This window comes from Chitinophaga skermanii, assembly GCF_003259335.1.
Taxonomy (GTDB): domain Bacteria; phylum Bacteroidota; class Bacteroidia; order Chitinophagales; family Chitinophagaceae; genus Chitinophaga; species Chitinophaga skermanii.
Map to the genome: position 1 here is coordinate 230,687 of NZ_QLLL01000002.1, position 57,671 is coordinate 288,357.

A 57,671-nucleotide genomic window follows, 5' to 3' on the forward strand; every position below is an offset into this window, starting at 1 on the left:
AATCCAACTTGTCCAAAGCCTCCGCTAATGTAAAACGATTGAAAGTATACGATTGGGCGCCGAGTTTCCAGCCCATTTTCTCTACCTTATCTTGTGCTGAAACAGCCACAGAAAGGCTCATTACACCTGCGAGAAACAGGTATTGCGCTAATTTTTTCATATGTGGAATTTTATGCTGTATATGAACTAGGCGATTAAAATACAGGCTTTTCTTGTGGATTGCAAACCGATCATCATAAAAATATGTTCGAACATTTAACTTTCCCCTGGCCCAACGGTCAATATTAATCTGTAATTTAGAAGATAAGTTAAGGGTTATGAGAGGATTTGTATTTACTAGGTTTGATCCTAATGAAGATGCAAGGACGCCTTTCGATAGGCTCCTTAGCTTTTTCACGCAGCTCCTGACTTACACGAGCGGCGATTTTGAAGAAGCACTACAATGGCTCAAAGAGCTAGACAAACAATACCAACTCACAGATAAGAATTATGGTATTGGCGATTTTTTAAACGACTTAAAAGAAAAAGGGTACATTAAAGAAAATGAGCACTCGGGGGCCATCGAAATTACCCCGAAAACGGAGCAAACTATCCGGCAAGGCGCTTTAGAAGAAATCTTCGGGAAGCTGAAAAAATCCACTGCAGGCGACCATAACATCCGTAAACCAGGCCTAGGCGATGAACTCAACGCCGAAACCCGGCCCTTCGAATTCGGCGATCCACTCGATCACCTCGATATGACCGCATCCATCCGCAACGCGCAAATCAATCACGGCATCGACTCGTTTAAAATGCACCAAGATGATTTGGAAGTACGCGAAACGGATTTCAAAACACAAACATCCACCGTACTCATGATCGACATCTCGCATAGTATGATCCTTTACGGTGAAGACAGGATTACCCCAGCCAAGAAAGTAGCCATGGCCCTGAGCGAACTCATCACCACGCGCTACCCCAAAGACACACTGGACATTCTCGTTTTTGGCAACGATGCCTGGGCAATCGAAATCAAAGATCTCCCGTATTTACAAGTAGGACCCTACCATACCAACACCGTAGCCGGTTTGGAACTAGCCATGGATATTCTGCGCAGAAGGCGAAACCCCAATAAGCAAATATTCATGATCACCGATGGAAAACCAACCTGCCTAAAAGTTGGCAGCCAGTATTACAAAAACAGCTTCGGCCTCGATCGTAAGATCCTCAACCGTACACTCAACCTAGCTGCACAATGTAAAAAACTGAAAATTCCCATCACCACATTCATGGTAGCCACCGATCCATACTTGCAAGAATTTGTTAACGAATTCACAGAAACTAACAATGGAAAAGCGTTCTACAGTGGAACCGATAACCTCGGCAAATTCCTCTTCCGCGACTTCCAAAGTGGTAAAAGAAAATTCTATTAAGGTAACGTTCAAACTATTACAAGGAAAATCTAGCAGATGAAAGATATTAAAACGTTAGGTGCACTCAAAAAGAGCGGCTATACATCTCGTTCAGTGAAGGAAGAAGTGAGGGCCAACCTCATCAAAAAATTACAAGCTAAAGAAATTACTTTCCCAGGTATCGTCGGCTATGAAGATACCGTGATCCCAGATACAGAACGTGCCCTACTCTCTAGGCACAATATCCTGTTCCTCGGCCTACGCGGACAAGCAAAAACTAAGATGGCCCGCCAAATGGTAGATCTACTCGACGAGTACATCCCCGTTATTGCCGGCAGCGAAGTAAACGATGATCCCTTTCACCCACTCTCTCGCTATGCGAAAGATTTAATCGCGGAGAAAGGCGACGATACGCCCATTACTTGGCTATCCCGCGAAGAACGCTACGGCGAAAAACTCGCCACGCCCGATGTATCCGTAGCAGATTTAATCGGCGACATCGATCCCATTAAAGCAGCGAATCAAAACTTAAGCTACGCCGACGAACGCGCCATCCACTTCGGTATCATCCCGCGCTCGAATCGTGGTATCTTCGTCATCAACGAATTACCCGATCTACAAGCGCGTATCCAAGTGGCCCTGTTCAATATCCTCCAAGAAGGCGATATTCAAATTCGTGGCTTCAAACTCCGCATGCCTTTGGATGTGCTATTCGTATTCACCGCTAACCCGGAAGATTACACGAACCGTGGCTCTATCGTTACTCCACTAAAAGATCGTATCGAAAGCCAAATCATTACACACTACCCGAAGTCGATCGAAAGCTCATTGCTCATTACAGAACAAGAATCCAATATTCATAGCGACCAAGCCAAACGTGTAGACGTAGCCGATATCCTCAAACGCCTCATCGCGCAAGTGGCTATCGAAGCTCGCTCTAGCGAACTCGTAGATAAAAAAAGTGGTGTATCGGCTCGTTTAACAATTGCAGCATACGAAAACCTCGTGAGCGCTGCCGAACGTAGATCTATCATCAATAAAGAAAAGTCTACCCTCGCCCGCCTAGGCGATCTACAAGGGATTGTGCCGGCTATTACAGGTAAAATCGAGTTGATGTACGAAGGCGAACAAGAAGGCGCTATGCAAGTGGCATATAACCTCTTGGAAAAAGCTATCCGCACGCTCTTCGCGCAATACTTCCCGAACCCCGATTCATTTAAAAAACGGAAACAAGCCGCCCAACCCGAAAGCAATCCTTACAGGCCCATTATCCAATGGTTCGACCAAGGCAACTCCGTACGCATTTTACAAGACACTACCGATAAACAATACGAAGCAGCCCTCAATAAAGTCGACGGACTGAAAGATTTCATTCAAGGCCGCTTTGGTAGCGCTACGAAGCACGAACAACTACTCCTTATGGAGTTCGTTTTGCACGGCCTCGCTGCTTACTCATTAGTCAGCAAAAAACTACTGGAAAACGGCACTAACTTCTCCGATTTACTTGGCACCATTATGAACTTCGGTTCCGATCCTGCCGAAGAAGAAGATGATTTCTAGTGGTATTTTTCTACCATAACATTGCATACCTGCCCGTCGAAAGATCGGCAGGTATTTTTTTGTTTTTATTATTATCTTGTATGCGCTGTTTTTTTATTTCCACGTAAATCTTTTCATTATGACAGGGTATTCCCGCAGAAACTTTCTTCGTTCCGCGGCCCTTATTGGCGCCGCTACAGCACTTCCTCATTCATTACAAGCATTCCACAAAGTTGGTGCGAACGATCGTATCAACGTAGCCGCCATCGGCATAAACGGGATGGGTTGGAGTGATTTAACCGCGATGTTAAAAAACCCAGGGGTGCAAGTCGTTGCCTTATGCGACGTAGACCAAAATGTACTGAACAAACGCGTAGCCGAACTCGCCGCGCAAGGCATCAAAGTACAAGCTTACACCGATTACAGGAAACTGCTCGAAAACAAAGACATCGACGCAGTCATTATCGGTACACCCGACCATTGGCATTGCCTTCAAATGGTAGATGCTTGTGCTGCCGGTAAAGCTGTGTATGTGGAGAAACCAATCGGTAACTCCATCCGCGAATGCCGCATTATGGAAGCCGCGCAACAAAAGTATGGCAGCGTGGTACAAGTGGGACAATGGCAAAGAAGTCAACAACACTTCGCCGATGCCATCGCTTTTGTACATTCAGGCAAACTAGGACAAATACGCTTAGTAAAAGCTTGGGCATACATGGGATGGATGAAATCGATCCCAAAGGTACCAGATGGTACAGCTCCACAAGGGGTTGACTACACAACGTGGCTAGGCCCAGCCGAATCTCGCCCATTCAACAACAACCGCTTCCACTTCAATTTCCGCTGGTATTGGGATTATGCAGGTGGCTTAATGACCGACTGGGGCGTACACCTACTCGATTACGCACTTTACGGTATGAAGGCTAAGTACCCCAAATCCATCATGGCCTCCGGTGGTAAATTTGCTTACCCCGATGATGCTGCCGAAACCCCAGACACCCTTACCACGGTATACGAGTTCGAAGGCTTTAACCTACAATGGGAACACGCTACAGGTATCGACAATGGTCCTTACGGCCGCAAACACGGTATTGCATTTATTGGTAATAACGGCACCTTGGTAATGGATCGCAACGGTTGGGAAGTAATCCCAGAAGGCGATAAAATGCAAGCCGTAGCCTTACAACCGAAAGTAGATGATGGCCTATTCTTACATACCAAAAACTTCATCGAGGTCATCAAATCCAAACGCCTCGAAGATTTACATGCACCTATTCAAACAGGCGCACTTGTTGCAGTAAATGCACAAATGGGCAACATCGCGTATAAAACGGGTAAAAAGATTTATTGGGATGCAGACAAAGATCGCTTCACTGATAAAGCCAGCAACAAGTTTTTGAAAGCAACATATCATAACGGGTATAAGTTACCCATCATCTCATAAGTACGTATATCCATAAACGTTACCAACAGTAACCTTGCATAGATACATTTGTACAAACGAAAAAACAATCAAACGCTTAAAATCATACAACATGCGTAAATTACTTTTCACGGGCGCTCTTGCTTTAGCAGCATTAGCATCCTACGCACAAACTAAACCAGAAGATACAGAAGTATGGAAGCCCGTTCCACAAGTAATTACACCGGGAACAGCTACCAACACGGCGCCTTCTGATGCCATCATTTTGTTCGATGGTAAAAACCTCGATCAATGGGAAGCTGAAAAAGGTGGCGCTGCACAATGGACTGTAAAAGACGGTGCCGTAACGGTGAAAAAAGGAACAGGCGTTATTAAAACGAAAGAAAAATTCGAAGATTTCCAATTACACATCGAATGGAGAACACCTGCGAAAGTAGAAGGTACAGGCCAAGGTCGTGGTAACAGCGGTATTTTCTTGCAAGAATATTACGAACTCCAAGTGCTCGACAATTACGATAACGTAACCTACTCTAACGGTCAAGCCGGTAGCCTTTACAAACAAAAAATTCCATTGGTCAACGCTTGTAAAAAACCAGGCGAATGGCAATCTTATGATGTTATTTGGACAGCTCCTCGCTTTAAAGAAGACGGCTCTGTACAAAGCCCTGCACGTGTAACCGTATTACAAAACGGCGTGTTAGTACAAAACAACGTTGCGCTCGATGGTAAAACCTTGTATATCGGCAAACCTGTGTATGAAAAACACGGCGCTATGCCTTTAGTATTGCAAGATCATGGTAACCCGGTGAGCTTTAGGAATATTTGGGTAAGAAAATTGTAAACTAATTTTCATCATAGAAAAAGGCCTCTACAACTAGAGGCCTTTTTTATTGCGTAATATCATTTCGTGTAAGTAACCGTAACAGCTATTTGTTATCCTTCTCTTTCATCTTCACCAAGGCTACAATGCCTATAAATGCCAGTAATAACAACGCCGACCCGATTAAGTAATATACGTTACTGGTGCGCATTTTCCCGCCATCCGTCATCGATAACGGCGACGTATTATACCCCGTGTATACCAACCCCAATCCTATAAAAAAGAACAATAAAAGCACGACAATAAAATTCAATTGTCGTATTGGGCGATTTGTTTTCATGAAGAAAATTTACAAGTATTTTTTTGCATGTTACATATGCTTTATATGAAAATGACAAATTTATGTGAAGCCACCAGTAGTTCATTACTCGCCCCCCGTTGCCACGCTCGCTTTAGGCAATCGTACTGCAATCACCTTACCTATTTGTACCCAACACAAAAATAACCCTTCACCGACTCATCTCCGACTCTCCACCGACATTTCTCCGACAAACCCCCAGTGTTTTCAAGGGTGAAGTAAGCCTTTTGTCGACATTTCTCCGACATGCACCTTGTAAAACCTAGGGTTCCACCCACCCTTTGTCGAGAAAAACCTTGCAAAAAACAGTTGAAAGTAGATATCAAAACCGGCAAAAAGCGGCACTTTCCGGCACAATCCGGCACTTTCCGGCAGAAAGCGGCATAAACCGGCAGAAACCGGTTATTTCCGGCAAAAAGCGGTTAAAAGCGGCACAAACCGGCACCGCGTTTTTTTTCTTCACAACGTAGCCCTAATTTCGAAGTAGCAAACAGGAAATTGTTTTTCTACACACTTCAAATTGTACAACGGGGCAGCATGTACAACCAGCAGCATAGAAAACAAAAAACACGAGTAAGCGTAGCCACCATGTTTCATCAAACATCCATTGCTCGTTACGCAAAAAAAGTAAAATACTTTTTCTAGCAACAAACATTGCAAGCATAGATCAAGTTATTGTAGAAGAAAAATAAAAGTGCAGATGAAAAGTATATCCAAACAATGCTATTACCACAAAAGAAAAACGCTTTCAACATGTAATGAAGAAAGCGCTTGTTCTGAGGTTTCTAGCGGATTCGAACCGCTGTACGAGGTTTTGCAGACCTCTGCCTAGCCACTCGGCCAAGAAACCATTTTTTTGTTTTCCGCAGAACCATTTTCGTTCGTTGGGATTGCAAAAGTAGTAATTTTCTGATATTTGCCAAATATTATTGCAACAAAATTTAAAAAAATTTGAAATTATTATAAAACGAAATGTCCTCATTATGACCAGAATAGCAGAATCAGAGCTGATTTTAAACAGTCGTGGCGCGGTTTATCATCTCGATGTAAGACCCGAAGAATTGGCCAACACTATCATCACAGTAGGCGACCCAGACCGCGTAAAAACTGTTAGTAAACATTTCGATAAACTCGAAGGTACATTCCAACACCGCGAATTTGTCACACACACCGGCTATGTGGGAAAGAAAAGAATTTCCGTGGTGTCAACAGGTATTGGAACCGATAACATCGATATCGTACTCAATGAACTCGATGCACTCACCAACATCGATTTTGCAACCCGTACGATTAAACCCATGTTGCAACCTCTACAAATTATTCGCCTCGGTACTGCCGGCGCTTTACAACAAGATATTCCTGTCGATGAATTCGTAGTTTCTGCATACGGCCTTGGTTTAGATAACCTCCTGCCCTTCTACGAATACAACAACACAGCTGCAGAAACACAATTACTTGCAGCGTTCCAACAACAAGTTCCTATGCAAAAAGGCGCGGCCAACCCGTACATTTTTGCATCGTCTAATTTGTTGCACCAACAATTCACCGATGGTTTCCATTCGGGTATCACCGTTACTTGCCCAGGTTTCTATGGCCCACAAGGCCGCGTACTCCGTGGTAATTTATCGCACCCAAACCTCATCGATCAATTAACTACGTTTGTACACGATGGCGTACACGTAACTAATTTCGAAATGGAAACAGCGGGTATTTATGGCTTGGGCCGCGTATTAGGTCATGAATGTTTATCTATCAGTGCAATCGTTGCTAACCGTATTCGTAAAGAATTCAGTAAAGACGGCGGTGCAGCGGTGGAAAACCTCATCCAAAAATCACTGGCGATCATCGAAAACATCTAATTCATTTTTTTTCATATAAAGAATTGAATTGTCACTACTTTTGCACCGATAAACAAGGCGATATGCAAGTACATTTCCATAAATACCAAGGCACGGGCAACGATTTCGTGATTATAGACAACCGCAATAATGCGTACGATAACCTTTCGCAACCCACTGTTGCACATCTCTGCGATCGTAGGTTTGGTATCGGTGGCGATGGCTTGATGTTACTTAACACAAGCAAAGACCCACAGTACGATTTTGAAATGGTGTACTATAACGCCGACGGTAATCCCGGTTCTATGTGTGGCAATGGCGGTCGCTGTTTATCAGCATTTGCAAAAAAAGTAGGTATCAAGAACGATCAAGCCACCTTTATTGCGTCCGATGGCCCTCACGAGGTCGTGTACGCCGATAATGGTTGGGTATATTTGAAAATGAAAGATGTTGACTGGGTTGAAAATGGCCCAGGTTACTTTTTCCTAGATACCGGTTCTCCGCACTTTGTAAGGTATGTAACCGGTATCGAGGAAATGGACGTGTTCAATGAAGGTCGTGCCATCCGTTACAACGAACGATTTGCAGAAGTAGGTACCAACGTGAACTTTGTACAAGAAACGGAAAACGGCATCTTCGTAAGAACCTACGAAAGAGGTGTGGAAGATGAAACCTATTCTTGCGGAACAGGTGTTACCGCCGCGGCTATCACCACTGCCAACGGCGAAAATGGCGATTATGCCGTACCGGTTCAAACCCTAGGAGGACCATTAGAAGTGCGCTTTAAGAAAACCGGCGAACGCAGTTATACCGACATTTGGCTCTGCGGCCCTGCTACTTGGGTTTTCGAAGGAGACATTAAAATATAATTAATTATAGCGGCAAACTTCAATGGAACCTTGATTTTGCTACCTTTGCGCCCGAATGATCCAATATTTCAAAAATATCAACAACGTAACGGTAGAAATTAGTTCTCCCGAAAACGATGCTTGGGTAAACGTTGCCCCGCCCTTAAAACAAGCGGAATTCGAACAATTATCCGAAGAGCTCGATATACCCCTCGACTTCTTAACCGACTCGCTCGATATCGACGAACGCTCGCGTTTCGAATTAGAGGACAATGTGAAGTTGATCGTTTTGAAAACACCCACGGAGAACACTTCCATCAATGAAAGTGATGCCTATTACATCACCATCCCGATTGTAATTATCCTCACGCACAACCAAATCGTTACCGTTAACTCGTTTGATAACGCGGCGATTAAAAAGTTCTTGAATACTTTCCATAACCGTCACCCCGAAAAAAGGAACATGATGGTGTTGAAAATCTTCGAGAAAGTGGTGGTGAACTTCTTGGATTATTTGAAAGAAATCAATAACCGTCGTAATCAACTCGAACAAAAACTCTACGATTCAAACCGTAACGAGGAGTTGTTATACCTCATGCAAATCCAAAAAAGCCTTGTTTACTTTGTAACGGCGCTCCGCTCCAACGAGCTACTTCTAATGAAGCTGGAAAGAACGAACTTTTTGGGATTGAATGAAGACGAAAAAGAATTCTTAAACGATTTAATCGTTGATACTTCCCAAGCCCTCGAGATGGCCAATGTATATACCAATATCTTGAGCAGCACGATGGATGCTTTTGCCAGCATCATTTCCAACAACCTGAACCAGGTCATGAAACGCCTTACCTCCATCACCATCGTACTCTCATTCCCGATGTTGGTGGCCAGTATCTACGGCATGAACGTACACATCCCCTATGCAGAAGCGCCACACGCCTTCTACATCCCGGTGATTTTATCGATCGTCATTTCCGTTATTATGAGCTGGTATTTCATGAAAAAGAAATGGTTCTAACCTATTACTAACGAAGAAACTCTTTACCCATGGCTTGTTTTAACGTGCGCGTATATGGTATTATGATCAACCATTTGCAGCAAGTACTTGTCAGCGACGAATATATCCGCGGCGGCTATTACACAAAATTCCCCGGCGGCGGCTTAGAATTCGGCGAAGGTACCCTCGAATGTATCAAACGCGAATGGCAAGAAGAACTAGGACAAGACGTAGAAGTAGTGGAACATATTTATACAACGGATTTCTTCCAAATCTCCGCCTTCGATAACGTAACACAAATCTTATCCATCTATTACCTCGTTCGCCCAACGAGCCCATTCACCGCTCCTTTACTCAACAAACCTTTCGATTTCACCATCCCCGAAGGTATTACCGAAGTAGAAGGCGTACGCTGGATTGAATGGGAAGACTTTAACGCGGAAGCAGTTACACTGCCCATCGATAAAGTAGTAGCAGATATAGTGAAAGCAAAATATTAAAACAAGAAAAGCAACCGGGAATGGTTGCTTTTTTTTATTCATTGAAAACGTTTTTATGGATGCTTTGTTGTAAGTTGTTTCTACCTAGTAGCGATCACGCCCTTATACAGTAGCCTTACTATTCGTTACCGCCCATTTCTTCCGCCACCACAAAGCAAGGCTTACCAATGCAATTAGGGCAGGTACTTCAACTAAAGGCCCAATAACGCCTACAAAAGCTTGCCCACTATTAATCCCAAACACGCCAATAGCCACCGCGATAGCCAATTCAAAATTATTGCCAGCCGCTGTAAAAGCAATCGCTGCCGTTTTGGAATAATCGGCACCTACCTTCTTGCCGGCAACAAAACTCAACACAAACATCAACACAAAATACACGAGTAAAGGCACACCCACTTGCAACACATCTAAAGGTAATTGTACAATTACATCGCCCTTCAAACTAAACATCACCACAATCGTAAACAACAATGCAATAAGTGTTACAGGTGATATACGCGGGATAAATTTGCTTTCATACCAAGCAGTACCTTTCAAGCGAATCATTACAAAACGTGTAACCATCCCCGCCAAGAAAGGAATACCTAAGTATATCCCAACACTGCGGGCAATCTCGCCAATGGTAATATCCATGCCCACACCTTGTACACCAAAATATGGCGGCAATACCTGCAAGAACACATACGCGTACACACTATATAACAACACTTGGAAAATACTATTCAGTGCTACTAAACCCGCTGCATACTCCCTGTTACCATCCGCTAATTCGTTCCACACAAGCACCATCGCAATACAACGCGCTAAACCAATTAAGATTAATCCCGAAAAGTAAGCAGGTTCATTGCGTAGGAAAATAACAGCCAGTGCAAACATCAACAAAGGACCAATTACCCAATTCAGCAATAACGACAAGCCCAATACACGCGTATTCTTAAACACGCTAAACATTTGCTCGTACCGTACTTTTGCGAGTGGCGGGTACATCATTAACATTAAACCAATGGCTAAAGGAATATTCGTAGTACCACTACTGAATTGTTGCAAGTAGGCAGGAAAGGCAGGCATAAAATACCCCAACAAAATTCCGCCGAACATCGCCAAAAAAATCCATAGCGTTAAGTAACGATCTAAAAAACTAAGTTGTTTCATGCTTATAAATTTTCACGCACAAAGGCTTCGCAATACGCTTTAATTTGGCCGCGCACATCCCGGAAAGCTTGCATCACTTCTTCTGCTGTGCCGGTAGCTTTCGCTGGATCGGGGAAATTGTAATGGAACTTTTTCGCCTGCGTAGGAAATACCGGGCAACGATCCTTCGCATGATCGCACACGGTAATGACATAATCGAAATCAATCGAACGGTATTCATCCAAATGGTTCGATGTGTGCTTGGAAATATCGATACCATCTTCTTCCATAATAGCAATGGCACGGGGGTTTACACCATGCGTTTCAACACCGGCACTGTATATCTCGGCACGGTTGCCGGCATAAAAACGTAAATAACCTTCTGCAATTTGACTACGGCAACTATTGCCCGTGCAAAGCACTAATATTTTCTTCATAAGATCGATTGTTTAGCAAGCACAATTAGGATCGGTACAAGTAGTTGGCTTTTCTGCATACACAGTAATGCTGTAAATGCCTGTACCGGATTTTTCGAAAGTTGTAATTTGTTCTGTAGATAAATATTTAGATAAGATATCGTGCGGAATATTGATCACTTTCTCTTTTTGAATGGTTACTTGCTGGAACCCACTTTGCAAGATCATCATCAAATAATCTTCCTTCTGAATAGCACCAGCTACGCAACCTGCATACATTTCCGCAGCTTGTTGTATTTCCGCCGGTAAATCACCTTGCAATACAATATCCGAGATAGAAAAATGTCCACCTGGCTTTAATACACGGAACATATCTTGAAATACAGCCCGTTTATTTGGCACTAAATTCAGTACGCAGTTGCTTACAATTACGTTGGCCATGTTCGCAGAAACAGGCATATGCTCAATATCACCCAAACGGAACTCTACGTTGTGAAAATTCAATTTCTCTGCATTCACACGGGCCTTTTCAATCATAGCCGGGGTAAAATCAATCCCAATTACTTTCCCTGTTTCTCCCGTTTCAGCACGGGCTATAAACGCATCGTTACCTGCCCCGCTACCTAAGTCAATCACAACATCACCTTGCTTGATCTTCGCAAATTGCGTGGGCAAACCACAGCCTAAACCAAGATCGGCATCGGCATTGTAACCGTCGAGTTGGGTGTAATCGTCGCTCATAATGTTATACACTTCCGTGGAACAACTAGTAGCCCCGCAGCAAGAAGCGGCGTTATCGTCTTTCGATTGCAAAGCAATCTCTGTGTACTTCTGTTGTACTAAATCTTTTAATTCTTTATCGTTTGACATACAGCATTTTGTTATCGTATTATTGCAATATTGCGATTAATATAGTCAAAAAAAATCAACAGCAATCGCTGCTGGTTGGGTTTACATCTTTAAAGAAGGTATTAAAAAGGGCCTTGTATTGTTTCCAAACCTTCGGGTTAATACAATAGCAAACACTGGTTCCCTCGATAGTACCTTGTACAATACCTACCGTTTTCAGCTCCTTTAGGTGTTGCGAAATAGTGGCTTGCGCCAAGCCTAACTCTTCTACCAGCGTGCCTGTGATACACACGTTCTTCTCTACTAAATACTGCAAGATGGCAATACGTGCCGGGTGGGCCAAGGCTTTCGCCATGGCTGCTATGTCATTCTGCTCTTGCGTAAATAGATCCGTTTTACTCGCTCCCATATCAAAGTATTATATCGCAATATTACGATTAAGTATTTACTTGGCCAATTATTTTTTGACAAAACCACCCTTTCAACTGGCAACGTATACCTTGCTGCGGTCTACAGAACATTTCTGTCACTCCGTACTTATATTTACCAGTTGCTAAACAGTATTTCAAACGGACTGCTCCTTCATGATGCTGCTATGCCATGGAACACCTTCCCCTTCCAATATAATTTACCGGCAACAAATTATGATGGTTGTTTTGATGATACAAATACTGGCTTAATCTTATGCTCCTCAAAACCCATCACAATTATCGCAAAAGGCTGTAATACCTGTATGGGTGATGCATCCCCTCTAATAGGTATTTCCTGTATCAACCAAAAACAATTACTTTGCCATGATACTGCATACAAGTAAATGCTTTGCAGATTTTTTGTTTCTTAAACCCTTTTTTATGCCTACCCAAGCGCCCCCTAATGCCCTATTATACGCAAGTTTTATAGAAGAAGCGTATAGCGTTTATGAAAATAATCCAAACGACATAAACCCCTCGTTAGCTGCATACGGCGATTTTTTGAATGGATATACATTAATGTATAACCTCCAAATGAAAGACTTTTTTATCGACGAAAAGCCTTACGCATACTATGGCTTTATAGCACGTAACATAGCTACGAATGAAGTTATAGTGGCCATTCGCGGAACTGCTGATGCAACAGAATGGTGGGACGATTTCCATTTTTCATTAATTCCTTTTTACCAAGGATGGGGAAAAGTAGAAGAAGGATTCTATGATATTTATAAAACCCTCAAACTAGTAGTACCAAGCACCGGAGAATCAGTGATGCTATTATCCGACACCATTACCAACGATAGTTGGTTGCAAGGCACGCCAGCTGCAACATTAACAATAACCGGTCATAGTTTAGGTGCCTCTTTAGCTACATTGTACGCAGCATCATGGGCCTACAACTCACCTACCCCTTTGCAAAATACGGCTATATATACCTATGCTTCCCCAAAAGTTGGAGATAGCAGCTTTGCTGATCAATACAACCACTTTGTTACAACAGGTTACCGTATTTACAATAAACCTGATATAGTGCCGCATTTTCCACTAAACCCATTGTATGAAGCGGTAGGAACCGGTTACGAAGTAGATTCTTGGAATAAGGCTGCTAGATCAATTCCATGCTTTCACGCGCTAACAACCTATATGTACATGTTGGGTGCTAATGCGTCGATATTGGGAAAATGCGCGCTTAGCTAAGACTATACTACTGCTTTTGCGCTATTATAGATCATTAAATAAAGGGGCGTATCATAATTGTTGGTAAGCCCCTTTCCAAATGTACAGCCTCGTGCTATTACAGGTAATGAAATTATATGCATACCATTAAGTTGTAGTCAATGATCGCCATGTAATGGATAGCCCATTATACTATTCCGCTACTTTACCCATCGCTTGTTGTTTCATAGCATGGGCTTTCTCTTTACCAAGGTAAGCTTCTATCCTATTCTCTACTAAGTAAATCACCGGCGTCATCACCAAAGCCATTACAAACTTGTAGGCATAATTCACCACGCAAATGGCCAATACCGTTTGCCAACTCCAACCTTTCCCAATTTTAAAGGCAATAAATAATACAATGAAACTATCTACCAATTGCGATACAATGGTAGAACCCGTAGCCCGTAACCATACATGCTTCTCGCCCGTAGCACGTTTAATACGATGGAATACGGTTACGTCCACAATCTGGCTCACTAAGAATGCTACTAAGCTACCTACGATAATCCACATTCCCTGGCCAAAAATAACGTTGAATGCTCCTTGCATATTCGGTACGTCTTTCTCTCCACTACTTCCTACCCACCAATCGGCCGCCGGTACATGTATAGCCACGTAGAACATTAAAAACGCGTAACTAATTAATCCCACGGCAATGTAACTAATGCGGCGCACGGCCTTCGGACCGTAGTATTCATTCACTATATCCGTCATTACAAACTCTAACGGCCATAATAACACTCCACAAGTAAGGTTGAACGACAAGTTACCTTCGCCAAACACGGTAAATGTATGTACCGGCAAGCCAAGGAACTTTTCAAGTGAGAAAATTTTACCGCCAATGGATTCGGCGATGAGGGCGTTGGCCACAAAAAAACAGGCAAACACCACGAACAGCTTCGTGGCTTTGTCGTTCACGATTTGATTAATCATGGGAAAAAGCCTAATTGAAATAATAAAACAATACAGTTAAATACGAATAAAATAGGATGCGCATCCTTCCACACCAACTTTTTACGCAACAACAACACCAATAACCAAAGTATAGCAAGGATATTTAAAGGCGCCGCAATCACCATCCCCATCACCACAATATGTCGATCAAAGGTGTTTAAGTCGCCCGATTGTTCCGTTACGAGGAACCACAAGCTGCCTAAACTACACAGATTGCAAATAAAACATACTTTAATAAGAAATCTAAACGCGCGCATATTGAAATTTCGGATAAATTACAGTTATTTTTGTTTCTTTAAAACTAAATCAAAAATACTCGACGATGTTAAACTGGCAAAAGAACATATTACCACATGTGTATGCCATCCTAATCTTTGTAGGTGTTTCTTTCCTCATCTGCAGCCCTGTTTTAGAAGGACTAGAATTAAAGCAAAGTGACAATATTGAATGGCGAGCAGGCTCACAAGAAGCGCGCGAATACAAGGAAAAGACCGGCATTAACCCTTTATGGACCAACAGTATGTTCGGCGGTATGCCTACGTACCAATTGTTTATGGATGGTACGAACTACGTTTACTGGGTACATTTAGGTTTGTCGCTTGGCTTGCCTAAACCGGTTAATATCTTGTTCTTAGCCATGTTGGGTTTTTACTTCTTATTGGCCGTTATGCGTTTCAGGCATTGGATCAACATTGCCGGGGCCATATCGTTTGGGCTATCCACCGCCAGTATTATCCTCATCGCCACCGGTCACGATTCCAAGGTCATTTGCTTGGTATATGTTGCACCGGTTATTGCAGGTTTGATTTTAACCTACCGCGGTAAATACCTAATTGGTGGAGTGGTTACCTGCCTCATGCTGGCCTTATTAATTACCAATAACCACTACCAAATCTTATACTATACACTTTTGATGGCCGGCGCCTTAGGCGTGTCTGAATTGGTGTTAGCCTACAAAAGAAAAACATTTAAGAATTTCTTCATTGCCACGGCTATTCTAATTGTGGCAGCTGTAGCGGCCGTATTACCGTCAACAGTGAACTTATGGACAACTTCTGAATACGCGAAATACACCATGCGTGGTGGCCAAAGCGAATTAACGCTGAACCAAGATGCTGCTAATGCTGCCAACCCAGGTGCACCGGCTGCGGCCCCTAAATCGAAAGGTCTCGACCGCGATTATGCATTTGCTTGGAGCCAAGACTTCATGGAAACTTTCACGTTCCTCATTCCTAACTTATACGGTGGTAGTAACCACGAAAATATCGGTGAGAACTCTAAAACCGCTAAAACATTAAGCGAAATTGGTGTTCAACCACAACAAGTAAACAGCATCGTATCGCAATTCCCGCTTTATTGGGGTCCATTGCCGTTTACAGAAGGCCCTGTTTACATTGGTGCAGCCATTATCTTCTTATTCGTACTTTCCCTCTTCGTTATCAAAAGCCCGCACAAATGGTGGATGATCACGATGATTATCATTGGTGTGTTAATGGCCATGGGTAAACACTTCCCGCTCCTTAACAACTTCTTGTTCGATTACTTACCGATGTACAACAAGTTCAGGGCTCCTACACAATCGCTCATGATCCCACAAATATTAATGCCGGTAATGGCTTGTTGGGCATTGAACGAAGTAGTAACTGAGAAAATCGCTACTCCTGTTATCACGAAGCAATTGAAAATGGCTTTGTATATCAGCGGTGGTTTGTGCTTGGCATTTATCTTGGCTTCTTACATGGGCTTCTTCAGCTACTTAGCAGAGAACGACGGAATGAAACAATCGTACGAACAAAACTTCGGTGCTAATCCAGATGTATTCCGACGTGCAATGAGTGCACTTGCCGACGATCGTGCTTCCGCGCTCCGCAGCGATGCATTCCGTTCTTTATTCATTATTCTTGTAGCAGCAGGTTTAATTTGGGCATTTATTAAAAAGCAAATCAAAAACGCCAATGTGTTGGTAGGTTTAATTGCCCTCGTTGTTTTGATCGATTTATTTATCGTTGATAAAAGATACCTCAACAGCAAAAACTTCGTAACACCTTCTGAATACGCTTCTATCTTCCATCCTCGTCCTGTTGATGAAGCCATTATGCGCGATACAGATCCGTATTACAGGGTGTTAGATGTGTCGAATTCGCCTTTCCAAGATGCATTGCCATCGTACTACCATAAATCAATTGGTGGTTACCACGCCGCGAAATTGTCGATCTACCAAGATTTAATCGAACATCAACTCTCTAAAAACAATATGCAAACCTTGAACATGCTGAACACGAAATACATCATCGTGCCAGGCCAACAAGGTTTATCGTACCAACAAAACCCCGATGCATTGGGCAATGCTTGGTTCGTAAATAAAGTAAATATCGTTCCAAACGCGAATGCTGAAATGACCACCTTGAACACGATGAATCCAAAAGATACCGCCGTGATCGATCAACGCATGGCAGCATCGTTAAACGGGTACACTTACGGCAAAGATTCTAGCAGCCAAATCAAGTTAACGTCTTACGGCTTAAATGAATTGAAGTACACTTCCAGCAATACACAAAACGGTTTTGCCGTGTTCTCTGATATTTATTATCCTGCCGGTTGGAAATTGTTAATCGATGGACAAGAAGCAGAAATCCTACGTGTGAATTACGCCTTAAGAGGTGCGAAAATTCCTGCAGGCAAACACGAATTAGTGATGAAGTTCGAACCTAGATCTTACATGTTGGGTAACAAAATTTCTCAATATTCTTCTCTCCTCATCCTCCTCTTACTCGTAGTAGGCTTGGTGTTAGAAGCATTAAAAAGCAAAAAAGCGTCATTAGCTAATAACTAATGACGCCCTAAAAAATATAGAAACGAATTTAGTGCGTGAAACGCGCACCAACTTCTTTCAAATACGCCAGTGTGTTTTTACTAACGCGCTGGCGTTTTTCTTTAAATGGAATACCCCAAATGGTTCCCCAGCCCTTGAAGAAAAGCACAAGGTTCCAATTGGTTTTAACTAAGAACTCTAAGCTCCATAAGAAGCTCGTTGTAATGTAATAGATGAATGGCAAGTACCGGTAGGCTACTTTGGATTTGTTCACCCAAAACATGCGCATCTTTTCTGCATGCGTTGTTCTACCTAATGGCGATTCGTTGTGCATCACCACCACTTCACCGGTAAATGCTATGCTATAACCATGGTCGAGTATACGGTAACTTAAATCGTATTCCTCCATGCCGTAAAAGAAATCGACCGGGTAATCGCCGGCTTTCCCGTAAACTTCCTTTTTAATGGCATGCCCGCAGCCGGTGAAATACGAGGTATCGAAATAGTTTTTGTCTTTATAGTGTTCGAAATCTTTATGGGGGAATAAGTTCTTTTGGATTTCCAAGGTGCTGGCATAATATACTTTAAAACACAAAGCGCCTAACGGTCTTTCTACTGCCGTGTGTTCATCAAATATCTTCACCACCTTCTCCAAAGCATCCTGGTCACGGAAATACGCATCATCATCGATGGTCACCAAAATAGGTGCTTCCGCAATACTTATGGCCAAATTCCGTCCTCTTGCTACGCCTAAATTCTCCGGTGAATTAATGTATCTAAAATTCAAAGCGCCTTCTTGCACATAGGCCACTACTTCATCGTAATCGGCTACAGAAGCATTATTGATGATGATCACTTCCTGTACCAATTCGGCCGCATGCTTTTGCGCTACGATGTTCTTCAATAAAAAAAGTACGTCGTTGGGGCGGTTGTAGGTAATGATAAGTATGCTAATAGGTTTCAAGATACTTCAGTTATATTGTTTACGAGGTTTTGATATGCTTGGTGTAACCTTTCCATCCCAAAATGCTGGAATGCATATTGTATGTTCTGGTTACCGATGCTTTGCAACAACGATGGATCTTCGTTGTAATGCAATATATATTGCTTGGCTTCCGCCACAATGGTCGCTACATGACTTACACTGGAAAATAATTCCCCAAAATGTACCTGCGAAAAATGCTCCGGCATCATACCCACCGGCGTAGCCAATACAGCCAGTCCGTATGCCATGCCCTCCATAAATACAAGCGGGCCACTTTCTGTAGCAGAAGGGATCACGATAATATCGGCTTGACTGTAAATTTCCGCGATTTTATCGGCATGACCAATATTCCCTAATAACTCGCAATGTGGCAATAATGTTGCCGAAATAGCGCCCGTTACATCGCCCATGAATTGGAAACGTACATCCGGCGCCTTTTCATGTACAGCCGCAGCTATTTCAGCTACAATTGCCGGGCGTTTCTCTGCCGTTGCCCTTCCTACATACAACACCGTTAACGGCTTGTGCACTTGCTTCACAGGGCGAACAAGTGGAAGATTAATGGCTAAATCGATATAGATGAACCGGTCATCAAAATGCGCCGGAACGTTATAACGACGGTAAATATCAATATGCTTCTGCCTTTCCGCTTTACTTACCGTTACAGAGCGCTTGTAAAACTGGATAAAAGGCAACCTTATATACGAGAAATTGCACAAACTGTGGATGAGCTCTATTTGTGGTACACTTTTCTTTACCCATGGCGAGAGCTTATACCCAAAGTTCGATTGCCCGTTAAACACCACTGTAGGGGTACATTGTGCATTGATATAACCACTTATTTTCCCCCTGTAAATAAAGCTGAGGAAGTACAATAATTTATTATCCGAGTACTTCGCGATAATCTCGATATCGATATTCGGTGCTTTAAACAAGTGCAGCAACGCCTCGTTATGCGAGTGCTTCGTGAAATACAGCTTGATCCTTTTCCCGGGGAATTGTTGAATAATTTCACCATGCACTTTCTCGGCGCCCCCCACATGGTAAAACGGCATGATAAAGAATATATCATACGTTTTGTTGAGCGGCTTCAATTTCGCTAACAATCTTCCCCATAATATAAAAGGGAACATGCAAATATCTTCGATCACTCTTTTAACGAGCAGCAGGTTGTATAGCATGTTTCACACGTCGTTTTAAATCTTTGGCAATGGTCATGATCATATCAGGCACCATGTACATTAATACTTTCACATCAAACCAAGATAGCTTCCCGGCTTTCTCTTTCAACTGTAGGTAATCGCGCTTGGTGTTGAAGCGTTTACGGAAGATGTTGAGGGAGCGGAAGTCGGTTTGCGTCATGGAGTTCGAGTGTACCCGGTAGCGCAACAACACTTGCTGCACCTTCCCTATGGTATAACCCGCCCCTAAAACACGTAACCACATGAAATGATCTTCGTTATTATAAGGGAAATACAAATACTCCAATTGCTTAAACACCTCCGTTTTACCCGTCACCGTCGGATGTGCAATGCAGTTCTCCTTCGGCATTTTACGCCGTATAGCTGCTGGGGAATTGATACGCCGATCTAAATCCCAAGCGCCACCTTCTTTCCCATGTTCATCAATAAACACAATCCAAGCCGCTACCATATCAATCGAAGGGTTGGCTTCTAAATACGGTATTTGTACAGCCAATCGATCTTCTGTACAAACATCGTCTGCATCTAAACGCGCAATGTACTTGCCTTTGGCAGCACGAATGCCTACGTTTAAACTGTTAACGAAGCCTTTATTCTCTTTTGTGTTGTTGATCACAATGAAACGTGCATCCCGGTCGGCATACTCCTGCAAAATAGCAAGTGTACCATCCGTAGAGCTATCGTTCACCATCAGCACCTCAATATTTGTATAAGTTTGTGTGCGCACACTTTCCAGTGTTTCACGTACAAAATCCGCTGCATTATAAGCGGCTATCACGAAAGAAACCAAGGGTTGTGCAGTCATGTTTACAGCCTTTTCCATGCAGCAGGGATTAAATCTTTCGTATTACGTTCCTTGATGCCAAACCACTTTTGTGGCGTAAACACTTGCTTGTCGGCATTCTTATTCAACCAAGCTGCCCACCAACTGAAACTACTGTTGGCAATAATTTGGTGGCGGCATTGGCTCATTAAGTATAAATCTTCTAAGTGTGTATGGGTAAGGTTACCGCTGAGTATTTCCAATGGCACTTGCCAAGGTACGTTAGTGCGTACCCATTCCGGGTCGTCGGTGAAAATGTAGAACTTTGCACCTGGCACCGTCGCTTGCATTTGCATAATGGCGGCGTCGTAGTAATCGAGCCCTACTATACCATGTACACGCAGCATTTCTGGATCTTTATAATCGCCCCGGCGGAAGTGTACAGCCACGCTTTCTCTACCCCGCAGTTCCACGGCCTTCTCTTCTACCGCGGCAGAAAAGGGTGTTTTAAAGGTAAAATCCCGGCGAATTTGTTCTTCTACTGGCTTAAAGTATTGTTCGCTCTGCCAATACCCTTTTAAATACAAAGGAGGCGTTGCCTTATAAAAACCTGGATCGAAGTGGAAATGAAGTTCGCGGTACATCTTGCGTTTGTGGGCAGGCAGTAAACGATCGAACACCTTGCGTAAGAAAGAGCGGTCGAACTGGCGCACATCGGCTTCGGTACTTAAACCCGCTTCTATATTGAAGCAATCCAAATCGTACCTGCGCAATTGTTGCGCATCGTAGCTATTAATATCTAATAATAAAGGCGATTGATGTTGCAAGCTCAGGCAGCGTCCTGCCGCGTATTGAAACATTTGGTTGCCCAAACCACCTTTTAATTGTACTATTACCATTCGTAAAAAATCGTTAATAAAACCCTGTAGGCCCCCTTACTTTCGTGCAAGAACTTGCCTGGCAGCGGCATATGGGTGTAAAAATATTCTTTTTATCGTTTATTATAATTTATTCATTTTTGTGCCGAGAAAATAAAGGCAGCCTACCCGCTCCGGGAAATTTCAGCTAACAAGTATGGGAACAATCAGACATCAAGGAATACAATCAACAATTATTACTTACCTAGGCGTACTTATAGGCGCTTTCAACATGCTCCTATTTACCAAGTTCCTGCCGCCGGAAGTACTAGGGTTGACCCGTTTGTTGAACTCGATTGTGGCCATATTTTTAACGTTTTCTTCACTTGGTTCCATCACTATGATGAACAAGTTCTACCCTTACTACCGGGATATTCTATCCCCCAAGCAACGGGATTTGTTCGGCATCGTTATTATTCTCTGCGTAATTGGGTTTACAGCCATGTGTATCGGGGCTTTTATCTTTAAAAGCAATATCATTGCCTCGTACCAAGCACAATCGCCCTTATTTACCGTTTACTTTAACGCCATTTTCCCCTACGCCTTCTTCTTCTTGATATACGGTATTATAGAAAGCTATAGCTTTAACCAGTTTAAAACCGTTGTTCCCATCTTCATTCGCGAAGTACTCGTACGACTTCTAACCACGATTATTATCGTGGCGTTTATGTTGAAGTTCTTGCATGAAGCCGGTTTTATTATCACGTACACCCTTATATACGGTATCGCAGCGGCCGTACTCATTAGCTACTTGATCAAACTCAACCTCTTCCAATTTAGTTTCAAGATCAGTTCGTTAACAAAGAAGCTACGGAAGAAGATCATCGGGTTAACCAGCATTATTTACGGGGGTAGCTTGTTCTCGGCACTCGCACAGAATATCGACACGTTGGTGATTTCTAAGGTAAATGGCTTAGCCACTACAGCCGTGTTCGACTTGTCGACTTACATCAGTAATGTGATTATGATCCCCCAAAAAAGCGTTATCGCCATTTCAGTACCTGTGCTCTCAAAAGCCTGGAAAGACAAAGATTTCGGCCGCATCCAACGCATTTACGAACGCTCATCACTCATTTTGTTGACCTATGCTTTATTGATATTTTTCGTGATTTGGTTGAATTTCGATAGCGCTTTCACCATCTTAGGCCTGCCCGACAAATACCGGGAAGGTAAATGGGTTGTGTTTATCTTGGGCATGATGCGCATTATGGACCTAGGTACAGGTGTAAACTCGCAAATTATTGGTACTTCGAACCATTGGAAGTTTGAATTCACAACCAACTTGATATTAGTTTGCTTAAGCATCCCGTTAAACTATATCATGATTGTACATTACAGCATGATTGGGTCTGCCATTGCACAAATATTCTCATTATTCGTCTTTAATCTCATTCGCTTCACCTACCTCTACCGCAAATACGATATGCAACCCTTCAGCAAAAAAACCTTTTACACGGTATTGCTCGCTGTAGGCGGATATATTGGAGCAGCCTTCTTATTGAATTTCGACAATCCCTATATCAATGTTATAGCGAAATCGATCTTCTTTGTGGGCATATTCATTGGTGGAAATATCATCTTCAATATCTCGGAAGACATTCAACAGACGTACCAGAAAGGCTTACAAACCGTGAAAAAGATCGTTTACCGCGCAAAACAATAAGCGATCAACATCATAACACGGGAAAAAGGACCCATTTTTAAAAGGTTGGGAGGAAGTTTAGCTTGGAATCCAGCCATTTTCACTAAACGGGGATCAATCGTTGAAGTAGGCGCAAGCGCTTTCAATTGCGCTTCGCTGCGGATGTTACAATTGCGCAACTGGCGCCAGTAATAGCTGTAATATGATAAGGTGTTGAGTAGCGGTTTATTTACTTGTTGAAGGCAGATGATGTATTCACGCATCACCAAGTCGCCGTTAGTAGAAACATCATTGGTCACCTGCCCTTCGTGTATACCAATGTTTACAAGCGAAGTGTTGATATATACGAAACGCGGGTTCTGTAATAGTACACGCACATAAAACTCGATATCCACCAACCATTTCAATCGTTCATCATAGTAATAGCCCTTGCCATTGCGAATCATGGTAACACTGGGTGCACCAACGAAGTTGCCCAATAGCAAACATTCCGGGCGTTCCCGGAGGTTCAATAATTCTTTCTCCCCTAAGTACAATTCAGCCCGCTTCCCATGTGGGTACACAGTAGTACTAGCCGCAAACAAGAAATCACAAGCTGCATCCTTTTCCATCTGTTCATAACAAATCTCCAAGGCGTCGCTTTGCGAAAACCAATCGTCGCGGTGTACCAACTTAATGTATTTCCCCGTAGCCATGCGCATGCCTGCATTCCAATTCGCCGGTGGACCCAACGCAGGCTCGTTCTTCACGTAATGCACGGGAAAATCCAGCTTCAGGGAATCAACGAGCTGGCGAATTTCATCGCCGGGTGTATCGTCGGTGATGATCAGCTCGATGTCCTGGAACGTTTGGGTTGCAATCGACGAGATGCACCGGCTCATTAAAGCAGCTTCTTTATAAGCAGGTATACATACTGAAATTGCAGGGTTTTGCATATCGGGATAGAAAAATATCGGTGATGAAAATTATTCGCTCATTCTGCCGGCACCGGCATAATACTTCTTCCAGTAAGGCTCCTTCAAATCAGAGATCATAACCCCGTTACTGGTTGATGCATGTACAAAATGATCGTTATCGATGTAAATACCTACGTGCGAGATACGCTTATGACGAATTTTAAAGAACACCAAATCACCACATTGCAAGTCAGCCCGCTTTACCATCTTATTCACCTTGGTAAACAATTGAACAGAGTTGCCCACCAACGATAAATTATACACAGCACTCATTAATGTATTGACAAAGTTCGAACAATCGATGCCGTTCTTCGTGCTGCCGCCCATGCGGTAAGGTGTACCATACCAATCCTCGATAAAGCCAAATAGCTTTTCGTTTACAACCAGTTCTACTGGAATATCGAGTAATTGAGAGTATTTAAACTGCCAGCCACGCGCTTCCTCAATATCACCTACTGTAGTGGGCGCATTGGTAATGGAAGAATTAATCGGCGTTTTTGTACGCGAATGGTTATTACTACGCGTTGTGCTTACCCCGTCGATGAAAACAGGCTGTGTGCCATTGTCTTCATTCTTTACAAGTGTAGCCGTTTTCGTAGGTTTCTTCTTACTCTTAGCAGCAACGGTTTTAGTCGTTTTATGCTTCGTAGAAGATTTATTTGGTTTCGTCTTTGAAATATTATTAGCAGATGTACACGAGCTTAACAACAAAGCACACAGTGGCCAATGTAGCATTCTTAAACCTTTTTTGAGTGTCATACTTGTGTTTGTTAGAAGGTTGCAAAATAATTATTACAGACCTTGTTACAAAATCAAAAAATTGGCATGATCGTGTTATCGAGCCAAGCCATAGTCGATCATTTGCAAGCACGACCACGCTACATCTCTTACTCCATAAGCTTTTCAACAAAGTACATCTCGAAGAAACACGACTAGCTTTTGTCCTAAAGAAACGTGAATATTGTGGATAAATTATCCGCCGCATAATTTTTTTAGTTCCGTAAAGCGTCGTTTTTTTGCTTTTGACGGTGGCATGATACCACGAATGTTTGTTGCCCCGTTTATTTCGTAGATTTGCCACTTACTTAGATTAGCGCCGTTTGATATGAAATTTTCGCACTTACACGTACATACCCAGTATTCCTTGCTAGATGGAGCAGCCGACATTAAACAGCTCTACAAGAAAGCGATGGCCAGCAACCAGCCGGCTTTGGCGATCACAGATCATGGTAACATGTTCGGCGTATTCTCGTTCGTAGCAGAGGCTTATAATAACCGCTTGAACCCGGAAGATCCGAAAGACAAACGCTTAAAAGTAAAGCCTATCGTAGGTTGTGAGTTTTACGTGGTAGAAAATCGTCATAAGCGCAGCTTTACCCGCGAAGAAAAAGACCAACGCTTCCACCAAGTACTATTAGCGAAGAATGATGAAGGTTACCGCAACCTCATTAAACTGTGCTCGTTGGGCTATATGGAAGGCTTGTACGGTAAATACCCTCGTATCGATAAAGAACTGGTATTGCAATACCACAAAGGCTTAATCGCTACTACATGTTGCCTCGGTGCTTCGGTACCAAGGGCCATCCTCCGTAAGGGTGAAGAAGAAGGCGAAAAGGAATTCAAGTGGTGGCTCGATATTTTTGGGGAAGACTTCTACGTGGAAATGCAACGCCACGGTATTCCAGAGCAGGATAAAGTAAACGAAGTACTCGTTCGCTTTGCGAAAAAGTATAACGTGAAAATTATTGCCTCTAACGACTCCCACTACGTAGATCAACAAGACGCCAACGCGCACGATATCCTTCTCTGTATCAACACCGGCGAAAAGAAAAGTACGCCTACGATGAAGGATTTCGCCGACGACGATGTAATGGTGAAAAACAAACGCTTCGCCTTCTACAACGATCAATTCTATTTCAAAACAACAGAAGAGATGAGCGCCCTCTTCCACGATTTACCCGCGGCTATCGACAATACCAACGAAATCGTAGATAAAGTAGAGCTGCTCGATCTGAAAAGAGATATTCTACTCCCTAACTTCCCCATTCCAAAGGAATTCTTTACACAAGATCAATACCTGCGCCACCTCACCATGATGGGTGCCAAGGAGCGTTATAATGATTTAACGCCCGAAATCGAAGAACGTTTGAACTTCGAATTGCAAACCATCGAGAACATGGGTTTTGCCGGTTACTTCTTGATTGTATCGGATTTCATTAAAGCGGGTAGAGACTTAGGGGTATTCATCGGCCCTGGCCGTGGTTCCGCCGCCGGTTCTGCCGTAGCATACTGTATTGGTATCACGAACATCGACCCAGTTAAATATAACCTACTGTTCGAGCGTTTCTTGAACCCCGAACGTAAGAGCATGCCCGATATTGATACGGACTTCGATGATGAAGGCCGCCAAAAGGTAATTGATTACGTTGTGCAGAAATACGGTAAAAACCAAGTAGCGCAGATCATTACCTACGGTACAATGGCCGCCAAAATGAGTATTAAAGACGTGGCGCGCGTATTGGACTTGCCTTTACAAGAATCCAACGCCCTCGCCAAGTTAGTACCGGAAAAACCAGGTATCCAACTCGATCGTATCTTCAATGCACCCCTCGATGGCGAAAAAAGCTTGTCGGACAAAGAAGGTTTGATGGGGGAAGACTTGGAGAATGTGAAAAAGCTCCGCGAGATCATTAAAGGCGAGGATTTACAAGCCGAAGTATTGCGCGAGGCATGCGTACTGGAAGGGTCTGTAAGGAACACAGGTATCCACGCCGCCGGTATCATCATTGCACCGCAAGATTTATCAGAACTCATCCCTGTTTCCACGGCGAAAGACTCCGATTTGCTCGTTACCCAGTTCGAAGGTAGCATTATCGAGTCGGCCGGTGTAATTAAGATGGACTTCTTGGGTTTGAAAACCCTTACCATCATCAAAGGCGCTTTGGCACTCATTAAAAAGAACCATGGCGTAGAGATCAGCATCGACGATATTCCTTTAGATGATGCTAAAACATACGAACTCTACCAGAAAGGCGAAACCAACGGTACATTCCAGTTCGAATCGCCCGGTATGCAGAAATATTTACGCGAACTGAAACCCGATCGGTTCGACGATTTGATTGCCATGAACGCCCTGTACCGCCCGGGTCCTCTCGAGTACATTCCTTTGTTTATCAAACGTAAACTAGGCTTAGAACCTACCGTTTACGATCTCGCAGAGATGGAAGAATACTTGGGCGAAACCTACGGTATTACAGTGTACCAAGAGCAGGTAATGTTGCTCTCTCAAAAACTGGCCAACTTCTCCAAAGGTGATGCCGACGTACTCCGTAAAGCGATGGGTAAGAAGCAAAAAGCCGTACTGGATAAGATGAAATCCCAGTTCATGGACGGTTGCGCAAAGAATGGCCACGATTTGAAAGTATGTGATAAGGTATGGACCGACTGGGAAGCATTCGCATCCTACGCCTTCAACAAATCGCACTCTACCTGTTACGCCTTCGTAGCTTACCAAACAGCGTATTTGAAGGCCCACTACCCTTCCGAGTACATGGCCTCTGTATTAAACAACGCCAGCAACATCGAGAAAATCACCTTCTTCATGGAAGAGTGTAAACGTATGGGTATCGACGTATTGCCGCCCGATGTGAACGAATCGTTCAACGGTTTCGCGGTGAATAAACAAGGACAAGTACGTTTCGGTTTCTCGGGTTTGAAAGGTGTGGGTGAAGCAGCCATTGAAAGCCTAATTGAAGAACGTGAAAAAGGGGGCCCATATACCAGCATCTTCGACATGATTAAACGTGTGAACCAACGTGCCGTGAACAAGAAATCACTGGAAGCCTTGGCCATGTCGGGTGCATTTGATTGCTTTACGGAATTACACCGTGCACAATACTTCCATAAGCCCGATGGTGATCCAACTACGGGGTTAGAGAAGATTGTAAAATTCGGCAACCAAGTATCTGCCGGCTCATCGGGTATGGGTAGCTTATTTGGTGATGAAGGATTGCCGGAAGTAACGCCGCCGAAAATTCCACCATGCGACCCATGGCCATTAACGATTAAACTTAACAACGAGCGTGATATCACGGGTATTTATATTTCTGGTCACCCGCTCGACGATTATAAGTTCGAAATTAAGCATTACCACATGAATACCATCCAGGACTTAACCGAGTACCAACTCGAGTTAGCTACGCCAACGGGTGGTGGTCGTTCGAGGGAAAAGAACTTCAGGTTACCGGTATTCCTTACCACGGCCATGGAGCGTATTTCGCGTAACAATAAGCAGTTTGGCGTAATGGGTATTGAAGATTATACCGGTAAGTTCGAATTTGCCTTGTTCAGCGAAGATTATTTGAAGTTTTTACCTTACTTCAAACCAGGTTTGTGCTTATTTATCAACGGTGGTTTCAAATCCCGTCGTTTCAATGAAAACGAGTACGAATTCAAAATAAATAGCATCCAATTGCTCCAAGAAGTGAAAAAAACTCATACAAAGCAAATTGGCCTATTTACTTCGCCTAAATTACTAACGCCGGAAATGGTAGACTTCCTAGCAGAAAATGCGAATAAGTTCCCAGGCAATAGTAAGTTATATATGCAACTCGCTGATAATGATGAAGATATTGTGGTTAAAATGCATACCTTTAACCGCGGTATTGAGATGAATGACGAGTTGGCACATTACTTGGCAAAACAGCCGGATATTGATCTGTATATAGAGACAATCAATAGGTAAACTGTCAAAAAATCACCTACTTTTGTGTATGGTTTAGTTATTGCAATCAACAATACATTGAACTAATAATCACCAACTAATTATAAAAAGATCTTACAAATTAAATTTTAAAAAAATGGCTTTAGTATTTACTGATGCAAACTTCAAGTCTGCAGTGTTAGAAAGCGATAAATTATCCGTAGTTGATTTTTGGGCAGAATGGTGTGGTCCTTGCCGCGCGATCGGTCCAGTTATCGATGAGTTAGTTATCGAAAGACTACGAAGGTAAAGTGAATATCGGTAAAATCGATTTAGATAACAACCCAGTTGTTTCTACAGATTACGGTGTAACTAGCATCCCAACTATCTTGTTCATCAAAAACGGTCAAGTTGTTGACAAACAAGTAGGTGCAGTTCCTAAATCTGTATTGGATAAAAAAATCCAAGCGAACCTCTAATCGGTTTCGTACAAGATATACAGAAAAGCCTGGTCATCCGACCGGGCTTTTTTTATGCGCTATCACTTCTTCCTCATACCTATTAGCTCCCTATTCGTAGCTACCCAATTCCCTACCTTACCCTATACCCTTACCTGTTATTCCAAGTATTTTTAAGTACTGCTGCCTATCCCTCCCCTAATTATACCCTATCCTTTGCCTATCTCCACCCTATCTCGAGCCTATCCTAAGCCTATCTAAAGCCTATCCTAAGCCTATCTCGACCCTATCCCCCCTTCGTATAACTATATGGTTTATAGTTAATTAGCAAATTTGGAGCTATCCCTCTCCTTTATAACACATTATTCCACAAGACGTTACAAGGTTTTGGACCCAGATTTCGCAGTGATAGCCTCATGTACGAGGGATGCTTTACATAATAAAGCAAGCCGTTACTAAAAGGTATCATTTAATCTCATCATAAGGAGATAAATGCGCATGATCTTAGTCGATTCTTTTTATAACAAATTGTATCTCATAGCATGCATACAAATCAGCTAAGTAAAACATACGTCAAACTTCAAATTTGATCTATTACATACCTATGATTTTTAATATTTAATGCTATTTTTAAAGTAAAACATTAAAATCCACTTTAATTAAGCAATAATTTATTGCCGTACCAGGTATTTTACCTTTTTTTGCTTTTTGAATTTTGAAATCAACAATATTTATGTCTTCTATTGGGGAAAATATTGCCCGGGGTGCCTTGGGCATGTTATTTTTAGTGGCTGTATGTTATGTATTGAGTAATAACCGCAAGGCTGTAGATTGGAAATTAGTAGGTATGGGCATTTTCGCCCAAGTGATGTTTGCTTTGGGCGTGCTAAATACCACTGTCTTCGGTCAACCTGTATTCTGGATTATTTTCGGTATTGCACTCATCTACATCATCTTCAACCGCGCCATCCAAAACCAAAAGAAAGGTGTTAGCCTTCAACTCGATGGTCTTTCTATTCTCTATGCTGTTGCTGCTTTAGCCATCTTCTTCTTTGGCGCCATCCGCAGTCAAACTTATTCGTTTAATAGTCTTGCCCTTACCGGTGGTTTAGTCATTCCTTTGATCTTGCTTACGCAATTAGCGAAAAAGAACATGGAACTGATGAAATGGACCATTTTAACGGCTTGTATGATACTAACTATTTGCGTGTACACGGCTGTGTGCCCACCCGCAGTTTTTAGAAACGTACTGTCGGCCAGCTCGGATGTGTTCGTAGAGTTGATCGATATCAGCCATAAGGGTACCGAATTTATTTTCGGGGAATTAGCGAATGCCAGTGGTAGCTGGGCCTACATCTTTGGTGTACAAGTATTGCCTAATATCATCTTCTTTGCTGCCTTATCATCTGTTTTATACTACTTAGGTATCTTGCAAAAGATCGTATTCGTATTTGCTTACGTGTTGAACAAACTCAATATCTCTGGTTCTGAAAGCGTATCAACGGCTGCTAACATCTTCCTCGGTCAAACCGAAGCGCCGTTAATGATTCGCCCCTACTTGGAGAAAATGACGCGTTCAGAGATCCTCTGTATTATGATTGGCGGTATGGCCAACACGGCAGGTAGCGTATTGGCTGCCTACGTAAATATGCTCGGCGGAAACGACCCCGTTCAGCAGAAATTCTTCGCCTTACACATGCTTTCCCAATCGATCATGAGCGCCCCCGCCGCGATCGTTTGCTCTAAAATATTATTCCCTCAAACCGAAGGGCACCTCATCACGAAAGAACTCAAAATCCCGAAAGAGAAATTGGGCGACAACTTCCTCGATGCATTATCCCTCGGTACAACCGACGGTTTAAAATTAGCCGTAAACGTAGGTGCGATGCTTATCGTATTTACCGCGTTGATGTGGTTAGCAAATTCCCTCCTTTTATGGGTAGGTGATATCACCCACTTAAACCCAAGCATTGCCGCTGCCACCGACGGCAGGTACAAAGAATTGTCGTTACAGATGATTTTAGGCTATGTTTTTGCCCCAGTCGCCTGGCTAATTGGGGTAGCTAAGCAGGATATGTTGGCCATTGGTCAATTATTAGGCGAAAAAACGATTTTGAATGAATTTGTGGCGTATATTTCACTCGGACAAATGAAGTCTGCGAACGTCATTCAAGATCCAAAATCTTTATTGATTGCAACGTATGCATTGTCGGGCTTCGCCAACTTCGCATCCATTGGTATTCAAATTGGCGGTATTAGTCAATTAGCCCCGAATCAACGTAAGAACTTAACCGAATTAGGTGTGAAAGCATTAGTAGGTGGTACAATTGCCTGTTTAATGTGTGCATGTATTGCGGGCGCTTTATTCGATAAGTAAAAACATATTCGCGCAAGGAGAGTGTAGGTAGCAAATAGTGTAAGCGCGGGAAACTCTATTCGACTGTCGGTTACACTTTAAACTATAGATATTTGCGTACCTGTACTCTCCTTATTTTCGTATTCACGATGATGACTTCTGCGTTGTTGGCTCAACAACCTAGAAAATGCGGCACCGCGGAAGTATTAGATAAAAAATTAAAAGGTAGCGCCAAGCTGCAATTAGCCTATACCGAGTTGGAAAATCAATTACAACTCAAACAACAACAGCGCGTCCTTAACAAATCATTCCTCCGCGAACCTACCGTTACCATCCCGGTTGTAGTGCATGTTGTATTACCGAATCCAAGCGTAGTAACAGATGCACAAATTCTCTCGCAAATCGAGCAATTAAACAAAGATTATTCTGCTACCAATACCGATATAACTAAGGTACCGGGCGTTTGGCAAGGTATTATTGGCAATGCAGGTTTACAATTCTGCCTGGCACAACGTACCCCTTCCGGCGACCCAACTACAGGTATCACAAGAACGGTAACATCCGCTTCAGGCTTCGATATTACCAACTCCGCTTCCCGCGTAAAACACAATAATACAGGTGGTAAAGATGCATGGGACACGAATAAATACTTGAATATCTGGGTATGTGCCCTCAACGATAACTACCTCGGCGTAGCTACTCCTCCCGGCCCTGCTTTCCCAGCATCGGAACAAGGGGTAGTAGTGTTGTATACCGGTTTCGGTAATACAGGTGCCGCCCGTGCGCCTTATAATTTAGGCAGAACGGCCACCCACGAAATTGGCCACTTCTTTAATTTAAGGCATATTTGGGGTGATGATAATGGTGCTTGTACCGTAGACGATGGCGTAAACGATACCCCCTTACAAGGCGCAGAAAATTACAACTGCCCTACCTTCCCCCTTACCGATAATTGCACTACCACCGCTCCCGGCGTTATGTTCATGAACTACATGGATTACGTGTACGATGCTTGTATGTACCTTTTTACTGCAGGCCAAGTAGATCGCATGCGTAGCGCACTCGATGTTTCCCGCGCCAGCTTAAAAACTTCCGATGGTTGCCAACCCGTTGTATTAGAACCCAACGACGCTTCCATCTCCGCTATTACACAGCCTGTTGGCGACGTGTGTAACCCTGCCCAAACACCTATTGTAACGCTCCTCAATAAAGGCAGCCTCCCCCTCACGAAAGTAACGATCAAATATAAAATCGATAACGGCAACGTAATTAGCTATAACTGGACCGGTAACCTAGCAACCATGGCTACCGCTTCCGTTAACCTAGCCGCTATTAACGCCACCGGTGGTGCACATACCATTACCGTGTACAGCGAACTTCCTAACGGTGTTGCCGATCAACAAACCGGCAACGATACCTTAACGAAGAACTTTACATACCTCGCTATCACAAGCTACCCGTATACACAAGATTTTGAAGCAGGCGTTATTCCGCCGGCCGACTGGTCGATTATTAATTACGATAACTCGTACACTTGGCAACTTGCCAATACAGGCCGCAATAGTAGTCGTTCTATTATGATGAACAACTACTTCTATGCAGCCAACGACCAAGTCGACGACCTTCTCAGCCCCCGCTTCCAAGGTAATAACGACGACTCTGTGCTGTTGTATTTCGACTTAGCAGCGGCTGTTGTAAGCCCTACTTCTACCATTAACAACCTATGGGATACATTAGAGGTGCTTGTTACCACCGATTGTGGTCAAACCTTCATCCCAACAGGCTATAAGAAATGGGGTGCTTCACTTATAACCCGGCCAACACCATTCAACGGTAATTTCGTGCCTACTTCTAACGAATGGCGCAGAGATACGGTGAACTTAACGCCGTTTACAAAAAATAAAGACTTTAGGGTAGTGTTCAGAAGTACCGCCAACTACGAGAACAATATCTACCTGGATAATATTCATATCGTGCAGAAAGAAGTGAATAAGAACCTGAGAGAAAAAGGTATCTTGCTCATTCCCAACCCTTTCCAACAAACATTCTACATCGTTTTCTATCAAATACCGGAAGACTTGGAAACCGTAGCCGTTTACGATGTTTCCGGAAGACAAGTCACGCAGAAGTCAGCCACGGAACTAGTTAATAACAAGCTCACTTTTGATTTGGTAAATGCCCCAAATGGTGTTTACTTTGTGAAGTTGTTTTACAAGAACAAGGTGAAGACTTATAAACTAGTGAAAGTACAATGATGACAACGATCGATACACAACTCACGCTAGAAGCAATTCTACAAGAACCAACGCTCGATAAAGAATTAAAAAGGATTGCAGATAAGGTAATCAACAAGGAGCGACTTACACCTGCAGAAGGCATTACATTATTTGAAAAAGGCGAGTTAGGCTTTGTAGGAAGCTTGGCGAACTTTGTACGAGAGCGAATGCACGGTGATAAAACTTATTTCAACAGGAACTTCCATATTGAACCCACGAACGTATGCGTGTTTACATGCAAGTTCTGTTCTTATTCGCGCTTGTACAAAAACCGCGAAGATGGTTGGGAACTCAGCATCGACGAGATGTTGGATATTGTGAAAAAGTACGATCACCAACCCGTTACGGAAGTACACATCGTAGGTGGCGTGCATCCTAAAATGCAGTTAGACTTCTTCTGCGAACTCATTCAAAAAATCAAGGCGCACAGGCCTGGTTTACATATCAAAGGATTTACGGCCGTTGAATTGGATTACATGTTCCGTAAAGCCAAATTAACCACCGAAGAAGGTATGCGTAAACTCCGCGAAGCGGGCTTACAATCCATGCCGGGCGGTGGTGCGGAAATCTTCCATCCCGACGTACGTAACCAAATCTGCCATGATAAGGTGGACGGCGAAGGTTGGTTAGCCATTCACCGCGCAGCACACAATGAAGGTATGCACACCAATGCCACCATGCTTTACGGTCACGTAGAAGAATATTGGCACCGTGTAGATCATATGGAGAAATTACGCCAGTTACAAGACGAAACAGGCGGTTTCAACACCTTCATTCCATTAAAGTTCAGGAACAAAGAAAACGACATGGAAGACGTTCCAGAATCTTCTATCATTGAAGATTTAAGAATGTACGCCATTGCTCGTTTGTACATGGATAACTTCCCACACTTAAAAGCTTATTGGCCAATGCTCGGTAGAAGTACAGCGCAATTGACCCTCGCTTTCGGTGTGAACGATTTAGACGGTACGATCGACGATACCACGAAGATCTACTCTATGGCCGGCGCGGAAGAACAAACGCCATCTATGAGTACAGCTCAACTGGCTTTGTTGATCAAACAAGCAGGTAGAAGACCGGTAGAACGTGATACCGTGTACAACGAAATCCAAGATTTCACAGATGTACAGTTCACCGACGAAGAAATCCTCGGTTCCACTAAAAAGAACTAAACCAGTATTCAAATTGTTTTTATATAAAGCCATACCCACCAAGTATGGCTTTTTTTGTCCAGCAGCTTACTCCATTTACCAATTATCGTGTAGCCCTACCCGTTAGGGACGGGATTTTTTACAATTATTACGAAATTCATCCTTTGCCGGATGGAAATCTTTCCTAACTTCATGTACCTAAAACGATTTTGCAACATGACATTTCTTCCTAAAATATTGATCACGCTCGGCGTTGTTTCATATTTAGCTGCATGTAATAACAATCCAGGCGCTACGAATGGTAGTAATGCAGGAAGTAATACCAGCACTGTAGAAGACCAAGGCCCTGCTTTTAAGAAGCAAGGCGAATTGTGGTTCATCTCTAAACAAAACAACGATACCATTCGTAAAATCGATATCGAAGTGGCCCGCACCGACGAAGAACGTGCTAAAGGTTTGATGTACCGCCGCTCTATGGAGGAAACCCAAGGCATGCTGTTTATTTTCGACGTAGCTGAAGAACAGTCATTCTGGATGAAGAACACCTACATTTCACTCGACCTCCTGTACATCGGCGAAAACAAGGAAATCGTTTCTATCCAGAAATATGCTACTCCCCTATCCGAAGATGGATTGCCTTCTTACAAAAAGGCCCTATACGTGGTAGAAGTTGTAGGCGGGTATTGTGATAAATACCACATTACCTACGGCGACAAGATCGATTTTAAGTTAGATTAATCATTGATACAGCAATAAAAGAAAAAACCTTTCTAGGCATGGCTTAGAAAGGTTTTTTTATTGTAAGAAAGTAAATACGTTAGTGTAATTGCTCGATCGTATAAGCCTTGGTTCTACCCTTCTCTGCCGCACGTATCTCCTCGATATCCTTCTTCGACACTTCAGATGCTTTGTTGTTCCAAGAATTCCTAATAAAGCTCAATAACGAAGCAATGTCGCTATCCGAAAACTCGTCGCTATTACCAATACCCGGCATATCGCCGTTAATTTCCGGAGCTTGGTAGGTTTTACCATTTACCTTCACGGGGCCCGAGAGGCCAAACAGAACAATCTTAATCAGCTTGCCACGGTCGCCCGTTACCCATTCCGAGCCATTCAATGGAGGTGCCAGCGATTTTACACCGCCTCCATCATCGCCATGGCAGGTTTTGCAATAGCTGTTATATACTTCATAGCCACGTGGGAACTTGGCTTTTAAGGCGGTTAATTGCGCTTCATTTTGTTGTTTCGACATATCGTCTAACACTTTACGCAATTGTTTATGTACGAGGCGCGTGGTATCGGGTACCCATGCCAGCAATTTCTCTTGGTATGCTTTCTCTTGCTTGTATTGGGTGCTAATTAATGCATCAATCACGAAGATGTTTTGGTCAGCATACGAACTCATCGCCTGTAAAACACTTTCATAAAATGCTTTATCATACGGCTTAATGACGTTCAAACTGGCCGCTACAACCGGCTCTAAGGAAACAGCTTTGGCGGACTCTACCGTTTGCATATCTACCTTCATCATCATCACTACATCTTTCGCATTCCCCGCGTTAATTACTTTAGGCAACAAGGGGTATACATGCATACGGTAAGCATAATCGTAAAAGCTAGCACTAGCAATATCGGTGAAGGTTAATGCTTGTAAACCTTCCAAGGTATATAAAATACGAATCGCCGCCATATCAATTGCATCTTTGCTTTTCAGCATAGCGCGTAAGATAGGTACTGCTTCTTTCACTTGGTGATCTACGATATACTCCTGAACATGTTCCTGCATCCAAGGTTCTGGCCGCGTAAAGTATTGGCATAATTCCGCGATGTTCTCCTTGCTAAAGGTGGGAATTGTATAAGCTTGTGCCGTTGTACCTTTCTTCTCGATCCTATAAATACGACCACAATTCAGCGGTTGTGTTAAATCGCGGTCCTTGATTTCCTTCTTTAAGTAATCCGTTAAGTAGGTTTTATGTTGAATGATGCCGCGGTACATATCCAATACCAACACCGATCCATCAAAGGTTTCATATAAGTTCACCGGGCGGAAACGTTCATCGGTACTGGAGATAAACTCCACACCATCTTTTTGCGTACGTTTACCGCTTACAATGAACGAGCTATCCGACAAGGTCGACATGCTAACCAAGTTCCCAGCAGGCTCTGCCACCAAGGCTTTCCCTTGCATCCAGTTACCCAATTTGCTGCCTCGTACAATAACAGGACCACAAGCGGCTGTAAAGTTGCGTAAGCGCAAGCTATCGTCGAGCACTTCTTTTTGGTACCCACGGTTAACACCCGGGGTAGCGCGTAATGGGAATACGCGGGTGTCGCGTACAATTACTTCACCGAAACCTGCTACGTTGCGTTGGTTCGGGTTGCCATTGCTCATGCTAGGGGGGAAATAATCGCCCAGTAGGTTATCGGAATTGGTGTTATAATACAGGCGGCCTTTATTGTCTTGGGTAATACCCCATTGGCCACGGAAGTGCGTATTTTCTATAAGCCAACGATCGCCTACTTTGCGGTAGCGCTTATTGGATTTGGCGTTGTAAATCCAGTTATCGACGCCGCGCAGCAAACCGTTTGGTTGGTGTTCTACGTTACCGCCATCGGCGTATTTATCGTCGACCAAGGTTTTCTTACCGGCTTTATCGCCGTTGTTCTCTACGTACCATAGGTAAGGTGGTTCTGCTACTAATACGCCTTCACCTACTAGGCACACAGCCCTTGGTAGCACCAGCGAATCCATGAATAGCGTGCGTTTATCCATTTTGCCATCATGGTCAGTATCTTCTAAGATGACGATCTTGCCGTTTTGGGCTTCTTCCCCTTTACCATCTACATCAGGCATAAAGCCTGTCATTTCCACTACCCATAGCCTACCGCGTACATCTTGTGTAACGGCAACGGGTACAAATACGAGTGGTTCAGTAGCGGCTATTGATAATTGTAAATTGGCATCTTCTGCGTGCAGTTGAATGGTTTTCAAAGCCTCTTCCGGCTTTAATACAGGCGATTCCGCGTAGGCTTCGCGGGCAGCTAGGCTGTCGGTGTGTCGATCTTTTTTCCCAGTAGTGTTATTACAAGCTGTGGCGAATGTAGCTACCAGCAAGCTGTACAACGTGGTGCGATTCATGATTTTCATCTCTCTACTCGTAAAAACAAAGGGGATGAAGAACAATGTTGGTTCTCAATCCCCCTTGCAGTATGTTGGCGAATGTTTAATTCAAGCTTCTAAAGTCAACCGGTACTAGTTTACTTACCCCCGGTTCTTGCATGGTTACCCCGTAAATAACATCCACTGCCGCCATCGTTTGCTTGTTGTGCGTAACGATGATGAACTGCGAGTTATCGGAGAACTTGCGAATCATATTGGTGAACTTGCCTACGTTCGCATCATCTAACGGGGCATCCACCTCATCCAAGATACAGAATGGTGCCGGTTTAATGAGGTAAATAGCGAACAACAAGGCGGTAGCTGTAAGTGTTTTCTCACCACCCGATAACTGGGTAATGGCCGCTGGGCGTTTACCTTTCGGCTTCGCGATAATTTCGATACCTGTATCGGCTAAGTTCGCAGGATCAGAGAGAATCATATCACACTGGTCTTCTTCTGTAAACAAGGCCTTGAATACGCGGATGAAATTCTCTTTCACCTGGTTGAAGGTATCTAAGAACTTCTGGTTCGCCGTGGTTTCTACTTCTTGAATGGTAGCCATCAGCGAATCTTTCGCATTTACGAGGTCTGTTTTTTGTTCGAGGATGAACTCGTAACGTTTCTTCATTTCCGTAAATGCTTCGATGGCCGTAGGGTTAATTTCACCCATGTTCTCCAAGCGTTTTTTCATGCGCTCTGCGCTGCCTTGGAGTTCATCTGCCGGCAATGTACTCGTTCTTGCTTCGTCGATGATTTCGTCTAAGTTCACTTTGAATTCTACGCTCAAGCGCTCTTTCATAGAGGCAAGGTGTAGTTTCAATTCGTTCACTTTATCTTTCACCACGTTCAATTGTTGTTCTACTTGCTCGCGCGAGCGGATTTTGCCGCGTAAGTTCGTTTCCAATTCTTGTAAGTGGTTCCTGAAGTTGTAGTATTCTTGGTCTTTTTCGTTGAGCGCCTTTTCTTCTTCTTCTTTCTTACGGAACAATTCCAACAAGCCATCATCTGCACTACCGAGCTTATCTTCCGCCGCGGCAATGTTGGCCACCGTATCGGTTAACTGCAACTTGTTGCTTTCAACCTGCGTATGCAAATCGGTTAACTGTTTACGTTTGAATTCCAATTCCTGCTTCAAGCCCTGTACTTTACTTTGTTGACGGGTATGTTGCAAGTTTTGGTTGTTAAATTGAATATTCGATTGGTTGAATTGTTGCTCTGCTTCCGATGCTAACCTTTCTGCATTCACAATCGCGTCGAATAATTCATTCACACGGTCGTTCAAGGTTTCCAATTCATCGCGTACATCGGCAATAGACGTTTGGTTAGTATCCAACGAGGTTTGCATTTCTGCCAAGCGCTTATCCGCCGATTCTATCAAATGGTGGAAGTTCTCGATCCTATTTTGCAAACCGAACAACTGGTTGTTCAACTGGTTCACACGTTCGCGTGCTTGGTTGATGTTGTTCTCGTTTAGTTGACCATTATACCCCAACACTTCGTTATGCTTCTGCTGGATCTGCTCGCGCAATTGGGCTACAATCGCATCGAGTGATTTGATCTCAGCTTCTAATTTCTCTAAGTTCTTAGCACGACCCAATTTCTTACCCTCGAATAGTCCTACAGAACCACCGCTAATGCTGTACTTACCACGGTGCATTTTACCAGTTTTTTCCAACACTAGTACATCCTTATCAGGGAACTGCGTAAAATCCAAGCTCGCAATATCGTCGGCGATAAATACTTTACCCAGTAAGTAATTACCTAAACCTTTGTATTTCTCGTCGAGCTCTACTACCGACAATGCCGGCGTAGTACCTGGCGGCGTAAACAAGCTACCGCTTTGGTGGTTGAATTGGTCGAGGATGAAGAAGTTGGCTTTACCCTTTTTATTGAGGTCGAGCAAGTGAATTGCTTGGATGGCTTCTTCGGTATTGTTCACTACGTAGTAGTTCAAATACGGTTCGAGGAAGTTCTCTACGCAAGTTCTATATTCTTCCTTACAGAAAAACACGTCGCTCAAAATAGGCGCCTTGTTATTCCAGTCGGTATTCTTCTTTAAGAATTTGATACTCTCGGGGTAACCTTCTAAGCTATCAACGAGTGATTTCAAGAGGTCGAACTCGTTCTTTTTGGAATCGAGTTTCCTGTTTTCATCTACCAAGGTATCGCGCAATTGCTCGATATCGGATTGCGTAGCGAGAATTTTGCCTTTCGTTTCTTCTTGGAAACGGATCATTTCGGCGAGTTCTTCTTTACGTGTTTCGATGGTTTCTTGGAGGATTTCTTTTTCGCCTTCGAGTTGTTGTATTTGTTCTTGGCGGGAAGTTTTTTCTTCTTGTACTTGTTGAATACTGCGTACTAAGTTTTGTACAGACGTATCGGCTACGGCTACCTTCTTTTCAGCTTCGAACTGTTGACGTTGCCATTGTTGCTGGTCGCGGCGTAGGTTTTCTAGTACTTGTTTCTTTTGGTTGAAGCCTTCTTTCTTGTCTTCTACCATTTCCTTCAAGGTTTCCAACTCATCTTGCATCGATTCGAACACTTCTTGTTCTTCGATGGATTGGGATTCCGTGAAAGCAATACTTTCTGTGAGGCCCGACAATTGTCCTTCTGCATTGTTCAAGAAATCACTTAAGTTTCTTTCGCGTTCGCGGAGGTAGGTTAATTGTTGGGTGGCTAAGTTTTTATCGTTCTCTTTCGTACGAATGGTGGCAACGAGTTCGTTAAAAGATTTCTGCAATACTTGCAATTCTCTTTCCTTCGCTACGAAATGTAATTTATCGTTCTCTACAGCTGCTTCGTCTTTCGCGATTTCCGCTTCGAGCAGTAATTTCTTATCCGTTTCGAGTTGTTGCTGGTCGGTAAGGTCTTTAAAATCGAGATTGAACCCTTCTAACGCAGCTTTTGCTAACTCTATACTTAAATCTTTGTATTCCTTTTTGATTTCGTAATAGCGTTCAGCCTTTTTCGCTTGGCTTTCGAGGGTTTTAAGGTTGTTATTGATTTCAAACAACAAATCCTCGATCCTGTTCAGATCGCCTTCGGTGGCGTCTAACTTGGCTTTGGCTTCTTTTTTACGGGTTTTATAAATGGAAATACCCGCAGCTTGTTCAAGCATGCGGCGGCGCGAGTTCTCTTTATCTTTGATGATATCGTCTACCATCCCTAACTCGATAATCGCGTAAGAGTCGGTACTTACCCCCGTATCCATAAACAGGTTATGGATATCTTTCAAACGACAAACCACGTCATTCAAGCGGTATTCACTATCCCCGTTTTTGTAGAATTTACGTGTTACGGTGACGGTAGTGAATTCCGTGGGCAACACATTTTTCGTGTTTTCAAAAGTGAGGCTCACCTCCGCCATACCGCTGGCAGAACGGGTACGCGAACCATTGAACACCAAGCCCGCCTGGTTTTCCGAACGAAGGTTACTAATCTTGTGCTCACCGATTACCCAACGGATAGAGTCGATAATATTACTCTTACCACACCCGTTAGGACCGATAACGCCTGTTACGCCCTCGTCGAAATGCAAAACAGTCTTGTCTGCAAAACTTTTGAATCCTTTTATCTCTAATGTTTTTAAACGCAAGCTTCCTCGATTTTAATAAGCGGTCAAAGATATAATTTTAATACAAAACACTATCATCTTCTACCTAGCGTACATCAAATAAATAAGCTAGCAGGGGCAGGGGGTGATATGGCATCCTCTCTTCTATTTGGTAAGTTAACGGGGAAAGGCGACAAATCATATTTTTTTTATACACAGCTTTGCATAAAATGCACAACTTTTTGCCGGGAACAGCCACATAATTATCTCATTTTGTTCTTTTTATATTAATTTTTGTGATAAATTGTCGACGTAGAAAGGATGGCACGGAATTTACTAATAGGTTACCTCCATCCATTTCGATGGTTTCACAACAAAAAGATGAGAATGAAGCGTGTAGATTGTCGTTCAGCGATTGCAATTCAACAATTCGTCCCTTTCATCCTAATATTTCCGTTTAACTTTGTAGCGGCATGCATTTAGAACGATTATCCAAAGAAGTCAAGACCTTTTTATTCAGTTTCCATTTTAGTAACGGCCTTAGAACAAGTATAGGTGCCGTTGTTCCTTCGTTGATTTCCGTACCGTTTGGTAGGCTCGATATTGGGATTGCCGCCTCTATGGGCGCCCTTTGTTGTGCCTTAGCCGATGTACCGGGCACGATTATTCACAAGAGAAATGGGCTGATCATCAGCACCATCCTCATTACTTTAACTGCTTTAGGCACAGGACTACTCTCGCCCTACCCTTGGTTTTTAACGCCTTGGTTAGCGGCTTGCGGCTTTTTCTATGCCATGTTAAATATCTACGGCAACCGCGGCGCCAATATTGGCATCGGCTGTTTGCTGGTTTTAGTATCTATTTTAAGTGAACACCTGGACTGGCAAAGTGCACTCCTTGCCACCGCCGCCACCTTTGCCGGTTGCGTTTGGTATGCCATTCTCGCTATTGTACTTTGGCAAATTCGACCGTATTTAACGGTACAACAAACCTTGGGCGACTGTATTCAACAAACCGCCCATTACCTCCGCCTCCGCGCCAACTTCTACCAAAGTGATATTGATGTGAACGAAACCTACCGTGCCGTAATTGCCCAACAGGTAGTGGTGAACGAAAAGATGGAAGCGGTGAGGGAATTGTTGTTGAAACAACGGTCGGCCCAGCAAGGAACTACCAGTATTAGCAAGAGCATGGTACTCATTTTCCTCGATTTGGTAGACATGTACGAGCAAATTATGGCTTCCCAGATCGACTACCGTTCCTTGCAGCAAAAATACAAAAACACGCACCTTATCGCCCAATTGCACGATACCATCGTGGCATTTGCCGAGGAGTTAGATCAAATAGGCTTAGCCGTATCTGCCACGCAACGTTCCTTCCCGAAAGTGAACTTGAAATTAGAGATTGAAAAAGTGAAGCGGGAAATGATTGCGTTTAGGGATACCCATCTCTCCACCAGCGCATTCAACGAGCTTATTCCTTTAGAAAGCCTGCTCACCAACTTAAAACAAATCTCGCAACGTATTTATAACCTGCACCGCCTTACCCGTTTAGAACGTGTAAAGGAAGTAAACTTCGATACCAGCCTCGACCTGGCCAAGTTTACCACCTCGCAACGGTACGATCGCGATACGTTCAAAAATAACCTCACTTTCGACTCCCATATCTTCCGCCACGCGGTGCGTGTTGGGTTGGCCATGGCAGCCGGTTACCTCTTGGGGCACTTCCTGGAGATCAGTAAAGCCTACTGGATTTTGCTGACCATCGTGGTGATCTTGAAACCCGGTTTCAGTTTAACCAAATCGCGCAGCTACCAACGTATCCTCGGTACGGTCATTGGGGCCATGTTCGCGGTATTAGTGCTATTTATTACGAAAGACCCTACGGCTATCTTCATCATTATGCTGCTGTGCATTCTGGGGGCGTATAGTTACATGACTTATAACTACGTTGTAAGCGTAGTATTTACCACTCCTTTTATCATCTTCCTCCTCCACTTCTTACACCCGGCAGATTTCGACAACGTAATGCTGCGTGTATCGGATACGGCAATTGGTGTGGCGATAGCGTTTACGTTTAACTACTTCTTCTGGCCTAGTTGGGAATATAAATTCTTGCCGAATTACATGTTGAAGATGGTAGATGCGAATAGGAAGTATTTCTTCCAAGTGATGCAGTTATACACGAAGCAACCCTTCTCCATCACCGCGTTTAAACTGGCCCGCAAAGATGTGTACGTTAGCACCGCCAACTTAATGGCCGCCTTCCAACGGATGCTGTCGGAACCCAAGAATAAGCAAAAAAGTGCTTCGGAAATATACCATTTCGTAGTACTGGCCAACTCTTTGTCATCGCACATTGCCCAGTTAGCGGCATATGCGTTAGAACAGAAGCTCCAGTTCCACAAGGAAGAGGAATACCAAGCGATTACCACTTACGTAATGACGCTCATCGACCAGTTAGAAGAGTACATGAAAACGGGCAAACATCCCGAAGAAATAGCTGCACCGGCAGCCTTGCAGGCGATTGAGCAGCATTTAGAGGATTTGGCTGCTTTGCGCCAGGCGCAAATAAACGAAGGCGCCGGTCATACCCCGGCTCGCGACGAACTCTTAGAGATCAAGCAGGTCCGGGATCAGCTCAACGCCATCGTAGTAGTGGTGAAAGACATGAAAAAGGCCGCGGTTCACGCTTCTGCAATTACGCAGAACTGATCCGTTACGGGTATCATGGCATTTAATATGGTTTCAAAGAAAGCTTCTCCATACATTGCGTAGTACGGCATGAAGTTTTCTTTTCTTTCTTGTAAAGAGTTACCCGGGAATAAGCGGGCTTTCAATTGCCTGATTTGTTCTGTTTGCCATGCAAACTTCTTCTTCTCGGCTTTCAAAAACTTATGCTCTAATTTCCCGATAGATTTAATCGCGCGGTTGTGCTCTACTTGTGTTGTTACTTCCAAGGTAACATCAATCTGTTTTGCTTTCTCGGCAATTTTGGCAAATAATTGGTCAATTAACGCGTATTCTTCTTTCAATACCAATTCAGCATTCGTATGCTTACGCACGAAGGCATTTACCAAGGCTTCTGTTTCAATAAACAAATCTTGTACGCTCAAGCCCAATTTCGCGATGCGTTCGTGGTGGAATTGATCGATGTATAAGAAGGAATTACGTAACAATACGATGGGGTATGGTACGTTGTAATGATTGAACAAGTCTTTTAATTGCAACCAGTAGGCCACTTCTCCACCGCCACCAATAAAGGCCACGTTTGGCAAAATGGTTTCTTGGAACATACCGCGAAGAATTACATTCGGGCTAAAACGCTCGGGGTAATCGTGCAAGGTTTGTAGCAAGGTAGCTTCATCGAATTCCAATGGTGTATTTAATACCTTCCATACTTCGCCTTCTTTCACGATTCTTTCGCGGGTACCTTGGCTTAAATAGAATAAGTTTATTTCACGCGGGTATGCTTGTGCTTTGTAGTTTTTCGACAATTCCACGTTCGTTTTCTCCACTACATGGAAAGAAGACTGTTGTAACAATTCTTCTTGCATAACGGGAATATACAAGCGCTTTAACGCGGGATTGTCTGGAATCAACACCACTACGCCGTATTTACCAAACAATTCGTTCACCAAGTAAAGCGTTGCTTCTTGAATGGTATCATGCCCTAAGTAAGCCTTCTTCAACATCTCCACCAAATCGGCCGCGAACGGGCCGTAACCCAATTCAGCCGTAACTTGGTCGATTAACGCGGCAAAGCCTTCTGTTTTCATTCTACCCACTGCTCCATGTTGTTGCGTAGGCCACGAAATGGTTTTGTTGTTGAGGAAGATTTTCCCCAACTCATCCAAATCAGCGTCTTCACTACCCATATAATACACAGGCACAAAATGCTTCCCAGGGAATTTCTCGGTAAGCTCTCGTGACAACTTGACTGTTTGTAAAATTTTATATACAAAATACAAGTAACCTGTAAATATATTTGGCTGGTGTGCAGTACAAATTGTGTAAGTGTTGGTAGAAAGCAACAGTTCAATATTCGTACGAACAGCGGTATCTACATGCTCCAAGCGGCTATATTGCCCTTGTAAAGCTTTCACCAATACATCGCGGTGGATGGGCTGGTTAGCCTTTGTTTTTATCGCTAATTCAACATCCGGGTGAGTTGGATTATACTGCGTAAAGTTGCGTATGCTGGGGGCCGACGTTAAAAAATCCGATACTAACGAACTACAATACCCCGTTTCATTAAATGGAATATATTGATTCAATTGCTTCATAATGCTTCCGCCGATTCATGCTTCGGCCTTTTTTTGACTGCACGAATTTAGACATTTCCACGTTGCAACCCCCTTTTTTTGGGCAACTGGTTCTGCACATGGATGTACGGAAATGTGGAAACTTTACCTCAACCTTCCCATCACAGCCTATTTGGCTACATATCGACCAAAATCTGTATTTGTCAAAATGACCTTTTTTTTACGCGCACATTACAAGTTATTAGCTTTTTAAATATCCATAGATAGTTAAACTGGCTTTCTTTTTGACTGTTATTATAGTCCTGTCCCCCTTACAAATAGATGAGTATTCTTAACCCGGAAAAAAATTGCCCAACACATGAAAATTGCATATGTAGCATCGTATCCTTCCAGAGAATGTGGCATTGCCACGTTTACACACCACTTGGTAAAAGCCGTTAGTGCCGTACCAAATACCGAAGCCATGGTCATCGCCCTTAATGATGCACATCAAGCATACGACTACCCCCCGGAGGTAGCCTATACTATCCAGCAAAATGATTTGGATTCTTATATTGCTGCCGCCGATTTCATTAATAAAAGTGGGGCACAGATTTGTGTGATACAACACGAGTTTGGTATTTATGGTGGCGAAAGCGGGATTTTTGTGTTGCCGTTTATCGACAAGCTACAAATCCCCGTGATGGTTACTTTCCATACCGTGTTGAAAGAACCGAGTTACATGCAAAAAACAATCGTTCACCAAATAGGCTTAAAAGCACAAGGCATCGTGGTGATGAGTCATTTAGCGATTGATTTCCTTGAAGAAGTATACGACATTCCTTCCCATAAAATTTCTTTGATAGAACACGGTGTGCCCGAGTTTTGTGGGATTAAGGATGTGAATGAATATGTACTTCCTGAACTGAAAGATAAAAAGGTGCTCTTTACCTTCGGCTTACTCAGCCGCAATAAAGGGATTGAAACCGTTATTAAAGCCATGCCCAGCGTGGTAGCCAAATATCCCGACGTGGTGTATGTAATCGCCGGGGCTACGCACCCAGGGGTGATTAAACACGCGGGGGAAGAATACCGTGATAGTTTGAAACAATTAGTGTCGGATTTACAATTACAGGATCACGTAGTGTTCTTGAATCGTTTCTTGGATGAAGATGAATTATGTGCTTACTTGTTACGATGCGAATTGTACATCACGCCATATTTAAGTGAATCGCAGATTACCTCCGGTACGCTTACTTATGCACTCGGTGCGGGAGCGGTGGTTTTATCTACGCCCTATTGGTATGCGAAAGAGTTGTTAGATGATGGTCGTGGTGTGTTGTTCGGCTTCAAACAATCGGAACAATTATCCAACATCATCCTCCATTTATTCGATAACCCGTATGCATGGCAAGCGATTCAAAAACGTGCGGCAGCTTACGGCGAACATTTACAATGGTCGATGATGGGACAGCAATACCACGATACGGCGCAACTCATTGTTCAAGAGTACCAACCTACACGCATGGCGGTACGTAACCTGAATCCATTTATTAACCAAATGCCGGTGTTGAACTTCTCGCACGTTCGTCGTATTACCGACAAAACGGGTATTATTCAACATGCGAAATATGGTATTCCAAATTTAAAGGAAGGCTATTGTGTAGATGATAATGCACGTGCTTTGATGATGCTATTAATGGCCAATCAATACCGCAAAAGCAAAGATGTGCACGAGATGCTGCCTGTGTATTTAAGCTTTATAAACTATATGCAACGGGAAGATGGAAATTTCCGCAACTTCCTCAGCTTTAATTTGCAATACTTAGATGAAATTGGTTCTGAAGATTCTTTCGGTAGAACGGTATGGGCATTAGGCTACCTCATTAAGTTCGCGCCCAACCATAGTTACCGCGAGTTTGCAACGGATATGTTCCAACGAGCGATTGGTCATTTTAAAGATTTAAAATACATCCGTGGGCACGCCAATACTGTAATCGGGGTAAGCTATTATTTACAATACCACCCTACCGATGAAGGTATGTTTGCTTACTTGCAAATGCTCACCAATAAACTGGTAGCCTCCTACGAATCGACGCGTACCGACGAATGGCATTGGTTTGAACCGCACATGACGTACGACAATGGGATTCTACCCTTAGCATTACTCCAAGCATACCAAGTTACCGGCGATGAGAAACTTCGCAGCATTGGGATGGAATCTTTACGATTCCTAGAAAAAACAACGATGCTCCACGATTACTTCCGCCCCGTTGGCAACAATGGCTGGTATGAAAAAGATGGCGCCGTTCCAACTTTCGATCAACAAGCGATTGAAACAATGGCGATGGTACTTCTATATCAACAAGCGGCCGCTATTACTAACGATGAAGGGTACACGAAGAAGATGTTCACCTGCTTCGAATGGTTCCTCGGCAGAAATAGCTTAGGTGTTCCGTTATACGATTACGAAACGCATGGTTGTGCCGATGGCTTGCAAGCGACTGGACTTAACCGTAACCAAGGTGCTGAAAGTACGTTAGCGTTCTTGATTTCACAGTTGTGTGTGTTGCGTGCACAGGAGCCTTTACAGTCGCCGGTTCGTACAACGCGGTTGCTTACGCGTACGGTTACTTATAACGGGTTTATAACAGTTACAAATCGATAGTATTAATACAGTTTTTTGTATAAGCCTTCCTTGATTTTCGAGGAAGGCTTTTTTAATGGCGGTTATTGCTATTTATCTTACATCCTAATTGTTACTTTCTTTGCTTCTCCAAAGAAAGTAACCAAAGAAAGGAGGAAAAACGCCGAAAGACTGCGTCGGCGTTTTATCGGGATGTTGATTAGGCTTCGGTGCTACTGTGGTGAAGGGCGTTCGTTCTTTGTGGTGCCTGTTGTGTTGGGGAGGGTTTGTTGTTGTTTGTATGGTGCTGGTTTTGATTGGAGGTTAAGGAGGTTGGGGCAAAACCTTTAGGGACGTTAGGACCTAATGGTTTTGGAGGTGGGATATTTGAGGGTTTGGGGTGATGGAGGTTTGAATGGGATGTTGGAGGGATTGGGAAACTTTTAGGGACGTTAGGACCTAAAAGTTTAGACGGAGGATGTTGGAGGGATTGGAAATAGTCGACTAAAGGCTTACTTCATGCAAGTAAAATACGGGGTTTGATAAGGTTTTTGTCGACAAAAGGCTTGGAAAATGTCGGAGCGACCCGCGTCAATACTGGGGGTGTGTCGGTAAAAGTCGGTAAAGAGTCGGAGAAAACTTTGCAGATGCCCGTAAACATTGGGGTTTAATTTGGTGCTTACTGCGGTGAATAGCTTAATATCTTGGAAGTCAATTGAATGATGATTTTTAACCTGCTTTGGGTACTGCGGGGAATAATTGGGTGAGCCTTTGACTTCCCTTTGACTTGCCTTTGACGAGCCTTTGAAAACCCTTTGAAAAGCCTTTGACGACCCTTTGAAAGACTTGGACCTGCCTTTGAAAGACTTTGACTTGCCTTTGAAATGCCTTTAAACGGCTTTTGCATTTCTGTCATTTCCCTTTGGGTGCTTTGAGGGGTATTGGGAAATACTACACAGGAACATCCCGGGTATATCCCAAATATATCCCAAATATATCTCCCATATTGAAAACACTGGGGTTTACCATTGGAATAACATTAGAAGAACATTGGGAGATATTATATTTCACATAAATAGCGCAGTAGATCGGCTGAAATGTAGTGCTGGAGCGAGGTAAGCTCACTGCGGTGAATATTTGGGGGTATAGAGGTAGAACATATTGCGTTCATACTGTGTGACTTCTGAAGGAAAGCGGCATAAACCGGCATTTTCCGGCATAAAGCGGCATAAAGCGGTTAAAAGCGGCACATTCCGGCACGGCGTTTTTTTAGTGCAGTGATAAGGGATATTTTCGTAGGGTATAACGATCGTACATACCAGTTCTTTGAAATGATTGATTTGACATGTGGATTAAGAGGGTTGTGATGGGACAAAAAAATCCCCCGCTAGTGCGAGGGATTCGTATGTAGAGGATGTTGTTTAATCTTCTTTGCCATCAGACTTGATTTTCTCTAATAGTGCTGCTAGGTTTACTGTAGCGAATGAAGAAGAATAATCTGATAAGCCGTATGGTATGATTAATTGTTCGTTGTGAATGATGGAGCCGCAAGAGTAGAGTACGTTTGGTACGTAACCTTCGCGTTCGTCTTTGTTAGGGACGAGGAGTGGGTCTTTGAGGCGGCCGATTTCTATCATGGGGTTATTGAGGTCGAATAAGCTGGCGCTGATACTGTAGGTTCGCATGGAGCCTACGCCGTGGGTAATGAGGAGCCAGCCTTCGGGGGTTTCGATGGGGGAACCGCAGTTACCGATTTGTACAAATTCCCAGGGGTGTTTAGGGGTTTGTAGGATTTGCGGGTTTTCCCAGATGTTGATCCTGTCGGAGTACATCATGTAGTTGTTGATTCCGTCTATTCTTGATAACATGGCGTATTTGCCATCGATTTTGCGGGGGAATAAGGCCAAGTTTTTGTTTTGGGCGCCTTCACCGTATAAGGGCATGATTTTGAAATTGTAGAAGTCTTTCGTTTCTAGCAATTTGGGTTGAATGGTGATGCCATCGAAAGCGGTGTAGGTAGCGTAGTACTTGGTTTCGCCCGTGATGGTGGTGTATTTTACGAACCTTGCATCTTCGATACCGCGGCTTTCAGCATCGGAGTATGGGAAGATAACACGGTCGGAAATATCTGTATCTAAGGAGAAATTGATTTCGTAGTAAGAATCGGCTAACCACAAGAGGCGTTCCAGTGATTTTTTAAGGAGGTGATCTACTTGGTAGCGTTGCTGCAATTCGCGGATCACTTGTTTGAGGGCTACATACTCAAATGAAGCGGGTAAGCGGTCTTGGATTTCGCTCATCACCGAACCGGGTAGTTTGATAGAGGAAGCGCTTTGGAAGAACACTTGCTTTTGGTACAAGGCATTCCGTACAATATCGGGCTCATCCACGTAATTACCTGGTGGTACTAATACAATATCGTTGTTCCGATCTATTAAACCCCTTCTAAATACTATCGAGGAAACGTGGCCCTCACCTACTGCCCGGAAGCTGATGATCACACGTTTTTCGCCATCTTCTAAACCGGTTTGATCAATGTCTTCAATAATCGATGGATTAAAGAAGGCGGCCGACTCGATCGAATATTCGTTGGTGAAGTAGGAACCGATGAGAAGCTTTCGTTTATAATCCAGTGTATTATAATCGATTTTCAATAGTGTGAAGAGGTTCTTCAACTTATCGGAATGGCGTTCAAAAACCCGCGTGATGTTGCGGTGGCGTTTAGAGAAATCGCGTAAGATGGGCGTCAATGCTAAGTTTACGTTGGCATCATTCATTTCCATTACTTGTTGGATAATGGAACTAGCCCTCGCATCGCCGTTGAAAAAAAACCGTGCTACAACTCTTTCTAAGTCTGGTGTAAACCGGGTTGCGTGTCGTTCTAGTGATAATCGCATGATCGTGTTGATTTGAAGACCATGAGTATGCACCCGGTTTGTACGCATGCATACCCAATTCGTAATACTAACAACAGCCCCCCGGGATTTGTTACGTGTTTATATCTCGAATCCATCCAGGAGGCATGCCCCTTTCTTCACCACAACTATGCCATCTTTTACAGTATACAATTCAAAATCACCATCTGCTAAATGTTTACCTCCATTGATGCGTACATCATTGCCGATACAACAGTTTTTATCGATGATGGCATTATTAATTACACATCTTTCACCGATGCCTAGTGGCGGCCTGTTTTCTTCTTTTGCTTTGTCGATTTCGCCCAAGGTTTGGTAGAAGTCGTTCCCCATCACGTAAGCATTCGAAATCACGGTGTCTTTGCCAATTCGTGTTCTAATACCTACTACGCAATGCTCCAATTTGCTGGCCATGATGATACAACCATCGGATATCACGGTTTTCTCTAACACGGTACCAGAGATCTTCGCCGGTGGCAGCATGCGTGCACGGGAGTAGATCGTTTTGGTTTCGTCGAACAGGTTGAATTGAGGGATTTCGTCGGTTAATCCTAGGTTCGCTTCGAAGAAGGAAGAGATGTTCCCGATATCGGTCCAATAGCCTTCGTACTGGAAGCTAAGCACTTTGTGCTTGTCGATCGCGTACGGGATAATTTCTTTACCGAAATCGGTGGCTTGGGATTGTTGACCCAGTAACAAGTCTTTTAGGAGTTGCTTGTTGAAGATATAGATACCCATGGATGCCAGGTAGTGACGGCCGGCTTGGTCCATTTCTTCGCTTACCGGGGATGTCCATTCGGGCAATAGATCCTTTTTAGGTTTCTCGATGAACGAAGTGATGAAGCTATCGGCATTCGTTTTCAGGATACCAAATTCAGGGGCATCTTTGCCATTCACCGGGATGGTAGCAATTGAAATCTCGGCTTCGTTTTCGATATGATGTTGTAACATTTCGGCAAAGTCCATCTGGTAAAGCTGGTCACCCGAAAGAATCAATACATAATCGGCTTCGAAGTTTTCGATATGTCGTAAACATTGGCGTACGGCATCGGCGGTACCTTGGTACCAAGTGGGGTTATCGGGCGTTTGTTCTGCCGCGAGAATATCCACGAATGCTTTACTGAACGAACCGAAGTGGTACGTGTTTTTGATATGTTTATTGAGTGAAGCGGAATTGAATTGTGTTAATACAAAAATTCGATCGATTTCCGCGTTCAAACAGTTAGAAATAGGTATATCCACCAATCTGTACTTTCCTCCAACGGGTACGGCAGGTTTACTTCTGCTGGATGTTAGGGGCGACAATCTCGTCCCGGCGCCACCGCCGAGGATCAGGGCTATTACAGATTTTAACATAACGGTTTAATTATTTTAGACTGGTGTATAAATTGATATAATGATGCGCAGCCGTGTTCCAAGAATGATCTATCTGCATCACCCGGCTGCGTAATTGATTGATTTGGTGTTGGTCTTGGTACAATACTAAGGCTCTCCTAATGGCATATCCTACATCCCATGCCGATGCATGCTCAAATCGAATGCCGAAGCCTCCTTCATCTCCAAAATCTACCACGGTATCTTGTAAACCACCCGTTCTTCTTACCATGGGAATGGTACCATAACGCAATGCGTACATCTGGTTCAACCCGCATGGCTCTACCCTGGAAGGCATTAGCAAAAAGTCGGCAGCAGCATACAATTGATGGGACAAGGCTTCATTATAACCTTGGTAAAAACGGTAGTTGTTGGCTACACTATGTTGTAATTGGCTCAAATGATAAGTAATCTCGCTATCGCCACTTCCCAATACAAGGAAATTCGCAGCACCGGGATGATCCTGGCTGGCGCGGTAAATGATTTCCGGTAATACATCTGCTCCTTTGTCCTTCACTAAACGACCAATAAACACGAACAAAGGTAAGCTAGGGTCTAAATGATAACTTTCACAAATGGCGACTTTATTTGCATATTTCCCTTCTTCAAACGCCGCCGCTTCATAGTGGGCCGGTAAATAAGGGTCGGTGGCAGGGTCCCACACCTCGGCATCGATGCCGTTTAAGATACCCGAACACTTCGATTGCTCCATCCTTAAAAGGCCTTCTAAACCGTTGGCACTTTCTAAAAGTTCACGCATATAACCCGGCGAAACGGTATTCACGCGCCAAGCACATTTAATGGCACAAGCAAGCGGGTTAATAGCCCCACCCCAGTCGAGCAAACCGGCTTTCCATAAATCGAATGATGGTAACAGGTACACCCTATCCCAACCGAACTGGCCTTGGTATTGGGCGTTATGTATGGTAAGTATGGTAGGTACTTGCTTTAAATGGCTGTATTTATAGCCATATTGCATGAGGAAAGGAATCAAACCCGTATGGTGATCGTGGCAATGTACTATACTTGGTAAATGTTTCCATTCGTTTAACCAATCCAGTACTGCAATTTGAAACCCTAAAAAGCGTTCAACATCATTATCGTACCCATAAACATTCGGCTGGTCTAACAAGCCGGGAATATCTATTAAGTATAAATCGAAGCCCAGGATATTCTTTTCTTCTTTCAACACGTTAAAATGGTACCAATCTCTTCCTATCCATACACCTCCTTGGTGCACGATTTCAAAATGTTGCTCATGGAAAAATTTAGTTCGATAGGCAGGAATCACAACTTTCGATATGGCTCCTTCATGTACTTGGTACTTGGGCAAAGCCCCTACTACATCCGCCAGCCCACCTACTTTGGCGGCTGGATAACATTCTGCGCTAACGTGTAAAATTTCCATCCTGGATCGTCTTTTTTTAATTAATCAAAAGTTAACTACGAAAAACAACATTACAAAACATTCCGCCAAGTAAATAGACAATTTTGATGAAACGCTCACTAGGCTTGCATGAAATTTGCTTATTTTGATGTTTTAATCGTTTCTTATGGAATTTGGAAGTGTAGATATTCACCTGTTAGACAGCATCGATTTTAAGTTAACGGCCGAACCGGCCTTCAATACCCAAACCCTTCCCGGCCAACGTGCAGCTCAGCCGAAGGTGCACATTGGGAGTTCGTTTTGGGGCGGCAAGGAATGGGTAGGCACGGTGTACCCACGCGGTACAAACGAAGCCGACTACATGGGAAACTACACTAAGCAATTCGACATCTTCGAACTGAATGCCACCCACTATAAGATATACGATGCTGCTACCATTGAAAAATGGGCCGCCAGGGCCGATGGACGTGATTTCCTCTTCTGCCCTAAAATACCACAAACTATTAGTCATTACAGTACGCTCACGAATACCCGGGAAGTTACAACGGCTTTTTTATCGAGTATCAGTCATTTCGGCCCGCATTTAGGACCGGTGTTTATGCAAATGGGCGAACGCTTCGGGCCTTCGCGGGTGAATGAACTAGTGGCGTATGCGAAAGACTGGCCGCGTGATGTGGAGTTGTTTATAGAGCTTCGCCAGCCGGGTTGGTTTACTGAATTAGGCAAATGGGAATACCTGGTACAACAGTTGCGCGATTTGGGCATTGGTATAGTTATTACCGATACGGCCGGGCGCCGCGATTGCTCGCATATGCACCTTACCACAACGAAAACGTTGGTACGTTTTGTAGGTAATAATGGTCACCCTACCGACAGGCCCCGACTCGACGATTGGGCGAACCGCACCCGTTACTGGATCGAGCAAGGTTTAGAAGAAATGTACTTCATCTTACACATGCATGGCAACGAACAAATTGCGCCCACGGTTGTGTACTTTGGTAACTTGGTAGAAGCCCAATGCGGCATCCCTGTTAAGAAACCAATTATCCGCGACGAGCCCACGCAAACGAGTCTTTTTTAAAAAATATTCAGTAAAGGGGGCTTAAAAAGTCCTTCCATCTAATCACATAAAAAAGTATTCGGACATTTCCTACTAACAAGCCTCGTAACAATATATTAATTTCGCCCCTTCACAATCTAGCTTGATATGTTGATGCGCGAAAAGCTTGAAGAACTCCGCCAGGACCTTGAGGGCATACTGTATACAGATGATACGATGCGTACCTTGTACGCCACAGATGCTTCTGCTTACCGGGAAATGCCGTTGGCCGTGGCGATTCCATCGAATGAAACTGATCTAAAGAAATTAATTGCATTTGCACGAAAAGAGAAAACGTCGTTAATTCCCCGTACCGCGGGTACCTCCTTAGCCGGCCAAGTAGTGGGCAATGGCATCGTGGTAGACGTATCGCGTGCATTTACCAAGATATTAGAATTGAACGCCGCTGAGAACTGGGTACGTGTACAACCCGGTGTTATCCGCGACGAGTTGAATATGTACTTAAAGCCTCATGGCTTGTACTTTGGCCCTGAAACGTCTACCGCTAACCGTGCTATGATTGGTGGTATGGTGGGGAATAACTCGTGTGGTTCGAACTCGGTGGTGTACGGCAGTACCCGCGAGCACTTAATTTCTGCGAAAGCGTTGTTGAGTGATGGTAGTGAAGTAGAATTTGCTGAAATGGATATTGATACCTTTCATGCAAAGTGCGACAGTGCCGAGAATGAATTGGAAAGAAAGATTTACCAACAAATACGCAGCATATTAAGCGTGCCTGCTCACCAGGACGAGATCCGTAAGGAATTCCCCAAGAAAAGCATTCCCCGCAGGAATACAGGCTACGCTATCGACCTATTATTGGAAACGGCGCCCTTTACATTGGGGGCAGAGAACTTCAATTTCTGCAAACTGATTGCCGGTTCTGAAGGCACCTTGGCATTTATCACGGAGATAAAACTCCATGTAGATCCTATTCCGCCGAAAGAAACGGGCTTGATGTGTATTCACTTTAACTCGGTAGATGAATCGCTCCGCGCGAACATCATTGCCATGAAATACAAACCGAGTGCGAGCGAGTTGATCGATCATTTCATATTAGAATGTACCAAGGATAATATCGAGCAACGTAAGAACCGTTTCTTCGTACAAGGCGACCCGGGCGCCATCCTGGTAGTTGAATTCTGTAGAGATACCCGTGAAGCCATTACGGAGATTGCGACACAAATGCAAGCCGAGATACAAGCGGCGGGTTTGGGTTACCACTTCCCTATTTTGTTTGGTGATGACACGAAGAAAATCTGGACTTTGCGCAAAGCGGGTTTAGGCTTATTGTCGAACTTACCGGGCGATGAAAAGGCCGTGCCGGTGATTGAAGATACAGCAGTAGCGGTGGAAGATTTGCCGGATTTCATAGCCGACTTCAATAAAATACTACAACAATACGATTTGCATGCCGTGCATTACGCGCATGCGGGCAGCGGGGAGATTCACCTTCGCCCCATCATCAACTTAAAAACACAAGAAGGCAATGCTTTATTCCGCACCATCGCGGAGGAGATTGCCACCTTGGTGAAGAAGTACAATGGCTCGTTGAGTGGCGAGCATGGTGATGGACGCTTACGGGGTGAATTTATCCAGCAAATGGTGGGTGAAAAGAACTACCAATTGCTTCGTCAACTGAAATATACTTGGGACCCGGAGAACATCTTCAACCCGAATAAGATCGTAGACACGCCATCGATGAATAGCATGTTACGCTACGAACCGGGCAAGAAAGCTCCTAGCTTACAAACGATCTTCCACTTCCCTGATCAAACCATGCTACAGCATGCCGAGCAGTGCAACGGTTCCGGCGATTGTAGGAAAACACAATTAAGCGGCGGCACCATGTGTCCTAGTTACATGGCCACCCGCAACGAGAAAGACACCACCCGTGCACGCGCCAACATACTCCGCGAGTTTTTGACGAACAGCACGAAAGAGAATAAATTCGACCACGAGGAGATTTACGAGGTATTGGACTTATGCTTAGCCTGTAAAGGCTGTAAATCTGAATGTCCTTCGAACGTGGATATGGCGAAATTGAAAATGGAGTTCTTGCAGCATTATTACGATGCGAACGGCGTTCCCTTCCGCAATAAGCTAATCGCCAACTTCAGTGGCAGCATGCGTTTAGCGTCTATTACGCCGGGTTTATTTAACTGGGCCGTGAAGAATAACACCACCGGCAAGCTGATCAAGAAAATATCCGGCTTTGCTGTGGATCGTTCTATGCCTACGTTGGAAAGTACCACGTTACGCAAATGGTACAATAAAAACGTGCGCAATACCCATCGCGCTGATAATAAACGCGTGTACTTATTCTGCGATGAGTTCACCAACTT

General features: G+C 43.7%; 42 protein-coding genes and 1 tRNA gene (2 of these 43 running past the window's edge). 23 read left to right on the forward strand and 20 right to left on the reverse strand.

Going from position 1 to position 57,671, the window contains the following annotated elements:
- Positions 1-160: the start of a sugar phosphate isomerase/epimerase family protein gene (locus tag LX64_RS05015; RefSeq protein ID WP_111596531.1), read on the reverse strand. The gene continues 677 nt to the left of window position 1, outside the view; the window shows 160 of its 837 coding nt (coding positions 1-160); the start codon lies at positions 158-160; its stop codon lies off the left edge, out of view.
- Between the two features lie 157 nt (positions 161-317).
- On the opposite strand from LX64_RS05015, the gene LX64_RS05020 reads away from it, so the two are divergent.
- From LX64_RS05020 to LX64_RS05035, 4 genes are all read left to right on the forward strand, one after another.
- The gene (locus LX64_RS05020) at positions 318-1,412 is read left to right on the forward strand and encodes a vWA domain-containing protein (protein ID WP_111596532.1); all 1,095 of its coding nucleotides are present in this window, start codon (positions 318-320) and stop codon (positions 1,410-1,412) included.
- 36 nt (positions 1,413-1,448) lie between these two features.
- Positions 1,449-2,951, forward strand: a complete 1,503-nt coding sequence (locus LX64_RS05025) for a sigma 54-interacting transcriptional regulator (RefSeq protein WP_111596533.1) — start codon at positions 1,449-1,451, stop codon at positions 2,949-2,951.
- 118 nt (positions 2,952-3,069) lie between these two features.
- Entirely contained in the window at positions 3,070-4,374 is a 1,305-nt protein-coding gene (locus tag LX64_RS05030; RefSeq protein ID WP_111596534.1) for a Gfo/Idh/MocA family oxidoreductase, read from the forward strand.
- Between the two features lie 91 nt (positions 4,375-4,465).
- Positions 4,466-5,194: a 3-keto-disaccharide hydrolase gene (locus LX64_RS05035; protein ID WP_111596535.1), complete on the forward strand. Its 729-nt coding sequence runs from the start codon at positions 4,466-4,468 to the stop codon at positions 5,192-5,194.
- 85 nt (positions 5,195-5,279) lie between these two features.
- On the opposite strand, the gene LX64_RS05040 is transcribed toward LX64_RS05035, so the two are convergent.
- Positions 5,280-5,513, reverse strand: a complete 234-nt coding sequence (locus tag LX64_RS05040; protein ID WP_111596536.1) for a hypothetical protein — start codon at positions 5,511-5,513, stop codon at positions 5,280-5,282.
- A gap of 314 nt (positions 5,514-5,827) precedes the next feature.
- Between LX64_RS05040 and LX64_RS25955 the strand changes: the two genes are divergently transcribed.
- Positions 5,828-6,001 carry a hypothetical protein gene (locus tag LX64_RS25955; protein WP_158538529.1) on the forward strand — a complete coding sequence of 58 codons (174 nt, stop codon included), beginning with the start codon at positions 5,828-5,830 and terminating at the stop codon, positions 5,999-6,001.
- A gap of 309 nt (positions 6,002-6,310) precedes the next feature.
- Here LX64_RS25955 and LX64_RS05050 read toward each other — a convergent pair.
- Positions 6,311-6,381: transfer RNA gene (locus LX64_RS05050), tRNA-Cys, on the reverse strand.
- A 133-nt stretch (positions 6,382-6,514) separates the two neighbouring features.
- Here LX64_RS05050 and LX64_RS05055 point away from each other — a divergent pair.
- The 4 genes from LX64_RS05055 (at position 6,515) to LX64_RS05070 (ending at position 9,711) form a co-directional block, all read left to right on the forward strand.
- Entirely contained in the window at positions 6,515-7,390 is an 876-nt protein-coding gene (locus LX64_RS05055; RefSeq protein ID WP_111596538.1) for a nucleoside phosphorylase, read from the forward strand.
- Positions 7,391-7,452: 62 nt separating this feature from the next.
- Entirely contained in the window at positions 7,453-8,238 is a 786-nt protein-coding gene (dapF, locus tag LX64_RS05060) for a diaminopimelate epimerase (protein WP_111596539.1), read from the forward strand.
- Between the two features lie 55 nt (positions 8,239-8,293).
- Positions 8,294-9,232: a magnesium transporter CorA family protein gene (locus LX64_RS05065; protein ID WP_111596540.1), complete on the forward strand. Its 939-nt coding sequence runs from the start codon at positions 8,294-8,296 to the stop codon at positions 9,230-9,232.
- A gap of 29 nt (positions 9,233-9,261) precedes the next feature.
- Positions 9,262-9,711 carry an NUDIX domain-containing protein gene (locus LX64_RS05070; RefSeq protein WP_111596541.1) on the forward strand — a complete coding sequence of 150 codons (450 nt, stop codon included), beginning with the start codon at positions 9,262-9,264 and terminating at the stop codon, positions 9,709-9,711.
- A 102-nt stretch (positions 9,712-9,813) separates the two neighbouring features.
- Here the strand turns inward: LX64_RS05070 and arsB are convergent, their stop codons facing one another.
- From arsB to LX64_RS05090, 4 genes are read right to left on the reverse strand one after another with little or no spacing between them, the layout of a single operon-like run.
- Complete coding sequence (arsB, locus tag LX64_RS05075) at positions 9,814-10,863, reverse strand: ACR3 family arsenite efflux transporter (RefSeq protein ID WP_111596542.1); 1,050 nt, start codon at positions 10,861-10,863, stop codon at positions 9,814-9,816.
- Positions 10,864-10,865: 2 nt separating this feature from the next.
- On the reverse strand, positions 10,866-11,279 hold the full coding sequence (locus LX64_RS05080) for an arsenate reductase ArsC (protein ID WP_111596543.1): 414 nt from the start codon (positions 11,277-11,279) through the stop codon (positions 10,866-10,868).
- Positions 11,280-11,291: 12 nt separating this feature from the next.
- Positions 11,292-12,128, reverse strand: a complete 837-nt coding sequence (locus tag LX64_RS05085; protein WP_111596544.1) for an arsenite methyltransferase — start codon at positions 12,126-12,128, stop codon at positions 11,292-11,294.
- A 55-nt stretch (positions 12,129-12,183) separates the two neighbouring features.
- The gene (locus LX64_RS05090; RefSeq protein ID WP_111596545.1) at positions 12,184-12,516 is read right to left on the reverse strand and encodes an ArsR/SmtB family transcription factor; all 333 of its coding nucleotides are present in this window, start codon (positions 12,514-12,516) and stop codon (positions 12,184-12,186) included.
- A gap of 442 nt (positions 12,517-12,958) precedes the next feature.
- On the opposite strand from LX64_RS05090, the gene LX64_RS05095 reads away from it, so the two are divergent.
- Positions 12,959-13,774 (forward strand): lipase family protein, encoded by an 816-nt coding sequence (locus LX64_RS05095; RefSeq protein WP_158538530.1) that lies wholly within the window; start codon positions 12,959-12,961, stop codon positions 13,772-13,774.
- Positions 13,775-13,945: 171 nt separating this feature from the next.
- Here LX64_RS05095 and LX64_RS05100 read toward each other — a convergent pair whose 3' ends face one another.
- Complete coding sequence (locus LX64_RS05100) at positions 13,946-14,728, reverse strand: queuosine precursor transporter (RefSeq protein WP_111596547.1); 783 nt, start codon at positions 14,726-14,728, stop codon at positions 13,946-13,948.
- A gap of 343 nt (positions 14,729-15,071) precedes the next feature.
- On the opposite strand from LX64_RS05100, the gene LX64_RS05110 reads away from it, so the two are divergent.
- On the forward strand, positions 15,072-17,582 hold the full coding sequence (locus LX64_RS05110; protein WP_111596549.1) for a YfhO family protein: 2,511 nt from the start codon (positions 15,072-15,074) through the stop codon (positions 17,580-17,582).
- A gap of 28 nt (positions 17,583-17,610) precedes the next feature.
- Here LX64_RS05110 and LX64_RS05115 read toward each other — a convergent pair whose 3' ends face one another.
- The 4 genes from LX64_RS05115 to LX64_RS05130 are packed head-to-tail and all read right to left on the reverse strand — an operon-like array spanning position 17,611 to position 21,410.
- Complete coding sequence (locus tag LX64_RS05115) at positions 17,611-18,525, reverse strand: glycosyltransferase family 2 protein (protein ID WP_158538531.1); 915 nt, start codon at positions 18,523-18,525, stop codon at positions 17,611-17,613.
- On the reverse strand, positions 18,522-19,727 hold the full coding sequence (locus LX64_RS05120; RefSeq protein ID WP_111596551.1) for a glycosyltransferase family 4 protein: 1,206 nt from the start codon (positions 19,725-19,727) through the stop codon (positions 18,522-18,524). The genes LX64_RS05115 and LX64_RS05120 overlap by 4 nt, the downstream gene beginning before the upstream one ends.
- Complete coding sequence (locus LX64_RS05125) at positions 19,702-20,571, reverse strand: glycosyltransferase family 2 protein (protein ID WP_111596552.1); 870 nt, start codon at positions 20,569-20,571, stop codon at positions 19,702-19,704. The genes LX64_RS05120 and LX64_RS05125 overlap by 26 nt, the downstream gene beginning before the upstream one ends.
- Positions 20,556-21,410 (reverse strand): alpha-1,2-fucosyltransferase, encoded by an 855-nt coding sequence (locus tag LX64_RS05130; RefSeq protein ID WP_111596553.1) that lies wholly within the window; start codon positions 21,408-21,410, stop codon positions 20,556-20,558. The genes LX64_RS05125 and LX64_RS05130 overlap by 16 nt, the downstream gene beginning before the upstream one ends.
- Positions 21,411-21,585: 175 nt before the next feature.
- Here LX64_RS05130 and LX64_RS05135 point away from each other — a divergent pair, with 175 nt between their 5' ends.
- Positions 21,586-23,091 carry a lipopolysaccharide biosynthesis protein gene (locus tag LX64_RS05135; protein WP_111596554.1) on the forward strand — a complete coding sequence of 502 codons (1,506 nt, stop codon included), beginning with the start codon at positions 21,586-21,588 and terminating at the stop codon, positions 23,089-23,091.
- On the opposite strand, the gene LX64_RS05140 is transcribed toward LX64_RS05135, so the two are convergent.
- Together LX64_RS05140 and LX64_RS05145 are read right to left on the reverse strand one after the other, a co-directional pair.
- Positions 23,073-24,005 carry a glycosyltransferase family 2 protein gene (locus LX64_RS05140; RefSeq protein ID WP_111596555.1) on the reverse strand — a complete coding sequence of 311 codons (933 nt, stop codon included), beginning with the start codon at positions 24,003-24,005 and terminating at the stop codon, positions 23,073-23,075. The two genes, LX64_RS05135 and LX64_RS05140, sit on opposite strands and share 19 nt — an antisense overlap.
- A 30-nt stretch (positions 24,006-24,035) precedes the next feature.
- Positions 24,036-24,785 carry a C40 family peptidase gene (locus LX64_RS05145; protein ID WP_111596556.1) on the reverse strand — a complete coding sequence of 250 codons (750 nt, stop codon included), beginning with the start codon at positions 24,783-24,785 and terminating at the stop codon, positions 24,036-24,038.
- Between the two features lie 346 nt (positions 24,786-25,131).
- Here LX64_RS05145 and dnaE point away from each other — a divergent pair, with 346 nt between their 5' ends.
- The 7 genes from dnaE to LX64_RS05175 all read left to right on the forward strand — a co-directional run bounded on the left by dnaE (position 25,132) and on the right by LX64_RS05175 (position 35,707).
- Entirely contained in the window at positions 25,132-28,770 is a 3,639-nt protein-coding gene (gene dnaE / locus LX64_RS05150) for a DNA polymerase III subunit alpha (protein ID WP_111596557.1), read from the forward strand.
- 115 nt (positions 28,771-28,885) lie between these two features.
- Entirely contained in the window at positions 28,886-29,038 is a 153-nt protein-coding gene (locus LX64_RS26540) for a thioredoxin domain-containing protein (RefSeq protein ID WP_317048345.1), read from the forward strand.
- 1 nt (position 29,039) lies between these two features.
- Positions 29,040-29,207, forward strand: coding sequence for a thioredoxin domain-containing protein (locus tag LX64_RS26545; RefSeq protein ID WP_317048346.1), 168 nt, complete (start codon positions 29,040-29,042; stop codon positions 29,205-29,207).
- Positions 29,208-29,919: 712 nt separating this feature from the next.
- Complete coding sequence (locus tag LX64_RS05160; RefSeq protein ID WP_111596558.1) at positions 29,920-31,563, forward strand: NupC/NupG family nucleoside CNT transporter; 1,644 nt, start codon at positions 29,920-29,922, stop codon at positions 31,561-31,563.
- Positions 31,564-31,655: 92 nt separating this feature from the next.
- Positions 31,656-33,797 (forward strand): M43 family zinc metalloprotease, encoded by a 2,142-nt coding sequence (locus tag LX64_RS05165; protein WP_148707199.1) that lies wholly within the window; start codon positions 31,656-31,658, stop codon positions 33,795-33,797.
- Positions 33,794-34,990, forward strand: a complete 1,197-nt coding sequence (gene mqnE / locus LX64_RS05170) for an aminofutalosine synthase MqnE (protein ID WP_245952554.1) — start codon at positions 33,794-33,796, stop codon at positions 34,988-34,990. The genes LX64_RS05165 and mqnE overlap by 4 nt, the downstream gene beginning before the upstream one ends.
- Positions 34,991-35,185: 195 nt before the next feature.
- Entirely contained in the window at positions 35,186-35,707 is a 522-nt protein-coding gene (locus tag LX64_RS05175; protein ID WP_111596560.1) for a DUF192 domain-containing protein, read from the forward strand.
- Positions 35,708-35,786: 79 nt separating this feature from the next.
- On the opposite strand, the gene LX64_RS05180 is transcribed toward LX64_RS05175, so the two are convergent.
- Together LX64_RS05180 and smc are read right to left on the reverse strand one after the other, a co-directional pair.
- Positions 35,787-38,108 (reverse strand): DUF7133 domain-containing protein, encoded by a 2,322-nt coding sequence (locus LX64_RS05180; RefSeq protein WP_211324736.1) that lies wholly within the window; start codon positions 38,106-38,108, stop codon positions 35,787-35,789.
- Between the two features lie 85 nt (positions 38,109-38,193).
- Positions 38,194-41,724, reverse strand: coding sequence for a chromosome segregation protein SMC (smc, locus tag LX64_RS05185; protein WP_111596562.1), 3,531 nt, complete (start codon positions 41,722-41,724; stop codon positions 38,194-38,196).
- A 431-nt stretch (positions 41,725-42,155) separates the two neighbouring features.
- Here smc and LX64_RS05190 point away from each other — a divergent pair, with 431 nt between their 5' ends.
- Entirely contained in the window at positions 42,156-44,396 is a 2,241-nt protein-coding gene (locus LX64_RS05190; protein WP_111596563.1) for an FUSC family protein, read from the forward strand.
- Here the strand turns inward: LX64_RS05190 and bshC are convergent.
- On the reverse strand, positions 44,369-45,967 hold the full coding sequence (gene bshC, locus LX64_RS05195) for a bacillithiol biosynthesis cysteine-adding enzyme BshC (RefSeq protein ID WP_111596564.1): 1,599 nt from the start codon (positions 45,965-45,967) through the stop codon (positions 44,369-44,371). The two genes, LX64_RS05190 and bshC, sit on opposite strands and share 28 nt — an antisense overlap.
- Before the next feature lie 337 nt (positions 45,968-46,304).
- On the opposite strand from bshC, the gene LX64_RS05200 reads away from it, so the two are divergent.
- Positions 46,305-48,593 (forward strand): glycosyltransferase family 4 protein, encoded by a 2,289-nt coding sequence (locus tag LX64_RS05200; protein WP_111596565.1) that lies wholly within the window; start codon positions 46,305-46,307, stop codon positions 48,591-48,593.
- A gap of 1,379 nt (positions 48,594-49,972) precedes the next feature.
- Here LX64_RS05200 and LX64_RS05210 read toward each other — a convergent pair.
- From LX64_RS05210 to LX64_RS05220, 3 genes are all read right to left on the reverse strand, one after another.
- Entirely contained in the window at positions 49,973-51,448 is a 1,476-nt protein-coding gene (locus tag LX64_RS05210; RefSeq protein WP_111597034.1) for a glycoside hydrolase family 130 protein, read from the reverse strand.
- A gap of 99 nt (positions 51,449-51,547) precedes the next feature.
- Positions 51,548-52,822 carry a glucose-1-phosphate adenylyltransferase gene (locus tag LX64_RS05215; protein ID WP_111596567.1) on the reverse strand — a complete coding sequence of 425 codons (1,275 nt, stop codon included), beginning with the start codon at positions 52,820-52,822 and terminating at the stop codon, positions 51,548-51,550.
- 10 nt (positions 52,823-52,832) lie between these two features.
- On the reverse strand, positions 52,833-54,248 hold the full coding sequence (locus LX64_RS05220; RefSeq protein ID WP_111596568.1) for a glycogen synthase: 1,416 nt from the start codon (positions 54,246-54,248) through the stop codon (positions 52,833-52,835).
- A gap of 145 nt (positions 54,249-54,393) precedes the next feature.
- On the opposite strand from LX64_RS05220, the gene LX64_RS05225 reads away from it, so the two are divergent.
- Together LX64_RS05225 and LX64_RS05230 are read left to right on the forward strand one after the other, a co-directional pair.
- Complete coding sequence (locus tag LX64_RS05225) at positions 54,394-55,308, forward strand: DUF72 domain-containing protein (RefSeq protein WP_111596569.1); 915 nt, start codon at positions 54,394-54,396, stop codon at positions 55,306-55,308.
- Positions 55,309-55,434: 126 nt separating this feature from the next.
- Positions 55,435-57,671: the 5' portion of an FAD-binding and (Fe-S)-binding domain-containing protein gene (locus LX64_RS05230; RefSeq protein ID WP_245952556.1), read on the forward strand. The gene runs 691 nt beyond the window's last position; only the first 2,237 of its 2,928 coding nucleotides appear in the window; it begins with the start codon at positions 55,435-55,437; its stop codon lies off the right edge, out of view.

Excerpts from the sequence above, each read along its gene's own strand:
- LX64_RS05175 (WP_111596560.1), top strand. The coding sequence starts at position 35,186 with ATGACATTTCTTCCTAAAATATTGATCACGCTCGGCGTTGTTTCATAT.
- LX64_RS05200 (WP_111596565.1), top strand. The coding sequence starts at position 46,305 with ATGAAAATTGCATATGTAGCATCGTATCCTTCCAGAGAATGTGGCATT.
- dnaE (WP_111596557.1), top strand. The coding sequence starts at position 25,132 with ATGAAATTTTCGCACTTACACGTACATACCCAGTATTCCTTGCTAGAT.
- LX64_RS05145 (WP_111596556.1), bottom strand. The coding sequence starts at position 24,785 with ATGACACTCAAAAAAGGTTTAAGAATGCTACATTGGCCACTGTGTGCT.
- LX64_RS05120 (WP_111596551.1), bottom strand. The coding sequence starts at position 19,727 with ATGCTATACAACCTGCTGCTCGTTAAAAGAGTGATCGAAGATATTTGC.
- mqnE (WP_245952554.1), top strand. The coding sequence starts at position 33,794 with ATGATGACAACGATCGATACACAACTCACGCTAGAAGCAATTCTACAA.
- dapF (WP_111596539.1), top strand. The coding sequence starts at position 7,453 with ATGCAAGTACATTTCCATAAATACCAAGGCACGGGCAACGATTTCGTG.
- LX64_RS05020 (WP_111596532.1), top strand. The coding sequence starts at position 318 with ATGAGAGGATTTGTATTTACTAGGTTTGATCCTAATGAAGATGCAAGG.
- LX64_RS05080 (WP_111596543.1), bottom strand. The coding sequence starts at position 11,279 with ATGAAGAAAATATTAGTGCTTTGCACGGGCAATAGTTGCCGTAGTCAA.
- LX64_RS05190 (WP_111596563.1), top strand. The coding sequence starts at position 42,156 with ATGCATTTAGAACGATTATCCAAAGAAGTCAAGACCTTTTTATTCAGT.
- LX64_RS05110 (WP_111596549.1), top strand. The coding sequence starts at position 15,072 with ATGTTAAACTGGCAAAAGAACATATTACCACATGTGTATGCCATCCTA.
- LX64_RS05130 (WP_111596553.1), bottom strand. The coding sequence starts at position 21,410 with ATGGTAATAGTACAATTAAAAGGTGGTTTGGGCAACCAAATGTTTCAA.
- LX64_RS05065 (WP_111596540.1), top strand. The coding sequence starts at position 8,294 with ATGATCCAATATTTCAAAAATATCAACAACGTAACGGTAGAAATTAGT.
- LX64_RS05070 (WP_111596541.1), top strand. The coding sequence starts at position 9,262 with ATGGCTTGTTTTAACGTGCGCGTATATGGTATTATGATCAACCATTTG.
- LX64_RS05125 (WP_111596552.1), bottom strand. The coding sequence starts at position 20,571 with ATGGAAAAGGCTGTAAACATGACTGCACAACCCTTGGTTTCTTTCGTG.
- LX64_RS26540 (WP_317048345.1), top strand. The coding sequence starts at position 28,886 with ATGGCTTTAGTATTTACTGATGCAAACTTCAAGTCTGCAGTGTTAGAA.
- LX64_RS05140 (WP_111596555.1), bottom strand. The coding sequence starts at position 24,005 with ATGCAAAACCCTGCAATTTCAGTATGTATACCTGCTTATAAAGAAGCT.
- LX64_RS05030 (WP_111596534.1), top strand. The coding sequence starts at position 3,070 with ATGACAGGGTATTCCCGCAGAAACTTTCTTCGTTCCGCGGCCCTTATT.
- bshC (WP_111596564.1), bottom strand. The coding sequence starts at position 45,967 with ATGAAGCAATTGAATCAATATATTCCATTTAATGAAACGGGGTATTGT.
- LX64_RS05225 (WP_111596569.1), top strand. The coding sequence starts at position 54,394 with ATGGAATTTGGAAGTGTAGATATTCACCTGTTAGACAGCATCGATTTT.
- LX64_RS05090 (WP_111596545.1), bottom strand. The coding sequence starts at position 12,516 with ATGGGAGCGAGTAAAACGGATCTATTTACGCAAGAGCAGAATGACATA.
- LX64_RS05220 (WP_111596568.1), bottom strand. The coding sequence starts at position 54,248 with ATGGAAATTTTACACGTTAGCGCAGAATGTTATCCAGCCGCCAAAGTA.
- LX64_RS05215 (WP_111596567.1), bottom strand. The coding sequence starts at position 52,822 with ATGTTAAAATCTGTAATAGCCCTGATCCTCGGCGGTGGCGCCGGGACG.
- arsB (WP_111596542.1), bottom strand. The coding sequence starts at position 10,863 with ATGAAACAACTTAGTTTTTTAGATCGTTACTTAACGCTATGGATTTTT.
- LX64_RS05095 (WP_158538530.1), top strand. The coding sequence starts at position 12,959 with ATGCCTACCCAAGCGCCCCCTAATGCCCTATTATACGCAAGTTTTATA.
- LX64_RS05160 (WP_111596558.1), top strand. The coding sequence starts at position 29,920 with ATGTCTTCTATTGGGGAAAATATTGCCCGGGGTGCCTTGGGCATGTTA.
- LX64_RS05210 (WP_111597034.1), bottom strand. The coding sequence starts at position 51,448 with ATGCGATTATCACTAGAACGACACGCAACCCGGTTTACACCAGACTTA.
- LX64_RS05135 (WP_111596554.1), top strand. The coding sequence starts at position 21,586 with ATGGGAACAATCAGACATCAAGGAATACAATCAACAATTATTACTTAC.
- LX64_RS05085 (WP_111596544.1), bottom strand. The coding sequence starts at position 12,128 with ATGTCAAACGATAAAGAATTAAAAGATTTAGTACAACAGAAGTACACA.
- LX64_RS05040 (WP_111596536.1), bottom strand. The coding sequence starts at position 5,513 with ATGAAAACAAATCGCCCAATACGACAATTGAATTTTATTGTCGTGCTT.
- LX64_RS05180 (WP_211324736.1), bottom strand. The coding sequence starts at position 38,108 with ATGAATCGCACCACGTTGTACAGCTTGCTGGTAGCTACATTCGCCACA.
- LX64_RS05035 (WP_111596535.1), top strand. The coding sequence starts at position 4,466 with ATGCGTAAATTACTTTTCACGGGCGCTCTTGCTTTAGCAGCATTAGCA.
- LX64_RS05100 (WP_111596547.1), bottom strand. The coding sequence starts at position 14,728 with ATGATTAATCAAATCGTGAACGACAAAGCCACGAAGCTGTTCGTGGTG.
- LX64_RS05025 (WP_111596533.1), top strand. The coding sequence starts at position 1,449 with ATGAAAGATATTAAAACGTTAGGTGCACTCAAAAAGAGCGGCTATACA.
- LX64_RS05055 (WP_111596538.1), top strand. The coding sequence starts at position 6,515 with ATGACCAGAATAGCAGAATCAGAGCTGATTTTAAACAGTCGTGGCGCG.